This window comes from Pseudomonas sp. MM213, from assembly GCF_020423045.1.
Classification (GTDB): Bacteria; Pseudomonadota; Gammaproteobacteria; order Pseudomonadales; family Pseudomonadaceae; genus Aquipseudomonas; species Aquipseudomonas migulae.
In genome coordinates this window covers 2,123,924-2,180,895 of the sequence record NZ_CP081943.1, presented here as the reverse complement: position 1 = coordinate 2,180,895, position 56,972 = coordinate 2,123,924, and the positions used below count along the sequence as shown (strand labels likewise).

Genomic DNA, 56,972 nt, shown 5'->3' with positions numbered 1-56,972 from the left:
GATGAGGACTAATTGTCGATTTATTGACGCCATTCTGCCTTGATTTTTATTTTAATTTATTGTTGTGACAGACCATTGACGTGCTGGCTATGTGCTTATAGGCTCCAATCAGCTGGGTAACGAATCCTTCATTCGATATCAGGAAAACCCTGTGTGCAGGGAGGCGGGCTTCAATGCGTTCATCACTGGTTCTCAAATCCGTTTTGTTCTGCGTGCTCTTTAATGGTGCGGCCATTGCCACCGCACAAACGGCCAATTTGACCCGTGAAATTAACCGCATGGGCGATGCTTGCCAAGCGTATGGTCCAAAAGCGGGCATGACCGCCGCCGAGCAGGGTGGTGCCCCTTCAACCGTTGCAAACGGTCCTGGTGCGGCAGCTTCGGCCAGCGATACCAGCTTCGCTGATACAGCAAAAAATCAACTCAACAGCCTTATAGAATCCGCCACCAAGGTGGGCGCTACCGTCAATAGTTCTTCCTGTGACGGATTAATGGCGCAACTTGCCGTTGACAAGTTAACGGCAGATTCAGGTACGCAAAGTAAAGTTTTGAGTGGCGGGGATGATGCCCTCAGCAATCAATCGAATGCAGTTCCGTTAGCTGCTGCCGCCTGGTTGTTTTCATCCGCGTTATTCGGTTTTGTCATGGTCGCCAACCGGCGGAAGGTGTAGCTAGCTTTTTGTTTTTGCTGGCGATTGTGTGGCGTATTGACACTAGTGATTGATATCAATTTGATCTGCTAGTGGGTTTGGCGATGTATTAGCTGAATGACGGGCTCTATTAAACAGAGTGCTATTAATTTGGCAGGCAGACATCGAGGTCGATATGTTTAACGACAACTTATTGTTAAATAAAAAACTTCCTTCGCCAGCTGTTTCCCGGCAGGCAATAGAGGCGTCAGGCCGACGAAAACCGCACGGCGTTGAGCGCAAAAAACAGCCCCTTGATCGTTTCCTTGACCTAAAAATGAGCAAGAGTGATTTACCCCGGTTTTTATGCAAGACTCTTGGCAAGGCTACTTAGGCGGAGGGATCCCGATGTCGCGTTTCTGGTTACCTGTGGTCTGCGCGCTGGCAGTTATGCCCAGCATTTCCAATGCCGTCGCAAACGATGCTGCATACCGGTTGAGTCCGGGTGACAAGCTCGCCGTTTCCGTTTGGGGCGAAGACAAGCTCAAGCAGGACGTGATCGTTCTTCCCAACGGAAGCATTACCTTCCCGCTGGCAGGGCAAGTCGATGTGGCGGGTCTCGATACCACCGCAGTCGAAGAGAAAATTGCTGCCAAGCTTGTAAAGTACATACCCGATCCGCAGGTGAGCGTTGTCGTCACCAGCACGGATGGCAATCTCGTGTACGTGCAGGGCAAAGTGTTGAAGCCAGGCAGTGTCCATTTATCAGGTCAAACGTCAGTGCTGCAGGTGTTGAGCGTGGCGGGCGGGCTCGACAAGTTTGCCGACAAGGATGAAATCAAGGTCGTGCGACTCACCGGGTCCAAGCAACAGATCCTGCCAGTCAATTACAGCGATCTGATGTCCGGGCGTGACATGTCCACCAATATTCTCCTCCAGGCCGGCGATACGTTGGTCGTGCCTTAGACTTGCGCGATGCATTAAGGATTAACTTGCTTGCTCTTCGAACTACCGGGGTTGCCACTGCAACCCTGATCCTGTCGTGTTCCGGTGTGGCCCATGCGGCGACCTGGCAATCATCAATCGCGGTGCCTTCGACTGTCGAGTACGACAGCAATCCACTGTTGCTCACGAGTGGCGAGCAGGGTGTGACCCGCACCATCATCGCTCCCGAGTACGGCCTTGTCGGTACTTCCGGTCGGGATGAGTTTCAATTCGGTCTCGGTGTATACGTCGTGCGTTCTTCCGATACCGACATCGTGACGGACCGTGAAGACCCCCGATTGAAACTGGGGTGGCAGCGGGAAACCGAAACGGGCGGTTTTGGGCTCAAGGCCAGGTATGAAGAGAGTTCAACGCTCTCTACTGCCGTTCAGGAAACCGGCGTGGTAGCAGCCGACGGCACGCAAAAGCTGTATACCTTGGGCGGCAACTGGCATACGGCTCTCAGCGAGCGAAGTACCTTGCTCAACGAGACTGACTACACTCATGTCACTTACGACATTCCGACCCTGATCAACTACGACGAACTGGCCACCAGCTTTACGTGGAGCTACGCGTGGAGCGAGCAGACCGAGGTGTTCACCCGTTTGGGCGTCAGGCGCTATGAGCCTGAGAAGGGCTCTGCAGTGGCGTCCTCCTCAAACAGCTATACACCCACGGTCGGCGTGAACTTCCAGCTCTCCGAGCAGTTCAAGGGTACGGTGTACGCGGGCGTCAATCAGGTTTCCGGTTCGGGTGACGGCCCCAAGGGGCAGGGCGGATTGACCTTGCAATACACCGGCGAGCGGTTTGATGCAATCGTCGACGCCGGTCGCAGTACGGTCGCCAGCGGTGACGGCGGGTTCGTCGAGGCGGATAACCTGAAGGGAACATTCAGTTACGCCATCGATGAGATCCGACGCACCGGTTTTGATGCCTCCTGGCAGGACACTAAAGGCCAGACGCCAAACACTTTGCTTAATTACAGTGCCTGGATCAGTCAAGAACTCTCGCCTTTTTGGATTGCGCGCCTATCCTTCACGTACAAGGAGCGTCAGCAGGACGGCTTGCCGGATGCCAGCGCAAATATTGTCGGGATGACACTGATTTACAGTTACCCCGGTCTCTGAAATTCAGTTGTGTGAGAAATATGGCCTCTGAATACGAAATGTCGGTCAACGACTACATCGCCATCGTCAAACACCACGCCGTGCTGTTGATCGTGAGTTGCGCAGCCATACTTGGCGTGAGCATCGCGGTCGCGATGTCGCTGCCGCCCACGTTCGAGTCCTCTGGCACGATCCTGATCGAGTCGCAGCAGATCTCGCCTGAACTGGTCGCGACAAACAACGGCACCTTTGCCGATGAGCGCATCGAGGTCATTCGCCAGCGTGTGATGACCCGGGAGAATCTTTTAGCGATCATCGACAAATACAACTTGTTCTCTTCTCAAGGCCGGCAGTTGAGCGTTTCCGAGAAAATCGATGAAATGCGCAATACGATCGGGGTCACCCTGGTCAGCGCCGCGGTCAAGGGTCGCGGGGAAGTGACGATTGCGTTTCGTCTTTCCTTTGAGCACCGCCAACCAGAGATTGCCAACAAAGTGGCCAATGAACTGGTAACGCTGTTCCTGAATGAAAACATCCGGCAGCGCACCGAGCGCGCCAATGAAAACACAGAGTTCGCAAAGCAGGAGGCGGACAAGCTCGAGGTTGCCCTGAATGCCCAGGACAGTCGCGTGGCGAAATACAAGGAGGAGCACAGCAAATCGCTGCCCGAGAATCGGGAATTGCTCACGAACATGTTGACCCGCGCCGAAAACGACCTCAAGGAAGTCGATCGTGACTACAAGGCTGCCCGTGAGGATTTGCGCTTCAATGAGTTGGAGCTTGTCGCCGCCAATGCCGGCGTAGCGACCAAGCCTGGCGTGGCGGGTGCAGCCGCTGACAAACCGCAGGATCTGGGCAGCCTCAAGGCGGAATACGTCCGTTTGCTGACGCTGTATACCGAAGCCCACCCCGATGTGCGTGCCGTGAAACGCAAGATTGCGGCACTTGAGGCGAACAAGTCGGTGGCGGGGAGTTCGGTAGTGTCCGTCAGTATGGATGTAGCGAAGGCTCAGGCGCGGATCGCGGCCACCGACGCACGTATCAGGTCGCTGGCCGATCAGAAGCAGCAGACGCAGCAGAAAATAGCCGAATACGAAGCGCAGATTATTGAAATGCCACAAGTCGAGCGCGGCCTGATCACGCTGATGCGTGACCATGACAACGCGAAAAAGAAATACGAGGAAATGCGCGCCAAGGAGATGAATGCGAGAATTTCCGAAAGCCTGGAACAGGAAAACAAAGCCGAGCGTTTTGTTCTCCTGGAGTCGCCGCTGATGCCTGAAAAACCGGTACGGCCGAACCGCAAGAAAGTGGTTGCCATGGGCTTCGTGCTTGCCCCTGTGGGCGCTGGCGCATTGGTGATGCTCCTGGAAATGCTGACTCAGCGTGTGCGCGGAGCTGAAGCCCTGGGTAGCGTGTTGGGGCGGCGTGTACTGGTTGCCATTCCCTACATTCACACCAAGGCGGAGCTGGCGAATCGCAAGAGGTGGCGAACGCGCTTGATCATCTGTGGGATAGTGGCATTCGTGATCTTTCTGGTGCTCGTGCACTTCCTCTACATGCCACTGGATCTTTTGATTTTTAAAGCTTTGGGCCGGTTTGCATAAGGAATACAGCCATGGAATTTAACAAGACCGATACCGAAGATGATGAAAAACAGTCGTCCTCGGCTCTCGTGGCCACGCCAAAAGCCATGACCGCAACCGGGCACTCTGCAGGTCTGAATGCGCTCAGTTATGTGCAAACCAAAGTTGTGCCTTTGCGCCCGGATCATCTCGAGCGTAACCGCATTGTGGCGTACAACAAGAACTCGAACATGGGCGGGGCGTTCGATCTGCTACGCACGCAAGTTCTGAAAATCATGGAAGAAAACGGCTGGCGTACGCTTGCCATCACCTCGCCGACGCCGGAGGCAGGCAAGACGGTCCTGGCGATCAACCTGGCAATGAGCATCGCCCATCACACCACCAAGACTGCATTGCTGGTGGATTTTGACCTGCGCCGTCCGACAGTGGGTGCCTGCCTGGGTCTGCCGATGGATAAATCGCTCAATGAGTACCTGGCCGACGAAGCGGAACTGCAAGAGGTTCTGGTCAACCCGACCTTGCCGCGTTTTGTCGTCCTGCCGACCCGTAAGCCGATTCCTCTCTCCACCGAGGTGTTGTCATCGCCCGCAGTGACCCATTTGATCAGTGATCTGCGTGAACGCTACAACTCGCGTATCGTGATTTTCGACTTGCCGCCAATCCTCAGCTCGGACGATGTCATTACCGTCCTGCCGAAATTCGACTGCGTCCTGCTCGTGGTCGCCAACGGCATGAACAGCAAGAAAGAGATCGAGGAAAGCCTGCATCACCTGGGCTCAGCCAATCTGATTGGTACGGTGCTGAACAAAGCCGAGCCGCAAAACCGCTCTTACTACTAGCGCGTCACCCTTCGGCGCGCGGCGCGTTATGCGCCAGCGCCGACTGTCAGTGCCAAGGGTGCTTCTGCTCCCACTTCCAGGCGTGCGTCACGATCTCTTCAAGCGAGGCAAATTGAGTTTGCCAGCCCAGTATTGCGTTGGCCTTTCGAGGGTCGGCCACCAGCCGTGGCGGGTCGCCGGCACGGCGGGGCGCGTCACTGACGCAGAAGTCCTGGCCGGTGACGCGACGCACAGTGTCTATCACTTCCTGTACTGAAAACCCTTGGCCGTTACCGAGGTTGAACGCCGTGCTTGCGCCACCGGCCAGCAGATAATCCACGGCGAGTGCGTGAGCGGCAACGAGATCGACCACGTGGACGTAGTCGCGAATACAGGTGCCGTCCGGCGTGTCGTAATCCCGACCAAACACGGTGATGGATTCGCGTCGGCCCGAGGCCGCTTGCAGGATCAGTGGCAGCAGGTGGGTTTCCGGTTCATGGCGTTCACCCAGCTGTCCTTCAGGGTCGGCGCCGGCGGCATTGAAGTAGCGCAGGCACACCGATTTAAGACCGTAGGCGCGGTCGAAGTCTTCCAGTATCTGCTCCACCATCCACTTGCTGCGGCCATAAGGGTTGATGGCGGCCTTGGGATGTTCTTCGTCGATGGGCACGTATACCGGGTCACCATAGACGGCGGCGGTCGAGGAAAAAACCAAGTGTTTGACCTTCGCGCGCACCATGGCTTGTAGCAGCGTCAGCGTAGCGGCGAGGTTGTTCCGGTAATACTTGGCTGGCTCGGTGACGGATTCGCCGACCTGGATAAATGAAGCGAAGTGGAACACCGCATCAAAATGTTCAGCAGCAAAAACATCGTCCAGGGCTTGCGTGTCGGCGATGTCCAGTTCGACCAGCTTTCCGCCCGGCAAGGCGCTGCGGTAGCCGGTGGAAAAATTGTCTGCCACCACCAGCTCGTGACCCGCACGCAGCAATTGTTTCACCATGTGCGAGCCGATGTAGCCTGCGCCGCCAATCACCAAAAACTTCATCCTGACCTCCTGGAAACTGTTCCTGTGCAAGCGGATTGCAGCGTCAGCGAGTGGCGTTTTTTCTCAAAAACAACCAATTGGACGCCTGCAGGTCGTCGAACTTGATCGTATAGCGTCCATCCACATAGGTTGCGGGCAGTTTCTTCATTTGTGCGAGCGTGCCGTTAGTAAAGAGCGTCAGGCCAGGCGGTGCCTGGAGGCTCAGCGTGCCCTCCAGAGGCTCCACATAAAATGGTGTTTTGTCGTCTTCCTTGGGGATGGCGCGGGTGCCCAATGAAATCAGCAAATCCTTCGATTGTGCGACGGGTGCGTTGTCCAGGCTCTGCACCACCACACTGGCATTCGCCGTTTTCACTTGCACCTTGATGTTCCCGAGGCTGATCGATTCGCCGCCGATCCAGCCGGTGACAGCCTGGGTACGTGGCGTATCGATGGTGTAGATGCCTTGTTTCCAGTTGCGCTTGAGCTCGCCCGTATCCGTCGTGGACTCGCTGGCATTGGCGTCCAGCAACGACTGGTCAGGGTCATGAAACACCTTGGCAGTGCTCGGGATAATGCCCGGCTGCAACCAGGCCAGTTCCGGCGTTTGTGGCATGGCGATTTGCAGCTTGCCTATCTCCATCGCCGTGCGCAGCAGTGCAGAATTGGCCGGCGACACGGGTTTGTTGAACAGGGTGTCGGGCGTCGGTGCGAAGACGTACGTCGTGTTGGCTTCGCTGACGTCACCGCGACGATAGAGCAAGGCGGCGGCGGGCAGGGTGGCCAGCATGGCGGGGTCGTTGTAGGCGTGCCAGTTATCGGCCGTTACCCAGTCGCCGTCGAATGATTGCTGGCTGTAGGCATATTGCATCAGCGCGTCCCAGCCTTGGTGGCTGGCGGTGCCGGCGACATAGAGTGGCAACGAGTGGCGGTCGGGTGTCGGGAATGGTTCGTTGTTCCACTCGGTGACGGTCAGGGGTTTGCCTGTCACCTGGCCGGCGGCGATCCAGTCGATGATGCCGTCGGAGGTGAGCGGGTTTTTCTCCAGCTGGCCCGCGCCGCCGTAGCTGTGAACGTCGATGACATCACCGCTGGTCAAGGCCGGCAATGAGCTCAGGCCGTCACCTCCCCAACTGCTGGTGGTGGCAATGGGCACCTTCACGCCGAGGTCGCGCAGATGCTGAATCATCTCTACGTTGAAACGCTGTTCCAGATCGTTAAGGAACAGTTTGGAGGGGCCATGCTCCCACGAACGCCAGGTCAGTCCTTGCGATAGATTGTGCTGGCTGGCAAAGACATCGGCCTGGTTTTTGTAGAGCTTCCAGTGCTTGGGAACTCCCTTGTCTCGCAACAGGGCATTGCCGAAGTGTTGAGTGACGTCGTTTTCGTTGGTGATCAGGACGGCGGCGATTGCCGGCTCGTCTTTGTAGGCGAGGCCGGTAAAGGGATTTACATGGGTCATGTAGGCTTCGGTGAAGCGTTTCATGGCCTGCTGAATGGTGATGTTTACATACGCGTAACCCTTGAGGCTGGCGTTGTTCTGCTCATTTTTTGGCAGCTCATCGAAGGCAAAAATGTTGTCCTTCGGCATAAGGGCTCGCTCGACGTGCATGTCGAGCCAGACATAAATACCTTCGTCTTTCAGGCACTTGATCCACCAGTCGATTTTTTTCAGCGACTGCGCGCTGAGTTGCTGAGTGTCATGCGTGAGGTCGCGCTCGCCAAAAATGTTCGGGCTGACCCAGGGTGAGTCATGGTGGTGCAGTCGCACGAGGTTGAAACCGAGTGCCGACAGGCGTTTGGCTTGCTGCTTGATTGCATCGTCGGACGTTTGGAACAGCGCGTAGGACGTGATGTTGGTGCCCCAGAAACGCGCCGGGGTGTTGTCGGCGAACATCAGCTGCTCGCCGGACGCTTTGACGAAACCGCGCTTGCCCGCAGGTTTTTCGTCAGCATTGAGAAACGACAGATCGACCGGTGAGGTTTTTATGTCGATGTTGTCGTTCGGCCAACGTGTCGGGTCCGTCAGGCCAAAGCGCTCGGTCAGGGTCGGGCCGAGTGTCACATCACCCGAGACGCTCAGGGTGGCTTTGATGTTTTGCTGGCCGGGCCTGATCGTGCTTTTGTAGAAAAAAGCGCGCACCTCGGATCGGTCGCCGGGTTCAAAATAGACACTCGCCAATGCCGGCTCAAAACGCATCTCGATGCGTCGTCCTTGTGCGTTTCCCCAGGCCCAACCGCTGTTGTCGGGGAGCAGCACCGGTTCGCCCATCTCTTCAGCGAACAGTGCCGGGTCAAACTTGAAGACGATGCCTCCGCCCATTACACCCGACTTCGTGCTGTGCGCATCGAGGGCAAAGTTCCAGGTCAGCTTTTGCTCGCCGTCCTTTTGAATCTGCGCCGTCAAGTCGAAGTCCAGGTCTTTGTTCTGGCCTTCCAGGGAGTAACTGTGGGGGGCGTTTGCCTTGAACCGGGACGCAAAATACAACCACTCCCAGTTGCTTCCCCAGAAGGTGAATGTCGATGCCAAGACGGGGCTGCCACCGCGTGTCAGCATCGGCAGGCCGCTGCGCTCATCCACGCTCGCAACCCAGTCCGACGCCCAGCTCCTGAACGGCCAGATGGCAACGCACAGGAGCGCGATGAGCAGCAGAGGTGTGCGGCGAAACAAGCTGGGCATTGGCATTACCGAAGTTGAGGATGGGCACTTACAGCGGTTGCAGGTGAGGTTTGCCTGAGCTTGCGAACCATCTGGACATAGGCAACGCCCAGCCCGGCCACCGACCAATACACCACGGGGATTACCGTGATGCTGCTGACGGTAACGATGGTCACCAATATGCCCGCCAGGGTCGCGAAGAGTGCACGCCCCAGTCGGCGCGTCTCATCGTCCTTGTCGGAGAAAGAACGCATTGCCTTGCGCAGACCGAAGAGCACCGTGGCGAAAAAAGCCACGAACAGTGTCAGCCCGATCAACCCGACCTGCAGCGCCACGTTGATGTAGGTGTTCACGATATCGATGATGCCCTGGCCCTGAATCATGGACTGCATTTCCGGCGTGTTGCGGAAGTCGAAAGCGCCGAACAAGGGGTTGCGCTGGATCACGATCATTGCGTTATCGATCAAGCGTTGCCGGTACGTGATGTTCTCTACTTCGATCGTGCCTAAGAACGGTAGCAGGTCCAGCACTTTTTGCCCGCCAGGCACGACCGCCAGCAAGGACAGGGCGAGCACGCCGACCAACGCCAGCAGAATCAGGCGTTTGAAAGCGCTGCGGCCGGTGGCGATGAAGGTTGCGATCATGACGGCGGCCCCGATCCACGGGCCGCGCGACAGCGGTGCAAACAACCCGCCGGCCAGCAGCAGTGCGCCGAGGCGGCGCTGGAACTTGCTGCGCACGTTTTCCTGCAGATACATATAAAAGCCGATGGCTGTGCTGATCACGAAGCCCAGCGCAATCGCCTGGCCGGTCGTGGCGCTGGCGCGCAATGAACCGCCACGGTTCAGGTATCCGGACATTTCCCATTGCATGCCCAAGGCATCGATCAACGCGCTGTACAGCAGCCAGCTGCGGGCAAATTCGAATAGGCCAATAATCGACAACACCATGGAGGCGAGGACAAAGGCCAACAGTGCGTCCTTGAAGTCGCTGAGGTTTTTCAGTGCCCGGCTGGCCACGTAGTACGGCAGAAAAACTTCGATGAACATGTAGAGCACTTGGCGCAAGGTGTCGGTGGGCGTGGTTTCGCGCAGCAACAGCAGGCTCGCCAGCAGGATGTTGGCGGCCAACAGTTTGTCAGGCCAGGTCCGCCCGAATGCCAGCGTGTCTGCACGCTGGCGCAGCACAAAAAACGCCGGCAGCAAAACGCACAAGGACAGCAGGCGAATATGGTTGAGATCGAAAAAGTAGTTGATCACGCCCAAGCCTGGAATCTGCGCCGAGGCCGGCGGGACCAGAAACAGCAGAAAGAAGAACAGCGCGATGGGGTTGCGCTCGCGTTTTCCCGCGACGGTCATGATGACGGCGGCAACGGCTGCATACACCCAGAAGCTGTGCGAGACGAAGACCAGGAGCGTCAACACGAACCACAGATTGCGGCGACGCGTGAAGTCGCTGTAGGGGATAAGGTCCGCTGCAGCCCGGCGTGAAAGGGTAAAAACGATGCCGGCCAGAACCAGAATGACGGTTAACGCGCGTAAGTGCTCAGGCATGAGTTTTTAAACTTATTGAGTGGTGAGCGAAGCATAGTGGATTGCCTGATTGCGGCTATAGTAACGTTCGTGCCACAGAGTCCGGGATTGATGTTATGCCTTCAGTTGATATATCGCCATCGTTGAGCCTGCGCAAGCGAGCGATATTCGCCGGAGCATGGAATCTCGGAGCACTTGTCACCTCTCAAGCCGTGCGCCTGGGCGGCAACCTGATCATGGCTCGCCTGCTGATGCCGGAGATGTTCGGCATCATGATTATCGCTACCACCGTTTCGGTCGTTATCCATTTGCTTTCCGATGTGGGCTTGCGCCAGAACATCATCCAGAGCCCGCGTGGTGACGATCCGGTATTTCTCAATACCGTCTGGACCGTGCAGATCGTGCGCGGTTTTATCCTTTTTGCCTCGACGCTTCTGATTGCAGGCCTGGCCTGGTTTGCGCAGGTCATCAATCTGTGGTCGCCTGGATCCACCTATGCCGCACCGGAGTTGCCGCTGGTGTTGGCCATTACTGGCTTGTCCGCGCTCATCTATGGTTTTCAGTCGACAAAGGTCGACGTGGCCGTTCGTGCATTCCAGCAAAAGAAAGTCGTGCTCGCCGAGTTTGCGTCCCAGATTTCCGGCCTGCTGGTGATGCTGGTTATTGGCTACTTCACCCGGTCTATCTGGTCGCTGGTGGGGGCGGGTCTGGTTTCCGCCCTGGTCAGTCTGCTTCTGGGGCATTTCTGGTTCAAGGGCCCGCATAACCATCTGCAGTGGGATCGCAGTGCGCTCCAGGAGCTGGTCGTCTTCGGGCGCTGGATATTGTTGTCGTCGGCAGTGGGCGTATTGGCCATGAATGGCGATCGCATCTGGTTCGGCGGCAGCATGTCGGCCGCCGAACTGGGTGTTTATTCCATTGCCGTGCTGATTCTGGGGGCTATTACTCTCGGCGCGCAGAGGCTGGTTGGCGCCGTGGCGTTGCCAGCTTTCAGCGAGGCGGCAAGAAGCAATGACACCGTACGGCTGCGCGCTTTGTATGACCGCTTCAGACTGATTATCGACATCGCCTTGCTGTTTATTTGCGGGCTGTTGTGGGTCATCAGCCCTCTCATCATTCACTGGTTATATGATGAGCGTTATGCCGAGGCCGGCAACATGATGGCCGTGCTCTCACTGTCTTTCTTCATCTTGCGCTATGGCGTGGCGCATCAAGCCTGGCTTGCCTTGGGGCTCACGAAGTACCAGGCCATGGATAACATTATTCGCGCCATCTCGTTATGGGTGTTACTGCCGCTGCTGCTGGCCGTTGGCGGCGTGAAATATGCAATTTGGGGTGTCGCGCTGCATACGTTTCCTACACTTGTGCTAATTGTTTATGTGAACCGTCGTGTGGGGCTGTTCAATCTCAAACGAGAGCTGGCTGTACTGCCAATGGTGCTGGTAGGCGTCGGGTTTGGGGAGTTAGTGTTGGGCCTTGCCAATTGGCTTTGACTTGATTCAAGTCTTTTGCAGTCTTCAATTTCAATGTCGGGGAGCTTGAAGCATGAGTGAACTTGATTTGAATATCTCCGCGATGGGGCGCAGAGAACTCCTCCAGGCGTTCGCTCTATTAAGTCTGGGGGGGATGACATTTGGACTGCCCTCGCTCCTTGCTTCGCCTTCTTCTGAAAAAAGCGGGTTTGTCGTCGTCAACGGCTGGGTGTTGCCGGCCCAGTATTTTCGGCAAACGCGAACATGATCAAAGATTACCAATCGCAGAAAGAACTCCGCGATCATTATGACTTCTGCATCATCGGGGCCGGGCCGGCGGGCATCACGCTGGCGTTGCGCCTGGCCGGGAATGGTCGGCACGTGTTGCTGATCGAGGGCGGGGGGCACGAGTATTCGCAGCCCTCGCAAACCCTTTATGACTGCCCCTCGACAGGCCTGGATGTCTACGCACATGAAACACGCCTGCGCTTTCTCGGCGGCACGTCCAACCACTGGGCGGGGCGTTGCCGTCCCTTCGAGAAGTCAGACTTCGAAATGGCTCCTCCGGTCAAACTGCCCGGCTGGCCCATCGCGTTTTCCGAGATCGAGCGTTATCTGCCAGCGGCCATGGCTATTGTGGATCTTCCGACGGATTCCGGATTCAAGGCCATTAATGCGTCCATGGATGGCAACGACTTTGACGCGGATCGTTTCCTGCTGAGCCCGCCGACACGATTTGCACAAAAATACGCCAAGGAACTTCAAGAGACCGAGGGGCTTGATGTCTTCATCAATTGCAACTGTGTCGATCTTGAGTTCGATGCCAGGACCGGCCGCATAGCCACCATCGTTGTGTCCGATTACGAGAAGCACCGGGAGCGAGTGAAGGCAAAGCAATTCATTCTGGCGACGGGCGCCATCGAGAATGCCCGGCAGCTGATGAACAGCGAGTCCCTGGCATCCGCCGGCATTGTCAGCAAGGACGGTTTCGTCGGCAGATGTTTCATGGAACACCTGAACCTCGAGCTGGGCACCTTCATTCTGGGGGAGGGGCAGAGTACCGAGCCTCGGCAGTATTTCACCACCGATGCGTTTGTCGCGCACTTTCAGTCAGGTAAAGGGAACGTTTCTGCTGCGTTGCTGGCGGAGGTCAAAGCCTATGGGCGAACAGCGGCCATCAAGGGTTTTCTGGAGACCCTCGTCTGCGACGTCGGAATGGGGCACAAGATCGATTTCATTACGAATTTCAATTGCCCTGGCGACGGGGTGATTACCACCCTCATCGAACAATTTCCCAACCTTAACAGCCGCGTCAATTTGCTCGAGGCGCGAGATGTCTTGGGGATGCGCAAGGTCAACATCAACTGGGAGCTGGTCCTCGAAGACAGGCATACCATCAAATCGATAGGGCTGGAGGTGGCGAAGTGTTTTGCCGAAACGGGGTTGGGCTTCGTCAAGCTGCATGAGTACGTGTATGACGTCTCTGTGCCACTGAAAGTGACGCCCCATGCTCATCATATGGGGACTACACGGATGGCCTCGGCGCCTGAGTCCGGTGTGGTCGACGAGAACTGCAAAGTGTTCGGCACCGAGAATCTTTACGTGGCGGGCAGCAGTGTCTTTCCTACAGCCGGTGCGAGCAATCCGACCATGCCGCTTTTACAGCTTACCCTGAGGCTGGCAGATCATCTCAATCATCAAGAGGGCCCGGCGGGCAGATATTCCTGATACTACAATCAAAAAAACCGGGGTGTACCTGGCTCTGGCACGGATGAACATCGCAGGATTTGTGAGGCTGACAGGATGATAGGGCTGGCAAGACGTGCTGTAAGTTATTACGTCAACAAAACGGGGCGGGGACGCTGGCTCTTTAAACGGTTTTGTAATCCTGACGGGTTCGAGTGGGCTCGATATCTGGCGCGCTGGGGATCGCTGCATTCCATCGGCAGCAATGTGTGGATCAATGTCGGGTGCAATATCGCTGACCCTTCGCTGGTGCGCCTCGGCAACAACATCGCTTTAGCGGATTGCACGCTGTTCTGCCACGATGGAGCCGTTTTCTTCTCCACTATCTACAACGTAAAACTCGATTCTGTCGGACCTGTCGACATCCGTGACAACTGCTTTGTCGGGCATGCTGCGATCATCATGCCGTGCGTGACCGTAGGTCCGGGTTCAATTGTCGCCGCAGGTGCTGTTGTCAGGAAAGATGTTCCGCCTGGTGTCGTTGTCGCGGGCAATCCAGCGAGGGTCATTTGTACCGTTGACGAGCTGATGAAAAAATTCGAGACGCGCTGCAACGACTATCCGTGGATGGACCTGATCAGAGAACGCAACGGTGCCTATGATCCAGGCGTGGAGCCGGCGCTGACGGCCATGCGAGTGCAGTACTTTTTTGGCGAGTCACCCAAATGATCAATACGCCCCTTGATGTGCTGGTCGTCAACTACAACACAGCGAAGCTGTTGCAGCCGATGTTTGATGCATTGCGCCAGTCAAACAGTGCGGATCTGACGCGCTACTTGATGGTGGACAATGCCTCTGCCGACAATTCGCTGGAGTGTCTGGCCTCCATTTGCCCGGAGGCGTTGCTGCTGGCCAATGACAAAAATGTGGGCTTTGGCCGTGCCAACAATCAGTTGGTTGAACACTTGCAAGGCAAGTACGCGTTACTCCTCAATACCGACGCTTTTGTTGCCGCCGACACCCTGAACAAAACCCTCGAATACATGGAGGCTCATCCTGATTGCGGCGTGCTTGGCGTTCGGCTGGTCGGACGCGAAGGCGACTTGCAACCCTCCTGCCGCTATTTCCCCACACCGTTGAATGTCTTCCTTTCCCGTGCAGGGCTTGAGCGCTTTTTCCCGGTGGTGAAGCGGGTCGACGACATGGAATGGGATCACGACTCGGTCCGTGAATGCGACTGGGTGCCCGGCTGCTATTACCTGATTCGCCGGGAAGTCATCGACCAGGTGGGCCTGTTCGACCCGCGCTACTTCCTTTACTACGAGGAAGTTGACCACTGCAAACGCGTCAAACAGGCCGGTTGGAAGGTGGTTTTTTACCCGCATACCACGGTGGTGCATATCGGTGGTGAAAGCGCCAAAACAGTGGTTGAACTCAACGCGGTCAGTCGGCAAATACCCAGGATGCAAATCGAAAGCGAGCTGTTGTACTTCCGCAAGCACCACGGCCTGCTGGGGTTGGGCTGGCATATGTTCCTGGTTTGCCTGGGGGATCTGATTCTGGCGCTCAAGGCGCTGCTCAAAGGTCGTGGCCGAGCCGCCATCGCGGCGTGCTGGCAGCATACGCGTGCCACTTGGGCGCTGCTGCGTGAAACCCGACTCGCTACCCAACCCACACGGTAGGTCAATCAATGTTCGAGAATATAAGGGCGGACTTGCGTGCCTATGGTGGTGATTGGGGCGCTCAGGGATTCTGGGTCATGCTGGTTTATCGCTTTGGGCGCTGGCGCTACGGTGTGCGCCCGGCACTGCTGCGTAAACTGCTCTCCTTTATCTATAAAGTGCTCTTCAAACTGGTGCAGATCATGACGGGCATCGAGTTGCCCTGTGAAGTCGTGGTCGGGCGCAACTTCGTCATCGATCATTTCGGCGGCATTGTGATCAGTGGCTATGCGCAGTTTGGCGATGATTGCCGGATCCGCAATGGCGTCGTCGTAGGCCTGAAGAATGTGAACGAGCCGATTGCCCCGGTGATTGGCAATAATGTGGATATCGGCACCGGGGCCAAGGTATTGGGCAATATCCGCATTGGTAACAATGTCGTGATCGGCGCCAACGCCGTGGTACTGACCGACGTACCCGACGACTCGGTGGCCGTGGGTGTGCCCGCGACCATCAAGAAAAGGAAGTCAGTAGAAACAGAGGAATACTCATGAGTTATCCGAAGGCCTGTTTCGATGGCGGCGCTGAGTGAGCGTCATGACTACCGGCATGGGTGTCGTTGTGATCGGTCGTAATGAAGGACTGCGGTTGCAGCGTTGCCTGGCGTCGCTGGTTGATGCCGTGCAGCAGGTCGTTTATGTCGACTCCGGCTCAACCGATGGTTCGGTGCCAATGGCGCAGGCGCTTGGTGTCGAGGTGGTCGAGCTGGATATGAGCATCCCCTTTACCGCTGCACGCGCGCGCAATGAAGGGTTTGCCTGCGTGCAACGCGTGTTGCCTTCGCTACGTCATGTGCAGTTCGTCGATGGTGATTGCGAGGTCGTCGGCGGCTGGCTGCCAAAGGCGCAAGCCTTTCTGGATGCGCATCCTGAGGTGGCGGTGGTATGTGGGCGACGCCGTGAACGCTTTCCTCAGCATTCGATTTACAACCTGTTGTGCGATCTCGAATGGGACACGCCGATAGGCGAGGCCAAGGCCTGCGGGGGCGATGCGTTGATGCGGGCTGACGCCTTCGCCGATGTGTCGGGGTTTCGCCCGGATCTGATTGCCGGGGAAGAGCCCGAGTTGTGTGTGCGGCTGCGTGCCAAGGGCTGGAAAGTCTGGCGGCTGCCTGAGGAAATGACCCTGCACGATGCGACCATGACCCGGTTCGGCCAATGGTGGAAGCGAACCCTGCGCGGCGGCTACGCTTTTGCCGAAGGTGCTTATTTGCATGGGGCGGCCCCCGAGCAGCATTGGCTGCGTGAGTCACGCCGCGCGTGGTTCTGGGGCCTGGGCATTCCGCTGGCAACTGTTCTCGCCAGCCTGGTGTTGGGAGGGGCTGGCCTGCTGTTGCTGCTGGTTTACCCATTGCAGGTCGTGCGCCTGGCCCGTCGGGGTTCGGGATCCGCGCGGGAAAACTGGTTGCAGGCATTCTTTCTGGTGCTGGGAAAATTTCCCGAGATGCTGGGGCAATTGAAGTTTCTTTTGAACAGGTTCGGCGCTCGCAAGTCCGCGTTGATCGAATACAAGTGAGACTTAAATGAATAACTGGCAACTGCTGAAAAACGCGTTTTCTTTGCATGCTGGTTATTCATTGAGATCCGTGAAAAACAAGCTCGAATTAATGATTTTAGTGGCAAAGAACTGGGCTGACCTCAAGCTGTTCACCGGGCGTATGTCGAACGCTTTGGGCAGTGCCGGTTTTGCGAAGTTGGGCGGGGATTGTGTGGGGGTTGTTCATTGGCCCTACATCAGCAAAAGCTGGAACCCTCAGGACCGACTGAGTGTGTTGGCCTCGCACTATGAAGTGGTGACGAAAAGCTGCCCGCAGCTATTGCTGTTTGGTCGAAGTGAAAGTCTGGTGTTGAGTGACTTGTCGGCCTTCGCTGCCGATTGTTCCCTGGTGCTGGATCGACCCATTTGGTTTATGCGCGAAGGCGAGCTGGTGTTGAACCTGTTTCAGGGTGATTTACGCATTGCATCGATTGCGTTCACCTTGTGTTGCACCGAGGGTGAGCTGTGTATTTTCATCGGTGCCGTGCAAGGGATTCACAAAGGGGTAGAGAGCGAACGCTCCCTGGACATTTACCGGGAGCTGACAAAAAGTTTCGAAGGTCTTCGGCCACGAAGCTTTCTGATTGAAGTCATCAAATACATCGCGGCCCGGATTGGCGTTGAAAGGATCTACGCAGTAAGCGACGGGTTCCGTCATCACCGGCACGCCTATTTTGGTGCTGAAAAAACCCAGGACCTGGCGGCCAATTACGATGTGATCTGGCTGGAACATGGCGCGACGCCGTCAGCGCGGGAAGACTTCTTTGAAATCCCCATGGCCCCGTCGAGCAAACCGCTTGAGAGTATCGCTTCGAAAAAACGCGCCATGTACCGCAGGCGTTATGAGTTGCTGGAGGACACGTTCAAAAAGATAGACGGCGTGTTGATTGGCAGTTATAGCCACCCGCGTGGGGCTGATTGAGGTTCCAGGCCACTGAACTACCGTGGGATGCCCCGCTGTAATCATTCACCGCAACGACAGCCAAGCTTGGTGCTTATGCGTATCGCTTACTTCATCAATCAATACCCCAAAGTCAGCCATAGCTTCATTCGTCGGGAGATTCTGGCATTGGAGCGTCAGGGCTTTGAAGTGCAGCGCATTGCCCTGCGCGGCTGGGATGCGCAGTTGGTGGATGCCGAGGACGTGTCCGAACAAGCCCAGACCCACTATGTGTTGCAGGGCGGAGTCAAAGCGCTGGCAGGGCCGGTGCTGCAAGTGCTGCGCGCTCAGCCTCGACGCTTTTTTTCGACGCTGTGGCTGGCGTTGCGCATGGGCCTGCGTGCCGATCGGCCGTGGCCGTACCATGTGATCTATTTGTTCGAGGCGTGCCGGTTGTTGTCCTGGTTGCAAGCGTTCGGCGCCAGGCATGTGCATGCGCATTTCGGCACCAATTCAACCGAGGTGGTGATGTTGGCCCGTGCGCTCGGCGGGCCTGCGTACAGCTTTACCGTGCACGGCCCGGAAGAGTTCGACAAACCACAATTTATCCATCTGGGCGAGAAAGTCCGGCGCGCGGCGTTTGTCGCAGCGATCAGTTCCTATGGGCGCAGCCAGTTGTTTCGCTGGGTGGAGCATGCGCATTGGGAAAAGGTCAAGGTGGTTCACTGCGGCCTGGAGCGGGCGTTTCATGAGGTGCCGGCTGTCGCTGTGCCGCCTGTGCCGCGGTTGGTGTGCGTGGGGCGCTTGTGCGAGCAGAAGGGGCAACTGTTGTTGCTTGAGGCAGCGCGAAAACTGGCGGCGCAAGGCGTGGTGTTCGAGATCGTACTGGCCGGCGACGGGGAAATGCGTGCAGAGATCGAAACCCTGATTGCGCGGCACGGCTTGCAGGCGCAGGTGCGCATTACCGGCTGGATCAGCAGCGATCAGGTGCGGGCGCAAATCCTGGCGGCGCGGGCGCTGGTGTTGCCGAGCTTCGGCGAGGGCTTGCCGGTGGTCATCATGGAAGCCATGGCCTTGCGCCGGCCTGTGCTGACGACCTACGTGGCGGGCATTCCCGAACTGGTGCGTCAGGGTGAGAACGGCTGGTTGTTTCCCGCGGGCGCCGTGGATGAGTTGGCGGTGGCGCTGGCCGACTGCCTCGCGCAACCTGTCGAGGTGTTGCAGCGGATGGGCGATGCCGCGTATCAGCGGGTGCTGGAGCGGCACGATATCGATACCGAAGCAGCCAAGCTGGCTGAATTGTTCAAGGCGCACGCATGATCACGTTACTGGGTTGGCTGTTCAGTGCACTGCTGATACTCATCGTCCTGCCGGTGTGGGTGTTGTTCGTGCAGGTGCTGCTGGCCAGCCTGCCGGTGCGATCGCTTGCACCGGCGCAAGGATCGCGACCGAGGGTGGCGGTGCTGGTGCCGGCTCACAACGAGTCCTCGCTGATCGTCGCGACGTTGAACAGCATTCTGCCGCAACTGCTGGCGGGCGATCGCCTGGTGGTTGTCGCGGACAACTGTACTGACGACACGGCCGCGCTGGCCCGCGCCGCGGGTGCCGAGGTGGTGGAGCGCAGCAATGCTCAGCAGCGAGGCAAGGGGTATGCACTGGACTTCGGGGTGCGTTACCTGGCCAGCGATGCACCGGACGTGATGATCGTTGTCGATGCCGATTCGCGGGTGGGTGAAGGCTCGATTGAGCGTTTGGCACTGTGCTGCATCGACTCCGGGCGTCCAGCACAGGCCCTGTACTTGATGCATGCGCCTGCAGGCTCCGGGTTGAAAGTGCAAATTGCCGAATTCGCCTGGTGCGTGAAGAATCAGGTGCGAGCGCAGGGGTGGGCCCGACTGGGGTTGCCTTGTTCGTTGATGGGCTCGGGAATGGCGTTCGTCTGGCGGGATCTGGCGTTGATCGAATTAGCCAGTGGCCACATCGTCGAAGATTTGAAGATGGGCCTGGATTTCTGCCGAAGCGGCAAACCGCCCCTGTTTTGTCCCGATGCGTTGGTCAGCAGTGATTTTCCGCGCAGCGACGAAGGCCTGAGCATCCAGCGTACACGCTGGGAGCATGGTCATCTCGGGGTCATCCTCAGTGATGCGCCAAGGTTGCTGTTAGAGGCTATCCGCACAGGCAACTTGAACCTTCTGGCAATGACCGCGGATTTACTGGTCCCGCCGCTGGCCTTGCTGACGTTGCTGCTGGTGGTTGCGTTCAGCCTCTCATGGCTGGTGGTGTTGCTCGGCGGTGCGTTGGCGCCAGCCTTGATCGCGTCTTTCGGGCTCGCACTGTTGGGCGTGACTGTCTTGCTGGCATGGAGTCGGTTCGGTCGCGGGATCATCGCGTTTTCGGCCTTGTTGTATGCGCCGTTCTACGCGTTGAAGAAAATCCCGCTGTACATTGGTTTTGTGCTCAAGCGCCAGGTCGACTGGGTGCGTTCGAAGCGAGATGACACCTGATGAGCCCCTTATCCTGGCAGCACAACTGGCAAACCATCCTGCGCAAACTCAGGGTGGTTCGCGATGCTGGCGACGAACAACAATTGATTGATGCATTGTCCCGGTCCGAGGGGACGACAGTGCTTGGATTCGTCAATGCCCATGCCATGAACCTGGTGACGGCCAACCCCGCTTATTACGACGCGCTGTCGGCGGCCGACGTGTTGTTACGGGATGGCTCCGGCATGGCCATCCTGTATCGCCGACTCGGTCTCGAACCGGGGCTGAATATGAACGGCACCGATTTCATCCCCAAATTACTGGCCGCCTACAAGGGCCGACGCGTGGCGTTCTGGGGAACTGAAGAGACCTTCCTTGCCAACGCGGTGCGGCATTGCGAAGCGGTGTTTGCGGTCAATGTCGTCTCTGCTCACCATGGTTTTGCAGGGGGGGATGATTACGTCAACCTTGCCCGTCAGTCACTGCCGGAACTGGTGGTGCTGGGGATGGGCATGCCCAAGCAGGAAGTCGTTGCCGCGAGACTGGCCGCCAGTGGCGTGCCATGCCTCGTGGTATGCGGTGGGGCGATCCTGGATTTTCTCGGCGGCAAGGTGACGCGAGCTCCGCAATGGGTGCGTCGCCTCGGTTGTGAGTGGGTGTTCCGGCTGCTCAGTGAGCCAAAGCGATTATTCACTCGCTATATCGTGGGTAACCCCAAGTTTTTGTTACGCACACTCATCTGTCGAAGTTCCTGACGTAACAGGAATTTGACGTCAGTTTTAATATTCGGGCTGCCTGAAAAGCACGTCTGAAATATCTTGCAAAACTCTGCGCCAGCATCTTTACTCACCCTTGTATTACCGACTCGGTGGATGAGTTGGAGCGTTTTTTTGTTAAGGTTGGAGACGAATAAATGACGTCAGAAAATCTTGATTACAGAGAGTGAATGGCGAGTTTCTCGCAAGAAAGACAGCTGGACGTACATTCAAAAAACAGCGCACATCATATGGGTAGTTATGGTTTGCCGCATATTTTGAAAAGCGTGGTGAGCTATCGACTCTCATTTCGAGTGTTTGATCTATTGGTTTGAAAACTCAAATGAACGCTTCTTGATGTGTGCTAATAAGCAAATGAACGCATATATATCAAAACAGATACACAAGTTAATGTCGCCTTCCATGCGATTTGAGCTAAGAAAAGCGCTCGCCTGGTTACGTGATATAGCCGCGCGCGCCTGTGTTTGGCGCTGGGAAATCGCCAGGTTCAAACTGCGGGAAGACAGCCGCTACGACATTCTTTACGTGGGCAGAAAATCCCAGCGGGAATTTGTGAAGGTGCTCCTGGGGGCTGAGCCTCAGGGGGTTGATAACCTGTCGAAATCAGACCGCACGGTCGTTGTCAGTGACATGCCGAGCTGGGGTGCATTGTATGTGCCGCAATACCTGAGTGCTGTCGTGCCACTGCGCAGATCCATTGATGAGATTACGGCGCGATACAACACCGAGTTACGGCGCAATCTACGCAAGAACCGGTTGCGCTACGGTATGAAGCAAGCATTGAACGATGATGAGATTGAAACGGCGGATAGGGAAATGCTTCAACCCTATGCCAGGGCCCGTCATGGCGCAGCCGCCTCGCAAATTGCATCACATGAAGTTCAGCGGGTGGCTAAAAGAGCCGGGCGCCTCGATCTGGTGGTGTTGGAAGACCAGGTTGTTGCCTGCCATCTGGGGTGCGTCGTCACTCGCGCGGGCAAGCGCTATTGGAGCACCGTGCGTTTTGGCTACCCTGACGAAGTGTTTTCAGATGCCAGGAAATTACGTGAAGTCAATTCCATCACCACGTTCATGGCGCTCGAGTGGGCAATAGAAAACGGATTTGATTACTACGATATCGGGACGTGTCTGGCACGTCCGGACGACGGGCTTCTTGAGTGGAAAAGAAGGCGCGGCGGTGATGTCGATACGCTGGGAAACCATGGCTACGTGTTTGTTCGGCTGCCCAGGACCGGCGCTGCGCAGTTTCTGTGGGAGACGCCGCTTTTTGCTGTTGAAGGCAAACATCTGACACTTCATCTTGGAATACCCGACGGGCCAAGTGATGAAGAAGTTGCAAATCGATATCGTGAAATGGGCTTTGGAGGACTATTCAAACTGTATCTCCATTGTTCCAGGGAACCGGGCGCCGCGCTGCTCGATAACTTGCGTAGTCGCTATGCTCATTTGAAGTCGCCGCCCATTCTGCAAACTGTTCTCTGCACTTGAGATATTGAAAAGTAGTTGGCTGTAAATACTGCGCAATCATATTGCGCCGGGGGTGTCTATGTCGGAATTCAGCGCGTTGGCAAGTAGCGGCCCGGCGAAGTGGAGCCTGGCGGCTTATAAACACCTCTTTAAAACACGCCTTGCCCGGAAACCAGCATTAGCGCTGCAAAGTATGGCAGTGAAAACCTTGGATATTGCGCCGGGTGAAGTCGCGTTTGCTCAACCCGCCTTCTTTCTTCCCAATCAACTTGAGCGTGTGACGGGATGGGAAGAGCAACTTTTTTATCCCCATGAACATCCCCGTCGCACAATGGAAGGCATCGGTCGTGTTGAACATGGACCGACCCGGGGTTATTTGCTCAAAGATGTCTGGATGATCGATGGCGCGCTCTACAAGGGAAACGCCAAATCCTGGTTGACGCCGGGCGTTGGCCGGCTGCCGGGGGTTCGCGTCGAAAACGAAATCGAGCGCGGCGCGTTGTATTGCACGGCGGGGGGCAACAAGTGGTTTGGCAGTTGGCTGACGGACGATTGCCTGACCTATTCACTGGCCTGCAACGAAGGCGTTCCAGTGACCACGGCTCCCTCCGCCAACATTGTTTCCACCACCAGGAACGGCATCCTTCACACCCCCGGTTATGAGGACTGGCTTGGCATGAAGCCGGTTCGTTTACGTAATGCGTTTTTTCGTGAACTCGTGATCTTTGACGACATAAGCCAAAATCGCCACAAGCATCTGCGCTTCCGTGCAATGGGCGAAAAGTTGCTGTCCCACGTCAACACGAGCGCTCATCCAGGCGTGTTTATCCTGAGAGGTGGTCGCGGCGATTTACGCTTGTTGCGTAACGAAATGGAGTTGGCTGAGCGTTTGCGTGATCGTCGAGGTTTTCGCATTCTCGACCCGGCGCTGTGCGATGTTGCGACCATTGTCGCGACCTGTGCCGGTGCAAGGACCGTGATAGGGGTCGAGGGCAGTCAATTGATCCATGGGGTTAATGTATTGCCGCCGGGTGGGGCGCTGCTGGTGTTGCAACCTCCTGAGCGTTTCATCTGCTATTTCAAGTACCTGACCGATCGTGACCATCAACACTTTGGTTTTGTCGTCGGTACTCCCGCGGGCAATGGTTTTACTATCGACCCCGATGAGGTCGAGCGCACGCTGGACCTGTTTCCGTCATCGTGCTGCTCCTACAGTTTCACCACGGATTAATAGGCCTGTTTGCCGGAGAAGGCCGATACCGTTCGTAAAAGAATGATGAAGTCGAGCCAGAGCGACCAGTTGTTGATGTACTCGATGTCTGAGTCAACCCGGCGAATCATTTGTTCTACATCTTTCGTTTCACCACGAAGACCCCGCACCTGCGCCAGCCCGGTGATACCCGGTTTAATGTTATGTCGCGCAAAGTAGCCCGAGACATCGGGTGAGTACTGCACGTCGTGTTGAATCGCGTGCGGGCGAGGCCCCACCAGCGACATTTCGCCCATCAACACGTTGAACAATTGCGGCAGCTCATCGAGGCTGGTTTTGCGAATAAAGGCGCCCACCCTGGTCACGCGTGGATCATTCTTTTGTGCCTGCTTGACGGTGCCGTCCGACGGCTGATGGACCACCATGCTTCTGAACTTCCAGATACTGAAAACTTCGCCGCTCCACCCCATGCGTTGCTGACGAAAGAACACGGGACCGGGGCTATCGATCTTGATCGCAAGGGCAACTAACGCCAGCACTGGCGCCGCAAAAAGCAGGATCAGAAAAGCGCCGACCTTGTCTTCGAGATTCTTCAGAAACAGTCGCATCCCCATCAGCGGAGTTTCGGACAAGGTCAGCACGGGAATGCCGGCAATCTCGCGAACACTGTGGTTGATCAACTTCAAGGCGAAAATGTCAGGCACCCAGTTAACCCTGACGTGTTTGTCGAACAGGCTTAAATAAACCTTCTGAATAACTTCGGAACCACCCACTGGGGTCACAAAATAGACGGTACGAATGGCGTGTTTGACAACCAACTCATCAAGATCAGAGATATTGCCCAGTATCGACAGGCGTGGTGCGCCTTCCACGCCTTCCTTTGCCCAGTCATCGTCCGCGCCAATCAACACACAGCCAACGATGCGTTCACCGAGCCAGGGGTTGTTACTGATTTTCTTGTGGAGGTAGCTCGCCAGCTCGCCCGAGCCAATGATCAGCGAGTTTTCCAGTTGCGTCGGGTGGGCCAGGAATTTCTTCTGCATTTCCCGTGAGGCGAGGTGCAAAAACAACTGGGCGAAATAGCCAAGAACAAATAACTCCCCAACCAATAGCCGCGAATACCGTTCGCTGGTTTTGGTCAGGAAAGCCATGGCAACGAGAAAACCAAAGGTCGCGGTCCATGCCTTCAGAAGCTTGAAGGCTTTGACAGTGAACCCGACATTGCTGCGGTAAATGGCATAGTGGTCGTACACGACGGCCAGCGCGCCAAGCAGCAGCAAGAGCATGATGACGTAGTCTTGCGAGATGAAGCCGATGTGATAATTGATCAAGAACCACGCAACACCGGTTACCGCAACGCAATCGAGACCGGCCTGAACAACGATACTGGTACTGCTTCTTCGCTGGAGAACGGAACGGGTACTGTTAGGCTCAAATATCATCTTTAGACCTCATTTGCTTTCCCTTGCGCTCGGTAATGACGAGATTCAGGTCAACACAGCCCTCATTTGAGAGCCTCAGCGTCACCGACAAGCTGCTCATACTTGTGACAGGTTTGCACCCTCAAATGCGTAAATCCGGTGAGACGAAGACAGGTGCTGTCACTTTAGCACCACTGTGCACACATTCATTCTATAGCTACGGATTCAGACAACATCCATAAATAAAAATGCACTCGGATACAAGGTGCCGGGCAAACCACGGAGAGACGCCTGCACGGCGTTTGCCGCAAGGTCGTCTTGTTATCGCAGAGGAGAGTTGGCGTAGCGGAAGGGCGGGGGAACTGGCCCCCGTTTTTGCAATGACGGCTTTGGTTCAAGCCGTTGTCAGTTGTTCATCCCGTCTTCAATTGCGATGCCTTGCGCACGCATTTGCTGGATCAGGCCGGCGCGGGTGCCGGGGAGGTTGAGCATGGTTTCTGCGCGCAGTGCCGCCACTTCGTCGGCGCTGTAAGGCTGATAGTCGGCCGGCGTGCTTTTGCCCGCCATCCCGTCGGCACGGATCAACCAGTTGAGCAGGTCGGCCAGTTGCGCGTTGTCCAGCGCGGACTGCGACATGCCCGGTACGCGCACGAGAAACTCGCGGCCGCCCGGCACTTTCAGAAAGTTGCCGACAAACCCCGCCATCCGGGGCGTGTCATTCGCGGCAGAACCCATGCCATTGCCCAGGTGGCAACCGGCGCATTGCAGTTGGTAGTTCACGCCAACGCTGTAACCGGCCTGGGCAATCGGTTTTTGCAGGGCTTCATTGCCCGGCGCATGCTGTTGCGCCGGGTCCGGGATGGCCCTGGCATGAACGAGCGGGGCGGTCATGGCGCAGACAAGACCGAGGATGAGCAACCTACCCATAAGCAGCACCTCCACCTGTGCAGGAGAAAAACGGACCTGTAGGAGCCAGCTTGCTGGCGATAGCGTTTTCAGAGACGCCATCGCCGGCAAGCCGGCTCCTACAAATAGCCAACCGCAATCAAGCGTTAAACCGCGACGCCACGAATGATCGAAACGGTGCAGTGGTAGATGTGCGATTTGGCGGCCAGGCACCAGTTCACATCGTTGTTGTTGAACGGGCGATAGGCCGGTTCTTCACTGTCGTTACGGGTGCAGGCGCACTGCGCACAGCTCTGCTTACCGCAGCAGTCGTTGTACGAAATGATGTAATCCTTGCCGTCGGCCGGGTTGCGGCAGGTGCCGATCCAGGTCACTTGCGACACTTCCGTGCCCGGCGGACAGGACGTCACCGATCCTCCGCAGCAGCTGCACAAAAAGCCATCGATGGAGCAGTAGCGCCAGTAGTCGCAGGTGTTCGGATCACCCGGGTCACCGGCTTTCGGGTTCTCGGCGGCCAGGGCTTTGCTGGTGCGATCCAGCGGCAACAGCAGCGGCAACGCGGCGCCGGCAACCATCAGAGAACCCATGCGCGACAGCAGTTTGCGTCGTGAGGTTGTGTCGGCAACACGACGAGTCGAACGCTCAAACAACAGATCCAGCAGTTTCATGAAAGTCTCCTGCCTTATCAGTGGCTATGGCCGTGGCTGTGGTCGTGTGCATGCGGCTGGCTGTTGAGGTATTCCTGCAGCGTCGCGCTTTTCAGGTGCTCGACTTCGAACAGGCTGTCCAGGTGCTCGCGGGAATTGACCAGGCCTTTGGCGCGCAGGGTGCCGCTCTTGTCGATCAGCGCAGCGTACGGCAGCTTGCCGATCTGGTAGGTCATGCCCACTTCAGGCCCGACCACATAAGTGGCGTCTTCCAGTTTGTGTTCGGTGATCAGCTTTTGCTGGGCGTCCATGTCGCCGTCGCTGATGAACACCACGTCGAGGCGATCGGCCTGTTCCTTGGCGATGGATTTGATCGCCGGCAGCAGCGACTTGCAGATCGGGCAGGTTGGCGAAAGGAAGAACAGCAGTTGCGATTTCTCGCCGGCATAGCCGAAGTTGACCGGGCGCCCTTTGCGGTCGGAAGCGGTGACCTGTGGCGCGGCTTCATTGACCGCCACGCCCTTGTCCATCATCAATGCACCGGCCGGGGCCAGACGGCCGTGCAGCACACCAATCTGCCGGACCAGGCCCATGACGACAAACGCCACGGCCACCAGCAGTACCCAGAGCAGAACGTTGGAAACGATTAAGCCTTCCATTGATCACCTACCAATCAGTTTGAGCAGAAGAGGGGAGTTCGCCAGCAAGCCATCGGCTGCGGCGTAAATCAGCAGCGCGACGGCGCTGGCGGCGACAGTCACGAAGCCGTCGAAAAAACCCAGGTCACGAACCACCGGCGAGACGCTGGCCAGCAACGCCAGCGCCACCAGCGCGCTGTTGCGCAGCAGCAGAACCGGGCGCAGCGGTTGGGCCTGGTCCGGGCCGGCACAGCCGCAGTCGATATCGCGACGGCCGCGCCACAGGTTGATGCCAATGGCCGCGGCGTACAGCGCGATCAGGCTGGCGGCGCCCAACGCTGCCCAGGCACGGCTGACCGGTACCAGCAGCGCAAAGGCGATGGCCAGTTCAACCAGCGGAATGACGCGTGCGACGGGGCGTACGGCCACGTCGGGCAGCAATTGGTAGTCCGCCAGTTGCCGGGCAAAACGTGCCGGTGCGCGCACCTTGTGGGTCGCGGCACTGGCCAGCAACACCGCGATGGCGAGGGCGCTGGCAATGATGAAGATCGGATCTAAGTGCATGGCCGAACCTCGGTTAGTAGCTCATGACCTGAGTCGCGGTTTTCGCGACCTTTGCCATGCTGCCGGTGAGCGTGTTGGTCTTCAGGTCGAAGATCTGCAAACCGCCTGCAACGTCGGCGCCCAGCAGCAGCGGCTTGTCGTCGCCGGTCGCCTGCATGCTCCACACCGGAACCGGTGCCTCCAGCGTGGCGACCTTCTTGTGGGTTTTCAGATCAAACGCCCAGATCAGCGGGCTTGGGTCTTCCCACTTCATCGGTTCGTGCGCGTCGTGCATCAGCACGTACAAGCGGTTCAGCTTCGGCGCGACAGCCATCAGCTGCCAGCCGCCCGGTGCCCAGCCGGCCTTCTTTTCCTCGTCGCTGGTCAGCGACCAGGACGGCAGGATTTTCGGTGCGTCGGCCGAGAAATCCACTGGGCGCACGGTGCCCGTGGTGGTGGTGAAGTAATAGGTGTCGCCGACGTTCACCGCGCGTTCCACCAGTTTTTCCGCGTTCGGGTCAAAGAACGGCGTGCGGCTGCGTGCGGTTTCCTGGCCCTGATCGTTCAGCGTGATCACTTGCAAACTGCCGTCGCCGCACAGCGAGGCGAAGCGGCGATTGCCGATCGGGTAGTTGAGCACGCAACCGGGAATCGCCAGTTCGGCGGTGACGGCTTTGGCCTGGGTGTCGACCACGGTCACCGAGGTCGACGGGGTGAAGTTGTAGACGTAGACGAAGCGGTCATCACCGCTGGTCTTCAAACCGTAGCGTTGGGTCAGCGACTCGGCGCGCTTGTTCGGAATCAGCACTTCCCAGGCCGGCGACAGGGTCGAGCTGTCCCACGCGGTCAGCACGTCGGTGCGGGTGCCACGGGTGCCGCGCGAATACCAGATGTCGGCGCTGTAGAGGGTTTTCTGATCGTGGCTGAGCGTCGAGGGCGCAGCAAAACCAGTCGGCACCATGCCGAGCACGCGCTTTTTATCGGGGTCGACCACGGTGACACGGCCCGCCACGAAACTTTCGAATTCGACGTCGACGATAAAGGCCCGATGAACTTCCGGCGGAAATGCCAGAACAGTCTGGCCGATCGTGTCAGCGGGCAGATCCGCGCTGGCATTGTTCAAACCCAGTACCAGCAGGCTGAGACTCAGCGCTGACTGTACGGTGATCCTGGTGGCTCGCATTAGGGGAACTCCCTGAATTATTGTTCGTGCAAATCGCAAGTGCATTGGCAGATTTTTGCAGTTCGATTCTGCCTCGCTGGCAGAAGGGGGAATTGCTGTGGCTGCCAAGCGTTTGTGTGTCTGTGCCAGTCTCGAAAAACCGGCTGCACACACTGCAATTGCAAGCCAAAACCACTGACCTGTAGGAGCCAGGCTTGCCGGCGAAGGCGTCCTTGAGTACGCCTTCGCCGGCAAGCCTGGCTCCTACAGGTCAGTGGTTTGATTCAGGTTCTTCGGTGGTTTCAGGCGGGAGTTGCGAGGGGAAGGGTGAAGGTGAAAACAGCACCGCAGGGCTCAAGGTTTTGCGCCCAGATATCGCCGCGATGGCGGCCGATGATGTTTTTGCACAGCGCCAGGCCAATGCCGTTGCCGCTGACCTTGGAGGAGAAGAAACCGTCGAACAGCTTCTCTTGCGCCTCGGCCTGAATGCCGCGACCGCAGTCTTCGATGCGCACCAACGCCACGTCGTTTTCGCGGCTGGCGTGAATGCGCAGCACCCGTCGTTCAACAGGCAGATCGCTCATTTCTTCAATCGCATTGAACGCCAGATTAAGAATGACCTGACCGATCAGCACCTTCTCGCAGCTCACCCAAAGCGGCGCGGGACTGGCGACAATCTCGACGCGAACCAGGCTCGGATCGGCGCGCAGGCTGATGAAATAGCGGGTTTCGCGCAGCAGTTCGTTGAGGTCGATCAGCTCTTCGGCCTGCTCCAGTTTGACCACGTAATCGCGCACGCTTTTGATGATCAGCGACGCATGTTCGATTTGCCGCACGGCGTTTTGCAAACCCCAGGCGACGCCCTGGTCCGTAGTGGACTCCTTGCCCAGGCGAATCACCGCGCCTTCGATGAAGTTGCGGGTGGCGGCCAGCGGTTGGCTTAGCTCATGAGCAATGGCCACGGCCATTTCACCCATGGCGTTGTAGCGCGCCAGGTATTCGAGTTTCTGCTCGCTGACCCGCCGAGCTTCTTCGGCGCGCACTTGTTCGGTGACGTCGCGAAACAGCAGCAGGTGGCCGACCAGGTCATCTTCGATCTCGATAAAACGACACGTCGCCTCATGCCAGCGCCATTCACCGTCGCGGCGTTGCAGGTGGTAGTGCACGCGGAACGGCGCATGTTCCGGGGTCTCGCTGGCCAGCTGTTGCAGCAGCCGGCGGCGCGAATCGTCGTCGCACCATGACAGGAAGTTTTCGCCGATCAGCGTGTGTTCTTCGCTGTTGAGCAGGTGCGCGCCGGAGTCACTGATGAAGCGGATATCACCTTCAGGGCCGAGCACCGCGACACCTTCGGCGAGGTCCTGCATGAATGCCTTGAGCCGGCTTTCGAAACGCTTGAGGTCGCGCTTGACCTTGTCCTCCCTGGAGATGTCGCGGAACTGCACCATCAGCACATCGCGACCGTCCAGATGCACCAGCGTCGCGACCGCCTCGGAGAGGATTTCCACGCCTTGCTTGGAGCGATAACACCACTCGATGGCGCGCTGGCCCGTGCGCGCTGCGCCTTCCAGCCAGCGCAGGCCGACCGAGCGCCGGTACTTGGGCGCGTCGCGGGTCATGTCCGGGGCTTTCAGCGGCGTCAGTTCTTCGAGGGTAAAACCCAGCGCGTCGAGGGCGGCGGTGTTGGCCCAGAGGATCTCCTTGCTCTGCGCATCGTGAAGAATGATGCACAGCGGCATGGCTTCGATGAGGGTGAAAAAGTCGTGCGGTTTTGGCAGGTACATCGCGCAGTCCTGAGGAACCGGTGAAGGGAAAGTATGGCTTTTTATACCCGCTTGCGCGTGGGGATGCGCTCAGAGGTAACCGGGGGCGGGCTAGGGGATTCCTTTAGTGAAGAGGCTGCACGCACCAATAGTGGTGACCCGACGCGATTTTTACACTGGACCTCAATGCAAGGGCAGCCACGCATCTTCTCTGTAGGAGCGAGGCTTGCCCGCGAAGAACGATAACGCGGTCTGCCATTGAAACCGCGGTGCCTCGTTCGCGGGCAAGCCTCGCTCCTACAGGGATCGGTGTTGTCCAGCCTCGGCCCACTAACAATAAGTAAAACGGAGAGAAGCCCATGCTGCGTTCAGCTGTCGCGGAGAAAGACCCTCTGCCAGGCGTCGACGGCAACACCGTCCACCGCCAGGCCTTTGAGCAGGTGCTGGCGGAAGTGCGCCAGCGTCGCGATGAATTCGACGCCGGTTCCCACGTGCCACGGGACATGATCGAGCGCTTCAAGCACGTGGGCATCTACCGCGCCGCCACGCCGAAATGCTTCGGCGGTGACGCCCTGGCGCCGGCGCTGTTCCTGCAAATGATCGAGCGTATTTCCGAAGCCGATGGCTCTGCGGGCTGGGTCGCCAGTTTCGGCAGCGCCGGCGTCTACCTCGCCGCATTGCCGCCGGAAACCCTCGCCGAAATCTACACCCAAAGCCCGGATCTGGTGTTCGCCGGTGGCCTGTTCCCGCTGCAACCGGCTGAAGCTGTCGAGGGCGGCTGGCAGGTCAACGGCACCTGGAAATTCGCCAGCGGCTGCAAGGGCGCCGACTTGCTCGGCGTGGGGATTGGCGCGGCGGGTGGCAAGCCGCGCACTGCGGTGTTCCGTGCGGACCAGGTCGAGATCATCGAAAACTGGGACGTGGTCGGGCTCAAAGGCACCGGCAGTCACGACCTGCGCGTCAGCGACAAACGCGTCGACGAACGCTGGACCTTCATCCGTGGCGGTGCCGCGACCATCGACGAGCCGCTGTTCCGCTACCCGTCGATTGCCTACGCCGCGCAAGTGCTGGCCGTGGTCAACCTTGGCCTGGCCCGCGCCGCCCTCGACGAAGTCAGTCGCATGGCCGCCGGCAGCGGCATCACCGGCGCACCGAAAATGGCCGACCGCGCCTACGTGCGCATCGAGATCGCCAAGGCCGAAGCCCGACTGGCCGCCGCCCGTGGCTTCTTCTACAACGCCACCGAGCAAGTGTGGAATTCGATCCTCGCGGGCAACCCGGTCACCGCCGAGCAAACCAGCCTGTTGCGCTTGTCCGCGATTCACGTGTCCCAGGCGGGCGCCGCCGTGGTGCAGAGCGCGTACAGCCTCGCCGGCACCACCGCGATTTACCTGCGCCATCCGCTGCAGCGCTACCTGCGCGATTCGATGGTGGTCACCCAGCACGCGTTCCTCAGCGAAGGCCTGTACGACGGCGCCGGCTCGGTGTTCCTCGGCGTGCCGCCGTTCCCTGGCTACATCTGAACCCTCTCTTCAAGGATCAAATTTCATGTCCCAGACCACCCAAGAACCGCTGCGCGTCGTCTTCTGCATCGGCATCACCCAGAACTTTTTCGACCTGCCCACCGGCGAAGGCCTGAGCGTCTGGAAAGGCTTCAGCCAGATGATGGGCTCGCTCGGCGCCATGCCCGGCATCACCGTGCTCGGCGCGATGGACGATGACCGGCTGATGGTCGGCCCTTCCACCACCTCGCCGTGGACCGTCTACATCATGGCCGACGTCGACTGCCACCAATCGGTGATCGATGCCTGCAACCTGTTCCGCACCACGCCGGTAAACGAGTACAGCCTGTGGCGTTACGCCAAGGTCGAAGCGCGCATCGGTCGTCCACTGACCATCCCCGATGCCGCCAGGGTGTAAGCCATGAACGAGGCCTTGTTGCAGCGTCTGGCGACGCTCGAAGGGGAGAGCCAGGTGCGCCGCTTGATGGCGCGCTACATGGACCTGTGCGACGTGCCGAGGGCGATCACCCACGTCAGCGAGCTGGCGCAATTGTTCTGCATCGACGCCGTGTGGGAAGGCGTCGGCAGCGTCACCGCACAGACCTTCGGTCAGCACTGCGGGCGTGAGGCGATTGCGGCGTTTGTCGGCGGTTACTTGCCGCCCTCGGAGCACTTTCACCTGAACCTGCATTACCTCACCAGCGAGTCGATCCTGGTCGACGGCAGCAGCGCGCAGGGGCAGTGGATCATGCAGCAGGTGTCCACCTACGCCGATGGGCGCAGCGAGTTGTTCGGCACGCGCTTGAACATCGATTTTCGTTGTGTCGAGGGTGTCTGGCTGATCGCGCATTTCCGCACGCAACGCTTGTTCAATTCGGACCTCTTCACCTCGGAGTCGGGCGCATGAGCACGTTTATCAGCGAATTTTTACTCGGTGGCGACGGCAAGCGGGTCGCGATCAAGGACTCGATCGACATCGCCGGCCATCCGACCCGCTCGGGCAGTCGTGCGTTTGCCGAGGCTGAACCGGCGCTGCGCAACGCCGACGTGGTGGACGCGATCCTCGACGCAGGCTGGCAAATCGTTGGCAAAACCAATATGCACGAGTTGGCGTTTGGCGTGACCGGGATCAACGACTGGACCGGCACGCCGATCAACCCGCAAGCACCGGACCGCGTGCCGGGCGGCTCTTCCAGCGGTTCGGCCGCAGCGGTCGCCGCCGGTCTGGCGGACATCGCCATTGGCACTGACACCGGCGGTTCGGTTCGTGTACCGGCGGCGTGCTGCGGCATTGCCGGGTTGAAACCGACTTATGGGCGAGTCAGTCGGGTCGGTGCGCATCCAGCGGCGTCCAGCCTCGATTGTGTCGGGCCGTTTGCCGCCGACATGGCGGATCTGATCGCGGCGATGCAAGTGATTTGCCCAGGCTTCCAGGTGCAGGGTTTGCCCTCTGGCAACGCGTCGGTGGGTTTTCTTGAAGTCCACTGCGAACCGCATCTGCAAGCATGCCTCGGCGCCGCCGCCGACCGCGCAGGCTGGCGTCGTAGTCAGCTGCACCTGAGCGATTTCGAAGCCGCGTTCGCCGCCGGCCTCACCGTGATCAATTTCGAAAACTGGGCCGCGTTCGGCCACCTCACGGGTAAAGGCCTGATTGGCGCGGATGTCGAGCAACGCCTGCTCGCCGCCAGCCGCACCAGCGCCGCTGACCTGGCGCAAGCGGAGAAAGTCCGCGCGCGTTTCAGCCAGCAAGTGGACGCCGCGCTGGAAGAATTTGCGGTGCTGCTGTTGCCGACAATGCCCAGCCTGCCGCCGACGCTGATCGAAGCCCGCAGCGCCAGCAAAGCGGTGGCCGGCATGACCCCGTTGGTGCGGCCGTTCAACCTCAGCGGCCATCCGGCGCTGACGGTGCCGGTGGAACTGGAGGGCAGCGGATTGAAAGTCGGCCTGCAGATTGTCGGTCGTAAAGGTCAGGACGAGCTGGTCTGCGCCTTCGGTGCGCAGTTGCAACAGAGCATGGCCGGCGAACGGTCGACCCCTAACAAGAAATCATAAAAAGCCATGAGGAGAACCGCATGAGCACTCATGAATACCGGCTGATCGCATCATCGAAAAGCCCGGACGAACTGGTCAGCCACGACCGCGTCGACGTCTCGCTGTACAACGACCCGGCGCTGTTCGAAGCCGAGCTGGAAAAGATTTTCTACCGCACCTGGGTGTGGGTTGCCCACGAAAGCGAAGTGCGCAACAGCGGCGATTTCAAGACCGCGACCATCGGCCGTCGCCCGGTGATTGTGGTGCGCGACAAGAAGGGCAACATCAACGTCCTGGAAAACCGCTGCCGGCACCGTGGCGCCACGGTGTGTGAAAAACACAAAGGCAACGCCACCGGTTTCACTTGCCCGTATCACAGCTGGTCGTACGGTCTGGACGGCAAGCTCCGTGCGCTGCCGTACCCGGACGGCTACGAAGGCATTCTGGAAAAGTCCGAATTGCCGCTGACCAGCCTGCGCGTGGAAAGCTACGCCGGCATGGTGTTCGCCAGCTACAACGACGAGATCGAACCGCTGGAAGATTTCCTCGGCGGCGCCAAACACTGGATGGACCTGTTCATGAAGCAGGGCGCCGGTTTCCCGATCAAGACCCAGGGCGAACACAAGTTCAGCTTCAAGGGCAACTGGAAGATCCAGCTGGAAAACACCACCGACGGTTATCACTTCCCGATCGTGCACAAGTCGTTCATGTCGTCGGTGGATGAAGAAACCTCGGAAATGCTCTCGTTCATGACCGACGAACAAGCGGTCACCCATTCGTTGGGCAACGGCCACAGCGTGATGGTGATGGTGCCGGAACACGTCGATCTGGATCACGACGACGGCACCGAACAGTTGCAGGAGCGCTTCGCTCACGTCACTGAAGAACTGTCGAAAACCATGGAGCCTGCGCAAGTCCGTCGCATCGTGCGCTCGCTGCACGGCGCCGGTTTCAACCTGAACCTGTTCCCCAACGTCGCGATGTCGATGTCGTTCTTCCGCGTGCTGCGTCCGGTGTCGGTCACCGAAACCGAGATCCGCCACGTTGCCCTCGGTATGGACGGCGGACCGGAAATCGCCAACCGCGAACGCATGCGCATCCACGAACACTTCCAGGGCCCGTTCGGTTTCGGCAGCCCGGACGATGCCGAGGCCTGGGACCGTGTGCAGCGCGGCTCGTACGCCGGCGTCGACGCGCCGATCCTGGTCAACCGTGGCCTCAATCGCGAAATCACTGCCGAGAACGGCGACAAAGTCAGCCACGCCACCGACGAAGGCGGCATGCGCGGTGCCTACGACATGTGGAAAAGGATGATGAGCCAATGAGCAATCACGACACCCTGAACGGTTTTTCCGGCCCGTTGGCCCAGGCCATCGAATTCATCTGGCGCGAAGCCGAATTGCTCGACCACAAGAATTACGCCGAATGGGCGACCTTGTGGAGCGACAGCGGCAAGTACATCGTGCCGATCGATCCGGACACCGAGGACTTCGAAGCCAACCTCAACTACGCCTACGACGATGCGCGCATGCGTGACTTGCGCATCGAACGCCTGACCGCCGGCTACTCGCCATCGGCGGTGGACGCGGCAAAAACCATCCGTACGATTTCGCGTTTCCGTCTGGTGGAAGCCGCCGGCGACATCCTCGAAGTCAATTCGGCGCAGTTGCTGTACGCCTATAAGCGCGGCGTGCACACGCCGTTCGTGGCCGACCTGAACCACCGCATCCGTTTCACCGATGGCGTGCCGACCCTGGAGCGCAAAGTGGTGCGGCTGATCAACTCCACCGACAGCCTGAGCGCGCTCGGCTTCCTTCTGTGAGGGCAACATCATGAGTCGAGTAGCCCTTGTAACAGGTGCCTCGCGCGGACTGGGCGAGTGCATCGCCCGCCGTCTGCACGGGGCGGGTTATCGTGTCGCCCTGGCGGACGTGCGTCTCGAGGGCGTGCGGCGATTGGCTGCCGAGCTGGATGCCAGCGGTGCCAGTGCTGTCGCCATTGAGTTGGATGTGCGCAGCAAGGCCGACTTCCAGCATGCCCGCGACGTGCTGGTCGAGCATTGGGGCGGCTGCGACATCCTGGTGAACAACGCCGGCGTGTCGAAAGTCGCCGCGTTGATGGACATCACCCCGGAGGAGTTCGACGAGTCGATGGCGATCAACCTGCGCGGCACTTTTGTCGCGTGCCAGGTGTTCGGCGCGCACTTTGCCGAGCGTGGTTTTGGCCGCATCGTCAACATCGCCTCGCTCGCCGGGCAGAACGGCGGCACCGCCACCGGCGCGCATTACGCGGCAGCCAAGGGCGGCGTGGCGACGCTGACCAAAGTCTTCGCCCGTGAACTGGCCCCGCAAGGCGTGACGGTCAACAGCATTTCGCCGGGGCCGCTGGACTTGCCGGTGGTGCGCGAAACCGTGGCCCCGGAGCGACTGGAACAGATCCTGAAAATGATCCCGGCCGGCACCCTCGGCGACCCCGGCTACATCGCCGACAGCGTGTTGCTGCTGATCGCTAACCACGCCGCCTCCGTAACCGGCGCGTGCTGGGACATCAACGGCGGTCTGTTCATGCGCTAAGCGCATTCGCGGCCAAACACACAACCCTTGTAGGAGCCGGCTTGCTGGCGATGGCGTCCTCACCGGCGATGCAAGTCTCAAGGCCGCCATCGCCAGCAAGCCGGCTCCTACAAGGTGTTTTACACCAGGCAAACACAGGTACCCGCAGGTGCCGTAAAAACAAAATCAACCGTATTTCAGGTGATGCAATGATGAAGGTGAAGATCGAAAGGATCGTCGACGAAGCGCTGGATATCCGTTCCTTTCGCCTCGTGCGCAGTGACGGCCAGCCGCTCGACGCCTATGAACCGGGTGCCCACGTCGACCTGACCGGGCCGACCGGGGTGACCCGTCAATATTCGCTGTGCAGCCCGCCCCAGGACCGCCGCGCGTATCTGGTAGCGGTAAAAAAAGAAGCGCAGTCCCGTGGCGGTTCAGCGGCGCTGCACGAGGTGGAAGAGGGCGTGGAGCTGGAAATGGGTGCGCCGCGCAACCTGTTCCGCCTCGACCCGACGGCCACCGAGCATGTGCTGTGCGCGGCCGGTATCGGCGTCACGCCGCTGCTGAGCATGGCTTATCGGTTGAGCGAAAACGGCCAACCGTGGCGCCTGCATTATTTCGCTCGTTCGCCGCAATACGCAGCGTTCGCCGAGCTGTTGGCGAGCACGTTCGCCGGGCATGTGCAGTTCCACTACGGCATCGAGCCGGGTGACATGGATGCCACGTTGAGTGAGTGCCTGAACCACGCGGGCAGTACCGCACACGTGTACACCTGCGGCCCGGCGCCTTTCATGAACAAAGTGGTGGAAGTGGCGGCGCGCAGCCGTTGCGACGATGCGATCCACCTTGAGCATTTCCAGGCCGATCCCGCAGCGAATGCCGGTCCGAGTGGCGGTTTTGAAGTGGAGCTGGCCAGTTCCGGCGTGGTGCTTCAGGTGCCGGCCAACGCGAGTCTGGTCGATGTGTTGCAGGCCCACGGTTGTGACATCGACACCGAATGCCGCGAAGGCATCTGCGGCACCTGCATCGTCGAGGTGCTGGACGGTGTGCCGGAGCACCGCGACAACTGTTTGTCGAACAAGGAAAAGGCGTCCAACAAACAGATTTGCGCCTGCGTTTCCCGCGCCGTTTCCGCCCGTCTGGTATTGGACATCTAACGCAAGGGAAGGCTGGCAAGCCAGCGCCGGAGCCTGTTGAATAGGGCCCGACGGCCGTCGAAGGAGGAGACAGCCAAGGTCAGTAACATTTGCCGAACCGCTCGACGAAGCGGTCGAAAAATAACAATAAAATGCGTGAGGCTTTGCAGTGATGATGACTTCTTTGGCGGTTCGCAATGAGGCGTTCGAAAGCTGGCTGAGCCAGGTCAACCAGGCCTGCGGGCGTTTCGATGCCCGGGCCCTGGATACGGATTTCTACGGTGAGCTGGCGGAATATCGCAGCGGCGCGATCAACCTCAGTGTCGTCGACATGGCGCACGTGCACCTGTATCGCACCAGCAAGGACGTCAGTGTCAGCAGCGACGGCCACTATTACGCGGTGTTCCAGATGCGTGGCAGTTCCCGGCTGGAGCAGGGCGACAACCGCGCTCAACTGGGCACGGGCGACATCGCCCTGATCGACGCCTGCCGCCCGAGTGACATGACCTACAACGAGGATTCCCGACAGTTGTCGCTGATCCTGCCGCGTCAGGTGGTCGAGCGTGGTTCGCATTTCAATGCGGTCAACTGCGCCACACGAATCGCGGCCAGTACACCTCTGGCGGCGATGGCCAACCGCTTGGTGCTGGATACCCGGCAGCAGGAAGGCCTGGACATGCAGGAAAGCGAAGCGGTACTGGATGCGTTGGTCAGCCTGTTGTTGCCCGGGATCAGTGCCCGCGACAGCGGCGCGGATGCCCACGAGCGGCAGTTTCGCAAGATCATCGCCTACATCGACGAACACATCAGCGCCGAAGACCTGTGCCCCGAGCTGATTGCCCGTGAGGTAGGGATTTCGGTGCGCGGGTTGTACCGGATGTTCTCCAAGCGCGGCCTGGTGGTGGCGCAATACATCAAGCACCGACGCCTGGATTTCTGCGCGGAAAACCTGCGCCGCTCACCTGACGAGCAGAAGCTCTCGGCGCTGTGTTACGCCTGGGGCTTTTCCGATTCCAGCTACTTCTCCTCAGCGTTCAAATCCCGCTTCGGCGTATCGCCGGGCGCTTATCGCAAGCGCTACAGCCACAATTGACCTCTCCTGCAGGAGCCGGCTTGCCGGCGATGGCGGGGCATCAGACGCCATCAATGTTGAATGTGCCGGCCCCATCGCCAGCAAGCCGGCTCCTACAGTAGATCATCGCCGTGCACATACCTTGAGTTCGCTGCGGATCCCTGTAGGAGCCGGCTTGCTGGCGATGGCGGAGTATCAGGCACCATTGATGTTGAATGTGCCGGCGATGGCGGTCTCATGACCGCCGCAGGTCCCTCAATGCCGAGACGGCTCATCCACCGGCAAATGCAGCACTTCGCGCACCAGCATGGCAATGCTGGTCACGCCCATCTTTTCCTTGATCTTGGTCCGGTGCACATCAACGGTTTTCACGCTGATGTTCAGCTCCCGGGCGATGACCTTGCTGGCCTTGCCATCGATCACCAGCATCAACACCTCCCGTTCACGGCTGGTCAGCAGGGCGAGTTTGCCTTGCAGGTGCTGGCGTTGCTGCTGATCGGCCTGGGCATGCACGGCGGTCTTCAGCGCCGCTTGTATGCGGTCGATCATCTGCTGCGGGTTATAGGGTTTCTCGACGAAATCCAGTGCGCCGTTCTTCATCGCGGTCACCGACATCGGAATGTCGCCATGGGCGGACACGAAGATCGTCGGCAGGGTGCTGCCACGCTGGTTGAGGATTTCCTGCAGCTGAAAGCCGCTGGTTTCCGGCATGCGCACGTCCAGCACCAGGCACGCCGGTTGCTTGGGGTCGTACTGGCTCAGGAACTCTTCAGCGCCGGCAAAGCATTGCGCCTGGACGCTGACCGACTCCAGCAACCAGGCCAGCGAGGTGCGCAGGTCTTTGTCATCATCAACGATATAAACAATCGGTTTGCGGGTTTCCATCAGGGGTTGCCACGAGATTTTCTAATTATTGTTTTCGCACGCGTGCACGCTGCGGCGGACGTCGACACCTATGTTGGCGCCTTTTAGCAGAATACCCACTGCGACGGGCCCTGACGATAAAGAAACCACCTAGTCGACTAGCGGAAAGCCTACCTCGGCATGGGGATCGTCAGAATGGCTGCGCGCCACGCCGGGCTTTAGTCTTGTTCCATCACCCACGGGCCGCGAACGCGCGGTCCTCCTGAAGGAAGGGGCACCGACATGGCCAACCTGAGCCAGCAGCAAATCGACTTTCGCAACGCCATGGCGCAACTGCCGGCGGCGGTGAACATCATCACCACCAACGGCCCCGGCGGACGCTGCGGCATCACCGCCAGCGCCGTGTGCTCGGTGACGGATTCGCCACCGACCGTGCTGGTGTGCGTCAACCGCAACAGCGCCACCCACGATGTGTTCCGCACCAACGGCCGGCTGTGCGTCAACGTGCTGTGCGGCGAACAGGAAGAACTGGCCCGACACTTCGCCGGCATGACCCAGGTGCCGATGGCCGAGCGGTTTGCCTGGGACTTGTGGGACGGCGGCGACACGGGCGTGCCGGTGCTGCGTGATGCACTGGTGCAGCTGGAAGGACGGATCAGCGAGTGCAAGGAGGTCGGATCGCATTCGGTGATGTTTGTGGAATTGTCGAAGGTGGGCGTGCGTGGGGAGGGCGATAGCCTGGTGTATTTCAACCGGTTGTTTCACCGGATTGAGCATGCCGTGGCGGCTTGCTGAGACCGCGTTATCGTTCATCGCGAGCAAGCTTGCTCCTACAGGTCTGTGTCGTTCACAAATGGTGTGATCACTTCAACCTTGTAGGAGCAAGCTTGCTCGCGATAGCAGTAGATCAGGCACCGCTGCCTTCAGATGCGAAAACTCCCGACCAACTGATTCAGCCGCCCAGCCTCGCGCTCCAGCTCGGTACATGCCTGCAACGTCGATTGCAGGTTCTCCACTCCTTGCTGGTTCAGCGTGTTGATCTCGGTGATGTCCACGTTCAACGCCTCGACCACCGAGGTTTGCTCTTCAGTGGCTGCGGCCACCGATTGGTTGACGTTGTCGATCTCGCCAATGCGTTGCGTCACGCTGCCCAGCCGCGTGCCTGCGAGGTTGGCGATGCTGACGCTTTCCTCGCTGTGCTGCTGGCTCTCGGTCATGGTTGTCACCGACTCACGCGCGCCGACTTGCAGTGCTTCAATCATCTGCTGAATCTCTGCCGCTGAGGTCTGTGTGCGTCCGGCCAGGCTGCGCACTTCGTCGGCGACCACGGCAAAGCCGCGGCCCGCTTCACCCGCCCGTGCCGCTTCGATGGCGGCGTTGAGGGCGAGGAGGTTGGTCTGTTGGGAGATGCCTTTGATCACTTCGAGGATTTGCCCGATGTTCACGGTTTTGCTGTTCAGCGCTTCGATGTTGACGCACGACGCACTGATTTTGCCGGACAGTTCGTTCATCACCGCAATCGTGCGCTCGACCACCTGACGCCCGTCTTCGGCCTGTTGGCGCGCGGCGGAGGCTTGCTGCGAGGCATCGGAAGCGTTGTTCGCAATTTCCTGGGCGGCGGCGCCCAGTTCGTTGATCGCGGCGGCGACGCTGTTGGTGCGGGTCGATTGTTCATCGAAATTGCTCAGCGATGCGTTGGACGCCAGCAGCACACGCTTGGCGCCTTCGTTGACGCCGAGCGCCGCCGAAGACACCTCGCGAATGGAATGGTGGATACGTTCGACAAAGCGGTTGAACGCCGTCGCCAGTTGGCCGATTTCATCCCTTGATTGCACGGCCAGGCGCCGGGTCAGATCACCTTCGCCCAGGGAAATATCTTCCATGACCCGCGTCAGCAGTTGCAGCGGCCGGGTGATGCGATACGCCGCGTACCAGATCAACACCAGGCCGAGCAGCGCCGAGCCGCCGCCCAGCAACAGCTCAAGCGCGGTGCTCCGCACGGCTTGTGCATCGAGTTCCTGTTGCAGCGTGGTGACCGGGGCGAGCAGCACGTTCTGCGGCACGCCGACCAGCACACCCCACGGCGCCGCACCGGCAATCGGTGCCAGCGGCTCAAGCACTTTGATCTGCTGTTGATCGACGAACACTTTCGGCTGGCCCTGACGCAAGGTGTCCATCACCTCGGCATTGTCCAGCGGTTGCCCGAGGCGACTGACGTCCTGGCTGTTGGCGGAAATCACCCCGCGCGGGCTGACGATGCTGATCTGCCCGTTGCCGTCGAACAGTTGGAGCGCGCTGGCTTCGCTGTTCTGTTGCAGGGCGGCGAGGTTGATGTCGAGACCGACCACGGCGATGACCTTGTCATGGTCCAGCAGCGGGAACGCGATGCTGGTCACCAGTTTGCGGCTGCCGGAGGCCTCATCAAAATACGGCTCCAGCACGCAGGCTTTGCGGGTGTCGCGGGCACAGGTGTAGAAGGCGTTGTAGGGCGCGCCGCTGGGGCCGGGCGAGGTGTTGGCGAGCAGCGCTTCGTCGCCGATCACCGCTTGCAGTTCGCCGGGTTTGCTTTGCACCCAATACAGCGAAAAGCGCCCGGTTTCGTTGCTGCCCATGGTCGCCTGATCGACGAAACCGGCGTCGGCGCCGTCCAGGGCATCGGGTTCGAAAATGACATAAAGCCCGAGCAGGTCGGGCTTGTCGATCAGGGCCTGGTGCAGCTGGGTGCTCAGCTCCTGGCGCAGTTGTGGACGGGTAAGGTTGCCCTGATGTTGCAACTGCCTCAGGTAGAGCAGATAGCGCGACAACCCTTGGCCATATTCGTGCGTCTGCATGAAGGTGCGTTGCACCTGCATCGCTTGCACTTTGCCCAGCGCCTGCATGTGTTCCTTGGCGGCGTTGGCGAGCATTTCGCTGCTGGCCTCGGCCACTTGCTGGCTGCTCCGATGGGTTTGATACAGCGACAAACCCATCAGCAAACCCACCACCAACAGCAGGCAGAGGCCGGCGAGCAGGGCGATTTTGCTCTGAATCGTCAGGAATTTTTTGTGCATTGGAAACTCCGTTTCCGTTGAAGGGCAATGCCGCGCAATTTTGTTGGAACCCGCGAAGCCCCGTGGGAGCGAGCCTGCTCGCGATGGCGGAGTGTCAGTCGACATTTGTGTTGCCTGATACACCGCCATCGCCGGCAAGCCGGTCTCACTCCCACAGGGGTTCGCCCGCTACCACAGGAATTGCGTCGGACAAAACTTAGAACGTGGTGGCGAAAATCACCTGGCTGTAGAGGTTCTTGTCGTTGCTGCCCAGCTGCGTGCCACCCTCGTCGGCGCTCTTGTCCGGCTGATAGAGGCCGATCAGCGGCATCACCGTCAGGTGCTCGTTGACGTGCCATTCGGCATACAGATCGACTTCGTGGCCATCGCTATTGCCGAGGTTGCGGTCGATGGTGTCGAAGTTGAAATACATCGCACCGACCGTCAGGTTCTCCAGCGGCGAGACGGTGAACTTGACTTGCTGGATACGCGAGTTGGTGTTGAACGGGCCGGCGTAGTTACCGGCGACCTCACCCTGGAACCAGGTGCCGAAGCCACGGCTGAATCCATAGAACAGCGTGTCATAACCTTCCGAGAAACGGCTGTAGCGGTAGCTGGCATTTGGCGTCCAGGCCACGTCGGCGAAGGTCCAGCCGGCTTCCAGGTACCAGGCGTCTTCGGTGCTGGTGTGGGGTTTGTCCTGCTTGGCGTATTCGCCGGAGAGGAACAGGTTTTGCACCCCGGCATTGCCGGCTGCGCGCAGGCTGTAGGTTTTCATGCCGTCGCGTTCAAGCTGCATCGGTGAGGCGAATTCTTCGTCGACATCGGTGGTGTCGATGTAGGTCAAGCCGACCGTGCCTGCTTCGGCGACATGCTCAAGCGTGCCGACGTACATTTCGGTTTTCGCTTGTGCGCGGTTATCGGATTTCAACCACATCAGGTCGCCACGCCAGCCTTCCTTGCCTCCCAGGCGCAGCACGGCAGTCTCGTCGAAGGCTTTGCGCGCCGCCAGCCAGTACGCGCCTCCGCGGTTGAACTCACCGTCGGCCAGACCTTTGCCCAGGTTGAGCGCGTCGCCATTAATCAGGAAACCATCACCGACCACGATGTTCTGACGACCGAAGGACAGGTCGACGCCGTCCTCGCCGAGCACGTCGAACAGCTTGCCCGAACGCCAGCCGAGGTAGGCGTCTTCGAATTTGGTGGTGCGTTCCGAACCGTCGCTGAAGCCTGCGGCATCGCCGTCGCCCCAGGTGCCGGAGCTGAGCAGGTTCGCCGCGCCGTACGCGGTGCCGACACCGGCCAGGCCCTTGTCGAAGCTCAGGCCATATTTGATGTAGCCCTCGCGCCACGACGAAGAACCCGGGTCGAGGCGACCGGACAGCGCGTAGTTTTCCTGGCTGTGGAAGATGCCGAAGACCGCTTCCAGCGTGGCGTTCAGGTGACTGTCGTCATCGGCGTAGAGTTCGTACGCGCCGGCTTGGCCGGCGCTGATCATCAGGGCAAGTGTAGAGAGACGCAGCAAGGGGGACTTGAGCATGTGTGGCATCCGTTCTTGTTCTTGAGCGCAGGTTTGCGGTCTTTTTCGATACTAAGGCGCGGAACTTTTCCGGCCTTTTGTGTGGTTGCCAAAGAGTTGGCTGTGCTTGCCAAAATGCCCGGTTTGGCAGCCTCGCCAATACGACTGGCACGCAGGGCAAAACCTGCGCATCACTGACCATCGACAATCCCTCTCAACCCTGTCGATGCACCGCTGCGTCGGCGCTCCCGTGTTGCCGCTCAATGGATGAGCGCGGATTTTCAAGGTCGTTTTCCTATGTACACCTCGCTGCGATTGCCCCTCATCGGTCTGCTCTCACTCACCCTCGCGCACACCGCGTTGGCCGCTGACTGCGCGCCCGACCAGGGGCATGGCGCCCAGGTCTTCGCCAATGAATGCGCGGTCTGCCATTCGGTGACGAAGGGCATGACGGGAATGATGGGGCCGAACCTGGCGGGTGTGGTCGGGCGCAAATCCGGCTCGCAGGAAGGCTTCAACTATTCCCAGGCCATGCGCAGCAAAGACATCAACTGGCAGGCCGAGAACATCGCGCAACTCATCACCCAACCCCAGGCCTTCGTGCCGGGGACCTACATGCCCTACATGGGCCTGGCTTCGGCCGACGATCGCCAGGCGGTCGTGTGTTTCCTCAAAGAACAACAGTAATCAGCCCGTTATCCGGCTGAACAACACGTCTGAACCAAAGGTGATTTATGAGCAACGTTGAAATCCTGCCGCAGGTTGCTGCATTCCTTGACCGCCGCCACGGCTGCTTTATCGATGGCCAATGGGTGTTCGCCGAAGGGCCGCGCATTGCCGTGGTCAACCCGGCCACCGGCAAAACCCTGTGCGAAACCCTCGACGCACCGCTGGAGGTGGTCGAACAGGCGGTGCAGTCGTCGCATAAAGCCTTCAAGTCCGGCGTATGGTCGGGCCTGCGCCCGGCGGACCGCGAACGCATCCTGCTGAACTTCACTGCGCTGGTAGAAGCGCATGCCGAAGAGCTGGCGCAGCTGGAAACCCTGAGTCAGGGCAAGTCGATCAACATGGCGCGCGCACTGGACCTGAACGCCACCGTGGAGTTCATGCGCTACATGTCCGGCTGGGCGACCAAGATCGAAGGGCAGACCTTTGACGTGTCGATTCCGCTGCCGCCGGGGGCGAAATTCACCGCGTTCACCAAGCGTGAACCGGTGGGCGTGGTGGTCGGGATCGTGCCGTGGAACTTCCCGCTGCTGATCGCGGCGTGGAAGCTGATGCCGGCGCTGGCCACCGGTTGCACGGTGATCATCAAACCGGCGATGGAAACGCCGCTGACCGCCATGCGCCTGGCTGAACTGGCGCTGGAAGCGGGGATTCCGGCAGGCGTGTTCAACGTCGTCACCGGTGGCGGCGCCAATGTCGGCGGTGTGTTGACGGCGCATCCACTGGTGAGCAAAGTGTCCTTCACCGGTTCCACGGCGGTGGGCAAAAGCGTCGGCGTGGCGTGCATGGAAAACATGACGCGGTTCTCGCTGGAGCTGGGTGGCAAAAACCCGATGATCGTGTTGGCCGATGCCGACATCGAAAAAGCCGTGCAGGGCGCAATCCTCGGCGGTCTGCTGAACAACGGCCAGGTGTGTGCGGCAGCTTCGCGCTTCTACGTGCATCGCTCGATCCACGATCAATTCGTTGAAGCACTCGCCGCCGCCGTATCGGCGATGCCTATCGGCGCAGGCATGAACGGCGAAGCGGCGATCAACCCGCTGGTCTCGCGCAAGCAGCAGCAAAGCGTGCTCAAGCACATCGAGCTGGCGCGTCGCGAAGGCGCACGAGTAGTGTCCGGGGGCGAGCTGGTGGAAGGCGAGGGCTTCTATGTGCAGCCGACCATTCTGGCCGACATCGATCACAGCATGGCGGTGGCCCGCGAAGAGGTGTTCGGCCCGGTACTGGGGGTGATGCCGTTTGACGATGAAGACGCCGTGATCGCCCTGGCCAACGACAACCGCTACGGCCTGGCCGCGAGCCTGTGGACCAATGACCTCGGCAAAGCGATGAACCTGGTGCCGCGCATCGAGGCCGGCACCGTGTGGGTCAACGCCCACGTGCTGCTCGACCCGGCCATGCCGTTTGGTGGCGTCAAGCAGTCCGGCATGGGCCGCGAGTTCGGTCGTGCGGTGATCGAGGCCTACACCGAGCTGAAATCAGTGTGCATCGCCCACTGATTCACACCGTGGGTGCCGGCTTCGCCAGCTCGATACCGGCGTCACTCAGGCGCTTGAGGATTTCAAACAGCAGGTCGCTCTTGGTCACGCCGACGATTCTCGGGCTGCCGACATAGCCAGTGACCGTCAGCGTGATGCCCTCGGGGGTCAGTTTGCTGAAGCGCACCATCGGCGCCGGTTTGTCGAGAATGGTCTCGTGCTCGCGGTAGGTGTTGTAGAGCAGGTCTTTCACCTGTTCGGGGTCGATGTCCAGGGGGAAGGTCAGTTCGAGTGACGCCACCCCTTGGGCGCTGCCGCCCAGGGTTACGTTGCGCAGGTTTTGCGAGATCAGCTGCGAATTGGGCACGATGACAATCGAGCGGTCACTGAGCTGGATTTCGGTGGCCCGCACGTTGATCCGGCGGATGTCGCCCTCGACCCCGCTGATGCTGATCAGGTCGCCGACTTTCACCGGGCGCTCGGTCAGCAGGATCAGGCCTGAGACGAAATTCTTGACGATCTCCTGCAAGCCAAAACCAATCCCCACCGACAATGCGCTGACGATCCAGGCCAGGTTCGTCCATTGCACGCCCAACGATGACAGCGTCAGCAGAATGACCAACGCATAGCCGATGTTGGCAAACAGCGTGGTCAGCGAAGCGCGCATGCCAGGGTCCATCTCGGTTTTCGGCAGGAGCTCCTTGTCCAGCCAGCGGCCCAGCGTGCGAATCAGGTAGATGCCGATCAGCAAGGCCAGTGCGGCATTGAGCAAGTGCCCGGGGATGATGTTCAGTTTGCGCAGCCCGGCGCCGCCGAGAATGGAAAAGACGTTGGTGAGCAGTTGCCCGAGCGTCGTGCCGACCCCGCCGACGAACAGAGTGACCAGCGCCAGCAGCAAGAGTCCGGCCCGCCCGACCCCTGAAAGAACGATCGAGATCTGCTCCAGGCGCCGGTCTTCAATGCCGAGCAACTGCTTGAGCGCCTTGCCGCTGGGGCTTTTGATTGAAAAAAGTATTCGCAGGCATCTTTGAAGCACTGCATCAGCAAATAGAAACCGGAGAGGATGAGAAAGCCCCAGACCAGTTCATAGGTGACGAACCTGGCCAGGGACACGTAACCGGTCAGGAGGGATACCAGGCAGATCACCATCGCAAGACTGGCGAGGGTGTAAAGCACGCCCGCGAACGTCCTGCCGGCTTCATAGGCTTCGCCAGACGCCACGACGGCTCTGCGGACTTTGCCGGTGCGCCACAATAAATCCACCAGAACGCACGTGACAACCAGTGCGACGACCCCTCGACCGGCGATTACGATGCCGCTGCTCATGCCGGTTGCGTTGGTAATCTGGATCATTGTCACCAGAACCAGCAGCACGCCCGCCAGAACCCGCGGATAAGGCTTGAGTGACAGCGCCACCTGATCGGCAAGCGCCGGCAGCCGCCACGACGGGTGTTTCGTGGACAACAGGGCGCGGCTCAACGCGGTGATCAGCACGCAGGTGTAGGCGACTTTTTCGAATTCCTGGGAAAACGTCGACAGTGTCGGCGTCAGCGGAGCCTGGCGTGTGAAGACATAAAACAGCAGTTGCAGGGACAGGCCGACCGTCAGCACCGTGGCCAATACGGAAGCCAGCGCCAGGGAACTGCGGCGCAGGCGTCCTTCTGGCATCCGGTGAATGCAAAGCCACGTCAGCCCTCGTTCCGCGAGACGGCGGCCCAGCGTCCAGATAAGCAGGGCCAGCAGCAACAGTACGCTGGTGTAGAGGCGTTGGCCCGGTTGCCAGGCCAGTTTGACGACCTCACTTGCCTGACCGAGGAACGATGCGAAGCGCTGTCGATCATCCATCGAAGGGCTCAGGATCGGTGACCAGAACTCGGGGTTCAGGACGCTTCGGGTGCTCAGGGTCAGTTCGCTTTCCAGCATGTTGCGACGGATGCCGGCAATCTGGGTGATGAGGTCGGTGGCGCTCGTTTTCAGGGTGGCCAGGGTTTTCAGGGTGGCGTCGATTTTGTTTTTTTGCTCGGTGAGCGCGACCCTTTGCGCGGTGATATCGGGCTGCTCGGCCGCGGCGTCATCGCGCGGGACAGGCCCCAGCACACCCAATTGCGCGCGCAGTTGAGTCTGCAGGGGAAGCAGCGAGGTCGAGAGGCGATCGACATCCAGCATGAACATCTGGACCAGGTCCTGCGGGGCCTCCAGCTGGCTGTAGTTATCAACCAGCGAGATCTGTTGTTTGAGGGCGTCCAGCCGAAGTTGCAACGCCTGGAGGTCGCTTGGGGAAACGCTGGGGGGCGCGGCAACCGCCCTGGGCATTGAAATGTCCGCAGGGTCTGCCGCCAACAGCATTCCGGGGCCTGCCCCGAAAAGCGTGAAAGCGACGAAAATCATGGCTTTCAGTGCATGACGCATAGGAGTGCCTGACTCTGTTGTTAGTCATTCAGCCTATGAGGTTAGGTCATCAGTCAAACCTTCGAGCAATAGTTTGTTCGGCTGCCCCCGTTGAACGGGGGCAGGGTGGACGTATCAGACGCGTTCGAACAGCACGGCGATGCCCTGGCCGCCGCCGATGCACATGGTCGCCAGTGCATAACGACCCTGGACGCGGTGCAGTTCGTGAATGGCCTTGGTCGCGATGATCGCGCCGGTGGCGCCCACTGGATGGCCCAGTGAGATGCCCGAACCGTTAGGGTTGACCTTCTCCGGGTCGAAGCCCAGTTCCTGCGCCACGGCACAGGCTTGCGCGGCGAAGGCCTCGTTCGACTCGATGACATCCAGGTCGGCGACGGTCAGGCCGGCACGCTTGAGCACCAGACGAGTGGCGGGAATCGGGCCGAGCCCCATCAGTTCCGGCTCGACACCGGCGTGGGCATAGCCGACCAGCCGGGCCATTGGTTTGAGGCCTTGGGCGCGCACCATCTCACCGGTGGCCATGATCAGCGCACCGGCGCCGTCATTCAGGCCCGAGGCGTTGCCGGCGGTGACGCTGCCGTCTTTTTTGAAGGCCGGTTTCATCTTGGCCAGTTGCTCGGCATTGACCTCGGCACGCACGTGTTCGTCGGTCGCAAAGGTCACGGTGCCTTTGCGCGATGCCACTTCGATTGGCACGATCTGACTGTTGAAGCGGCCTTCGGCGATTGCCCGCGCGGCGCGCTGCTGGCTGAGCATGGCCAGTTCATCCTGGGCCTGACGCGTGATGCCGTAGCGCTCGGCGATGTTTTCCGCGGTGATGCCCATGTGGAAACCGGCAAACGGGTCTTGCAGCACGCCGAGCATGTAGTCGATGGCCTGCATGTCGCCCATGCGTGCGCCCCAGCGCGCTTGCGGCAACAGATACGCGCCACGGCTCATGGATTCGACGCCACCGGCCAGCGCCGCGCCCGCATCACCGAGCATCAGGCTTTGCGCGGCGCTGACGATTGCCTGCAAACCGGAACCGCAGAGGCGGTTGACGTTGAAGGCGGGTGTCTCTTTCGGCAGGCCGGCATTCATCGCCACCGCCCGGGAGATGTAGGCGTCGCGGGCTTCGGTCGGGATCACATGGCCCATCACCGCATGGCCGATGTGCTCAGGTGCCAGCCCCGAGCGCTCGATGGCGGCGCGGCAGACGTCGGTGGCCAGTTGAATCGGTGGCACATCCTTGAGCGAGCCGCCGAAGCTGCCGATGGCGGAACGGACGGCGCTGATAACGAAAATGTCGGATGGGTTCATGTGGGTTTCCCTGGTTCGGTCTTGTGCGCGTTTGGCGCTTTTATTCGGGGCAGAGTCTAGGGGCGGTGGTTTGGTTGGGATAGGTCGAAAGTGCTCAAGGGGGGTGGTGTTTTTTGCCATTTGCGGTGGGTGGGGGTATATCCGTTTCTGCGGTAACGGCGGCTATTGGTTTCGCCCTTACGGCGAGTCACTTTGGAAAAGCCTGTACGGACCGGACACATGGTGGACACATGTGCGGGGACATGGTTGACACATTATGACCCATAGTCAGGTTTGCTCACGTCGAACGTTCTTAGGAAGTGATGGCAGAAGTAGACGTCAAAGAGTCCATTTCTTTCAGGGTTGGGCCGTATTGCGATGTGCTGCCCAACCAAGCCCTTGGCGATGCTGAAATAGCGTTTCTGAAAGCGAAATCGGCTGTGATAAACCTTGGCCAACACATCGTCCGGCCCGTATTCAAACTCCGATAGTTGCTGCGGATAAGCCCAGGGGCTAGAGCGATACCGGTCCATCGGCACTTGATAGTTCAACGCTTGATGAGGCCGTTGCAGGTTATAAACCTCCCGCCATCGATCAAACGCGGATTGAGCCTCCTTGACCGTGGAAAATTGACGCCCCTCAAGCACTTCGGCTTTGAGTGAACGGTGGAAGCGCTCGATCTTCCCATTGGTTTGGGGATGGTAAGGGCGGCTGAAGCTGATCCGGATTCCTAAACGAATCAGCCAGATACTCAGCTCTGTGATTTCACCTGGGTTGCGCGGTGAGCCCCATGGCGGGCCGTTATCAACATTGATGCGTGCTGGTAATCCGAAGCGCTGGAATACCTCAATCATCTTTTCCTTCACCGTGGCTCCGCGCTCGTTATCGCAGGCCTGAATAGCCAAATTGAATCGTGAGTGGTCGTCCAACAAAGTCAGGGGGTGGCATCGGCCTTCTTGCGTTGAGAAGTGCCCCTTGAAATCCATCTGCCACAGATCGTTAGGCGCATCGTGTTCAAATCTCAGCTTGGCCTCTTGCTCATTCTGAGCAGGCTGAATCAGCCCGTGCCTGCGCAGGACATTGGTGACGGTGCTGGGAGCGATCTGCTTTTTCAAGATGATGCTGATTGTGCGTCCGCCCCATGCGGGATGTTCTTGCCTGAGGGCTAAGACTTCGGCCTCCAAAGCAGCAGGGGTCAGCTTGGGGCTGGTTGCAGGTCTGCGGGACTTCTCTTGCAGTCCCGACTGACCGTGTGTCTCGTAGCGGTTGAGCCACTTGTAGGCCGTTTGCGGACTGATGCCGAACCGTCGACACAGTTCTCGTTTATTGCTGCCGGGTTGCCGTGCTAAGGCAACAAACTCTTCTTTCAGGCTCATGGTATCTCTCGTGTCCCAGGGCATGATGGATTCCCGGCGAAGTTGGCTCGCCGAAAAGTGTCCACCATGTCCCCGCACACCCGTCAACCATGTGTCCGGTCCGTACAAAAAGCCCCAAAGTAACCAAAGGGCTCTTGCCCCTTTCGTTCGGTGCCTCGCCTAGGCTCGGCATGCCCTCGCTCCGGTCCTGCTCCGTGGGCCCGCCGCGATCGGCCATCCCTGGCCGTGCGCGGCTAACCCGGCATCCATGCCGGGTTGCCCACTGCGCAGAACCTGCGCTCGGCCTCTCGAGGGGGCGACTACCGCCACAGCCGCCGAGGCGGCCTGAAAGCCGACCTGGCTCTTTGGTGCACGCGTTCCCTCATTCCGGATATCTACACCAATCCCCTGTAGGAGCCGGCTTGCTGGCGATGGCGTCCGTCCAGCCAATACAAACGTCGACTGACCCACCGCCATCGTCGGAACGCCGCCCGCAGCAAGCCGGCTCCTACACGGTGATTGGGTTCGCACGATTCAAAATTGTAGGAGCCAGCTTGCTGGCGATGGACGTCAACGATAACGCGGGCTGTCTGAATGAACGCGTTGCCCGGTCGTTTTTCGCGGGCAAGCCTCGCTCCTACAGGGAATCGCGTTTGCTTTTGCTTCTCACCACTCATCAGGCCGAGCGTTAGCTCGCCTTCAGCTTTTGATCTGAGCGCCCCCTCGAGAGGCCGAGTGGAGGTTCTGCGCAGTGGGCAACCCGGCATGGATGCCGGGTTAGCCGCCCCCGGCCATGGATGGCCGATGGCGGCGGGCCCACGGAGCAGGACCGGAGCGAGGGCATGCCGAGCCTAGGCGAGGCACCGAACGAAAGGGGCAAGAGCCCTTTGGTTACTTTGGGGCTTTTCCAAAGTGACTCGCCGTAAGGGCGAAACCAATAGCCGGCGTTACCGCAGAAAACGGATATTCACACCAACCGCGACAACACCAAACCTCACTCACCCACCCGCCGCCCCGGAAAAAACAACTCAAAACACGTCACCCCCTCACTGCTGCTGACACTGTAAGCCCCGTTATGCAACTGCATGATCGTCGCCACGATCGACAGCCCCAAGCCATTGGAATGAGCCGAACGCTCGCGGGATTCGTCAACCCGGTAAAAGCGCTCGAACAGCCGGGGCAGGTGCTCGGCAGGGATGGTCTGGCCATGATTACGCACGATCACCCGGATCCCCTCAGCCGAAGGTATGGCGCGAATGACCAGCTCAGAATGCGCCGCGCCATATTTGATGGCATTGGCGCACAGGTTGGCCAACGCACGGCGCAGCAGCATCGGCTCAGCCCAGATCACGCCGCTGCCCTGGGCATCGATGCTGATCCCGACATCCGCCGCCAGCCCTTCAAAATAGTCGGCCATACGTTCCATTTCGTCAGCGGCATCCAGCTCCTGGCGTTGGCTCAGGGCACTGGCCGGGTCGGTACGCGCCAGAAACAGCATGTTGTCGAGCATCCGCGCCAGACGCTCAAGCTCTTCGACGTTGGAGGCGAGCAGTTGCTGATAGGCCTCGACGCTGCGGTTCTGCTGCAACGCTACCTGGGTTTCGCCGAGCAGGTTGTTGATCGGCGTGCGCAATTCATGGGCCATGTCGGTCGAGACCTGACCCAGTTGCACGAAGCCCTTGCCCAAGCGGTCGAGCATTGCATTGAGCGCGTCGATCATCGGCAGCAACTCCCGTGGCGCGCCCTGGCCATCGAGGCGCTCGGTGAGGTTGCCGACGCCGATGCCGTGGGCATGCCGGGCCAGGCGTCGCACGGGCAGCAAGCCGCGATGCACCAGCAGATAGCCGGACAGCGCCAGCAGAATCGCCGCCACGCTGGCGAAGAGGTACACGTTGAGGCGGTAGCGGGCGAGCACGGCGCTGCGCTCGGTCATCAGGCGTCCGGTGACCACCTGCAAGCTGCCCATATCGTCGGATTCGATGGTCGCCGCGACGGCCGCGAAAGGGACGCCGTCCACGCCGGGATAATGCTGCACATCGGCCAGGCTCAACGGATGGTCCATCGACACCGGTGCCAGCGATGGCAAGGCGAGGTTGCCGGGATTGACCACCAGCAGCGGTTTTTGTCCGGCGGCGCCAATGGTCAGCAGGGCTTCGCGATTGCCCAGCATGTTCTGGAACAGCGCCGGTTTGGTCTTGATCAGCTCCAGCGTATTGCTGTCGTTGAGGAAGGTGCGCAGTTGATCGATGCGGTTCACCAGGGCCGCGTCGTCGCGGCGGATCAGCTCGCGCTCCAGGTCGCGGTACAGCGCCACGCCCAACAGGGTCAGCGAGACAAACGCGAGCAGGGCAAACACCAGCGCCAGGCGCAGTGTCAGGGAATGGCGAAGGCGACTCATGCCTGGGTGTCGAAGCGGTAGCCGATACCGCGCACGCTGTGGATCAGCTTGAGCTGGAACGGGTCATCGATTTTCAGGCGCAAGCGACGCACGGCGACGTCGACGACGTTGGTGTCACTGTCGAAATTCATGTCCCAGACCCGTGACGCGATCATCGAGCGCGACAAGACCTGGCCTTGATGCGTGGCAAACAAATGCAGCAGGGCGAATTCCTTGTTGGTCAGGGTGATCTTCACGCCAGCGCGGGTGATGCGGCGCTTGAGCACGTCGATCTGCAGATCGTCCACCTGCAGCTGTTCTTCTTCGCGGGTAGGACCACGGCGGGTCAGGGTGCGCAGGCGCGCCACCAGTTCGGCGAAGGAAAAAGGCTTGATCAGGTAATCGTCGGCGCCCAGTTCCAGACCCTTGATGCGGTCGGCGATGTCATCCCGCGCGGTGAGAAACAACACCGGTGTGTCGGCTTCCTTGCGCAAGCGGCGCAGAACCTCCCAGCCATCCATTTTCGGCATCATCACGTCCAGAACAATGACATCGAAATCGTGCTCCAGAGCCAGGTGCAGGCCATCGACGCCGTCCCGTGCCAGGCTGACGGAGTAACCGAGTTCCTGCAGGCCGTTGAGCAGGTAATTGCCTGCCTTGGGTTCGTCTTCGACTACCAGGATATTCATGGGGTTTGTGCCTCAGCCAATTGGCGCCAGTGTAGCCGGATCAATGATCGTTGGTGCAGCCCGTACCGTTGACCTGGTAATCGAGGACGTGCTCGCGACCCTGGTGGTCGAGGTAGTCGAGTCGCGCCGGGATCACGCCGCATTGCTGCGAGATGTCGGTACTGGCGAGGACTTTGGCGACGTCCATGTGCACGAAGAAACCGGTCTTGTCGTGGATCACCGGCGCAGTGGTCTGCGTATCGGCAAACGCCGAGCCGGTGGCGAGGAGGGCGGCGAAACCGAGGATTAACATTTTCATGAGGTGTCTCTCTATTCAGGTTGGCTGCCGGGAATGGCCTGACAGTGAGTTCAGGTTAACCAGGCGATCCGGACAGCCGACCAACAGTTCAATGACAAAGTTGTAATGAAACCGGGCCTGGCGTTATGGCTGGCGGCCGGAGGCTTCGAGGATCAGGTCGGCGATTTCTTTGGAATGGGAAACCAGCGACAAATGGCTCGACGGCAGCTCGATGGTGGTCGCGCCCATGCGTTTGGCGAGGAAGCGTTCGAGGTCCGGGTTGATGGTCTGGTCGAGGCTGGAGACCGCGTACCACGACGGTTTGCTGTGCCAGGCGGCTGCGGTGGTGCGATCAGTGAACAGGGTTTTGGCAATCGGTTGCTGCACGGCGAACAGTTGCATCGCCTTGTCGTGGGGCACGTCGCTGGCGAAATATTTGAGGAAGGCATCCTGTTTCAGGCTGACGAAACCGTCGTGTTCTTCGGTGCCGGCACGCACGGGCATGGTCGGGTATTTGGCTGACAGGGCGACGAAATCTTCCCCGGCGTCCGGGGCGCGGGCCGCGACGTAGACCAGCGAGCTGACCTTTGGATTGACCCCGGCTTCACTGACCACGGTGCCGGCGTAGGAGTGGCCGACCAACACCGTCGGGCCGTCCTGTTGGTTGAGTACACGCTGGGTGGCGGCGACGTCATCGGCGACCGAGGTCAACGGGTTTTGAACGGCGGTGACGTGCAATCCGGCGGCCTGCAACCGCGAAATCACGTCCGCCCAACTTGAGCCATCAGCCCAGGAGCCGTGTACCAGCACGACGTTGTCGGCCTTGACCGGCGCGATGTCGCCGGCCATGGCGGAGCCGGTGCCGAGCATCAGCAGGCTGGCGGCGATCAGGCAGAGTTTGTTCAATGGTTTCATGGTATCGACCCTTGTCATCATCAGTGGGAGGCGTCACCCGGTGTGGGTGACTGACGACGCCACTTTAGGAAGCGAGGGTGCTGGCTACGCTGACAACTCGATGACAAGTTTGTAATGCACGGCCATTGGGTTTTGCGGTGATCTTGCGACCGCCATCGCCGGCAAGGATTCGGTACAAACGCCGCGAACCTGTAGGAGCCGGCTTGCTGGCGATGGGGCCGGTGGGAGCACCTAACGCTGAAGGTCTTGCCTTTCGGCCTGCTGCGCAAACCATTGCAGAACCATCGCGCAAGCCGGATGAGCAACGGCTGAAGGTTGCAGATTCAACGCGTAAATACCGCGTGTTGCCAACGGCCGGCCAAACGGGATAACCAGCACCCCCCGTTCTATCGACTCTCCTGCCAGCGTCATATCCGTCATCGCCACACCCAATCCTCTCGCCGCCGCGTCCAGCGCCAGTTCATCGAGGTTGAAGGGGATGTGCCGGTAATCATCCAGCGATTTACCGCCATTGGCCGACAACCACTGAGCCCAATCATTGCGGTCCGCCGAGCGATGCAACAGCGGGAAACTCACCAGATCTTCCACCGCTGCCAGTGGTCGCGTCGAGGTGCCCAGTCCGGGCGCGCACACCGGCACCAACGCTTCCTTGAACAGGGTCAGGCTATCCGGGTCAGCGGACGGCTCGGGCAGATAGAGAATGTACGCATCACTGTCGATGGCCGGCTCCACCACTTCTGTCGCCACGGTCTCGATCGACAGCGAAACCTGCGGATGACTTCGATAAAACTCGCTCAACTTCGGCAGCAACCAACGAACCGCCAGCGACACATGCATGCGGATGCGGAAGGGCCGTTCCTGTGGCGAGAGGCGGTCCTCCAGGGTTTTCAGTTGCGCCAGGATATTTCGTGCGGTGCCCAACACCTGTTCGCCTTCCGGCGTCAGTCGCACATGGCGGCTGTTCCGCGCAAACATCGGCACGCCGAAGTGGCTTTCCAATAGCTGAATCTTTCGGCTCACCGCACTTTGGGTCAGGCACAGCCTGGCGGCCGCTTGGGTGAAGCTGCCCGAGTCGGAGACTTCCACCAGCGCCTGCAAGGCCTGGAGCGAAGGA

General features: G+C 59.4%; 50 protein-coding genes and 3 pseudogenes (1 of these 53 cut by a window edge). 31 read left to right on the top strand and 22 right to left on the bottom strand.

Annotation, left to right across the window (positions count from 1 at the left end; genetic code table 11):
* The first annotated feature begins 173 nt into the window (after positions 1-173).
* The 6 genes from K5R88_RS09855 to K5R88_RS09830 all read left to right on the top strand — a co-directional run bounded on the left by K5R88_RS09855 (position 174) and on the right by K5R88_RS09830 (position 5,144).
* Positions 174-671, top strand: a complete 498-nt coding sequence (locus tag K5R88_RS09855) for a hypothetical protein (RefSeq protein ID WP_192229035.1) — start codon at positions 174-176, stop codon at positions 669-671.
* 154 nt (positions 672-825) lie between these two features.
* Positions 826-1,023: a hypothetical protein gene (locus K5R88_RS09850; RefSeq protein WP_223451987.1), complete on the top strand. Its 198-nt coding sequence runs from the start codon at positions 826-828 to the stop codon at positions 1,021-1,023.
* A gap of 14 nt (positions 1,024-1,037) precedes the next feature.
* The gene (locus K5R88_RS09845; RefSeq protein ID WP_226299883.1) at positions 1,038-1,595 is read left to right on the top strand and encodes a polysaccharide biosynthesis/export family protein; all 558 of its coding nucleotides are present in this window, start codon (positions 1,038-1,040) and stop codon (positions 1,593-1,595) included.
* Positions 1,596-1,621: 26 nt separating this feature from the next.
* Complete coding sequence (locus K5R88_RS09840; protein WP_226300257.1) at positions 1,622-2,740, top strand: hypothetical protein; 1,119 nt, start codon at positions 1,622-1,624, stop codon at positions 2,738-2,740.
* 20 nt (positions 2,741-2,760) lie between these two features.
* Positions 2,761-4,326, top strand: coding sequence for a GumC family protein (locus tag K5R88_RS09835; RefSeq protein WP_226299882.1), 1,566 nt, complete (start codon positions 2,761-2,763; stop codon positions 4,324-4,326).
* 86 nt (positions 4,327-4,412) lie between these two features.
* Positions 4,413-5,144 carry a CpsD/CapB family tyrosine-protein kinase gene (locus tag K5R88_RS09830; protein ID WP_223437084.1) on the top strand — a complete coding sequence of 244 codons (732 nt, stop codon included), beginning with the start codon at positions 4,413-4,415 and terminating at the stop codon, positions 5,142-5,144.
* Between the two features lie 46 nt (positions 5,145-5,190).
* Here the strand turns inward: K5R88_RS09830 and galE are convergent, their stop codons facing one another.
* The 3 genes from galE to K5R88_RS09815 are packed head-to-tail and all read right to left on the bottom strand — an operon-like array spanning position 5,191 to position 10,359.
* On the bottom strand, positions 5,191-6,168 hold the full coding sequence (gene galE / locus K5R88_RS09825; protein WP_226299881.1) for a UDP-glucose 4-epimerase GalE: 978 nt from the start codon (positions 6,166-6,168) through the stop codon (positions 5,191-5,193).
* 43 nt (positions 6,169-6,211) lie between these two features.
* Positions 6,212-8,827 (bottom strand): cellulase family glycosylhydrolase, encoded by a 2,616-nt coding sequence (locus K5R88_RS09820; RefSeq protein ID WP_226299880.1) that lies wholly within the window; start codon positions 8,825-8,827, stop codon positions 6,212-6,214.
* Positions 8,828-8,832: 5 nt separating this feature from the next.
* Positions 8,833-10,359, bottom strand: a complete 1,527-nt coding sequence (locus tag K5R88_RS09815; RefSeq protein ID WP_008041071.1) for an O-antigen ligase family protein — start codon at positions 10,357-10,359, stop codon at positions 8,833-8,835.
* Between the two features lie 95 nt (positions 10,360-10,454).
* Between K5R88_RS09815 and K5R88_RS09810 the strand changes: the two genes are divergently transcribed.
* The 13 genes from K5R88_RS09810 (at position 10,455) to K5R88_RS09750 (ending at position 23,590) form a co-directional block, all read left to right on the top strand.
* Positions 10,455-11,831 carry an oligosaccharide flippase family protein gene (locus tag K5R88_RS09810; protein ID WP_226299879.1) on the top strand — a complete coding sequence of 459 codons (1,377 nt, stop codon included), beginning with the start codon at positions 10,455-10,457 and terminating at the stop codon, positions 11,829-11,831.
* A 52-nt stretch (positions 11,832-11,883) separates the two neighbouring features.
* Positions 11,884-12,078 carry a hypothetical protein gene (locus K5R88_RS09805; protein ID WP_008041073.1) on the top strand — a complete coding sequence of 65 codons (195 nt, stop codon included), beginning with the start codon at positions 11,884-11,886 and terminating at the stop codon, positions 12,076-12,078.
* Positions 12,075-13,538, top strand: a complete 1,464-nt coding sequence (locus K5R88_RS09800; RefSeq protein WP_226299878.1) for a GMC oxidoreductase — start codon at positions 12,075-12,077, stop codon at positions 13,536-13,538. The genes K5R88_RS09805 and K5R88_RS09800 overlap by 4 nt, the downstream gene beginning before the upstream one ends.
* A 75-nt stretch (positions 13,539-13,613) precedes the next feature.
* Positions 13,614-14,225: an acyltransferase gene (locus tag K5R88_RS09795; protein ID WP_226299877.1), complete on the top strand. Its 612-nt coding sequence runs from the start codon at positions 13,614-13,616 to the stop codon at positions 14,223-14,225.
* On the top strand, positions 14,222-15,178 hold the full coding sequence (locus K5R88_RS09790; RefSeq protein ID WP_008041076.1) for a glycosyltransferase family 2 protein: 957 nt from the start codon (positions 14,222-14,224) through the stop codon (positions 15,176-15,178). Before K5R88_RS09795 ends, K5R88_RS09790 begins: the two co-directional genes overlap by 4 nt.
* 8 nt (positions 15,179-15,186) lie before the next feature.
* Positions 15,187-15,711 carry a serine O-acetyltransferase gene (locus tag K5R88_RS09785; protein WP_008033928.1) on the top strand — a complete coding sequence of 175 codons (525 nt, stop codon included), beginning with the start codon at positions 15,187-15,189 and terminating at the stop codon, positions 15,709-15,711.
* A gap of 43 nt (positions 15,712-15,754) precedes the next feature.
* Entirely contained in the window at positions 15,755-16,732 is a 978-nt protein-coding gene (locus K5R88_RS09780; protein ID WP_226300256.1) for a glycosyltransferase family 2 protein, read from the top strand.
* 7 nt (positions 16,733-16,739) lie between these two features.
* Complete coding sequence (locus K5R88_RS09775) at positions 16,740-17,675, top strand: DUF535 family protein (protein WP_226299876.1); 936 nt, start codon at positions 16,740-16,742, stop codon at positions 17,673-17,675.
* A gap of 75 nt (positions 17,676-17,750) precedes the next feature.
* On the top strand, positions 17,751-18,953 hold the full coding sequence (locus K5R88_RS09770) for a glycosyltransferase family 4 protein (RefSeq protein ID WP_226299875.1): 1,203 nt from the start codon (positions 17,751-17,753) through the stop codon (positions 18,951-18,953).
* Complete coding sequence (locus K5R88_RS09765) at positions 18,950-20,137, top strand: glycosyltransferase family 2 protein (RefSeq protein WP_226299874.1); 1,188 nt, start codon at positions 18,950-18,952, stop codon at positions 20,135-20,137. The genes K5R88_RS09770 and K5R88_RS09765 overlap by 4 nt, the downstream gene beginning before the upstream one ends.
* Entirely contained in the window at positions 20,137-20,871 is a 735-nt protein-coding gene (locus K5R88_RS09760; protein WP_226299873.1) for a WecB/TagA/CpsF family glycosyltransferase, read from the top strand. The genes K5R88_RS09765 and K5R88_RS09760 overlap by 1 nt, the downstream gene beginning before the upstream one ends.
* A gap of 375 nt (positions 20,872-21,246) precedes the next feature.
* Positions 21,247-22,380: a hypothetical protein gene (locus K5R88_RS09755; protein WP_226300255.1), complete on the top strand. Its 1,134-nt coding sequence runs from the start codon at positions 21,247-21,249 to the stop codon at positions 22,378-22,380.
* Between the two features lie 58 nt (positions 22,381-22,438).
* Positions 22,439-23,590, top strand: a complete 1,152-nt coding sequence (locus K5R88_RS09750) for a glycosyltransferase 61 family protein (RefSeq protein ID WP_226299872.1) — start codon at positions 22,439-22,441, stop codon at positions 23,588-23,590.
* On the opposite strand, the gene K5R88_RS09745 is transcribed toward K5R88_RS09750, so the two are convergent.
* The 7 genes from K5R88_RS09745 to K5R88_RS09715 form a co-directional block, all read right to left on the bottom strand.
* The gene (locus K5R88_RS09745) at positions 23,587-25,011 is read right to left on the bottom strand and encodes an undecaprenyl-phosphate glucose phosphotransferase (RefSeq protein WP_008041091.1); all 1,425 of its coding nucleotides are present in this window, start codon (positions 25,009-25,011) and stop codon (positions 23,587-23,589) included. The genes K5R88_RS09750 and K5R88_RS09745 overlap by 4 nt on opposite strands.
* A gap of 384 nt (positions 25,012-25,395) precedes the next feature.
* On the bottom strand, positions 25,396-25,917 hold the full coding sequence (locus K5R88_RS09740; protein ID WP_226299871.1) for a cytochrome C: 522 nt from the start codon (positions 25,915-25,917) through the stop codon (positions 25,396-25,398).
* Between the two features lie 125 nt (positions 25,918-26,042).
* Positions 26,043-26,564, bottom strand: a complete 522-nt coding sequence (locus tag K5R88_RS09735; protein ID WP_226299870.1) for a methylamine dehydrogenase light chain — start codon at positions 26,562-26,564, stop codon at positions 26,043-26,045.
* A 17-nt stretch (positions 26,565-26,581) separates the two neighbouring features.
* Positions 26,582-27,202, bottom strand: coding sequence for a methylamine dehydrogenase accessory protein MauD (gene mauD, locus K5R88_RS09730; protein WP_226299869.1), 621 nt, complete (start codon positions 27,200-27,202; stop codon positions 26,582-26,584).
* A 3-nt stretch (positions 27,203-27,205) separates the two neighbouring features.
* Positions 27,206-27,745: a MauE/DoxX family redox-associated membrane protein gene (locus tag K5R88_RS09725; protein ID WP_226299868.1), complete on the bottom strand. Its 540-nt coding sequence runs from the start codon at positions 27,743-27,745 to the stop codon at positions 27,206-27,208.
* A 13-nt stretch (positions 27,746-27,758) separates the two neighbouring features.
* Positions 27,759-28,907, bottom strand: a complete 1,149-nt coding sequence (locus K5R88_RS09720) for an amine dehydrogenase large subunit (protein ID WP_207285941.1) — start codon at positions 28,905-28,907, stop codon at positions 27,759-27,761.
* Between the two features lie 281 nt (positions 28,908-29,188).
* Positions 29,189-30,670 carry a sensor histidine kinase gene (locus tag K5R88_RS09715; RefSeq protein ID WP_226299867.1) on the bottom strand — a complete coding sequence of 494 codons (1,482 nt, stop codon included), beginning with the start codon at positions 30,668-30,670 and terminating at the stop codon, positions 29,189-29,191.
* A 338-nt stretch (positions 30,671-31,008) separates the two neighbouring features.
* Here K5R88_RS09715 and K5R88_RS09710 point away from each other — a divergent pair, with 338 nt between their 5' ends.
* The 9 genes from K5R88_RS09710 to feaR all read left to right on the top strand — a co-directional run bounded on the left by K5R88_RS09710 (position 31,009) and on the right by feaR (position 38,963).
* Positions 31,009-32,172, top strand: a complete 1,164-nt coding sequence (locus K5R88_RS09710; RefSeq protein ID WP_226299866.1) for an acyl-CoA dehydrogenase family protein — start codon at positions 31,009-31,011, stop codon at positions 32,170-32,172.
* 25 nt (positions 32,173-32,197) lie between these two features.
* A complete protein-coding gene (locus K5R88_RS09705) occupies positions 32,198-32,569 on the top strand; it encodes a hypothetical protein (RefSeq protein ID WP_008033901.1) in 372 nt (123 codons plus the stop codon).
* A 3-nt stretch (positions 32,570-32,572) separates the two neighbouring features.
* A complete protein-coding gene (locus K5R88_RS09700) occupies positions 32,573-33,058 on the top strand; it encodes a nuclear transport factor 2 family protein (RefSeq protein ID WP_207285944.1) in 486 nt (161 codons plus the stop codon).
* Positions 33,055-34,203, top strand: a complete 1,149-nt coding sequence (locus K5R88_RS09695; RefSeq protein ID WP_226299865.1) for an amidase — start codon at positions 33,055-33,057, stop codon at positions 34,201-34,203. The genes K5R88_RS09700 and K5R88_RS09695 overlap by 4 nt, the downstream gene beginning before the upstream one ends.
* A 20-nt stretch (positions 34,204-34,223) precedes the next feature.
* Positions 34,224-35,507, top strand: coding sequence for an aromatic ring-hydroxylating oxygenase subunit alpha (locus K5R88_RS09690; protein ID WP_207285946.1), 1,284 nt, complete (start codon positions 34,224-34,226; stop codon positions 35,505-35,507).
* Positions 35,504-36,004: an aromatic-ring-hydroxylating dioxygenase subunit beta gene (locus tag K5R88_RS09685; protein ID WP_226299864.1), complete on the top strand. Its 501-nt coding sequence runs from the start codon at positions 35,504-35,506 to the stop codon at positions 36,002-36,004. Before K5R88_RS09690 ends, K5R88_RS09685 begins: the two co-directional genes overlap by 4 nt.
* Before the next feature lie 10 nt (positions 36,005-36,014).
* Complete coding sequence (locus K5R88_RS09680) at positions 36,015-36,755, top strand: SDR family NAD(P)-dependent oxidoreductase (protein WP_226299863.1); 741 nt, start codon at positions 36,015-36,017, stop codon at positions 36,753-36,755.
* 188 nt (positions 36,756-36,943) lie between these two features.
* Positions 36,944-37,891 (top strand): PDR/VanB family oxidoreductase, encoded by a 948-nt coding sequence (locus tag K5R88_RS09675; protein ID WP_226299862.1) that lies wholly within the window; start codon positions 36,944-36,946, stop codon positions 37,889-37,891.
* Between the two features lie 151 nt (positions 37,892-38,042).
* Entirely contained in the window at positions 38,043-38,963 is a 921-nt protein-coding gene (gene feaR, locus K5R88_RS09670) for a transcriptional regulator FeaR (protein ID WP_226299861.1), read from the top strand.
* Between the two features lie 234 nt (positions 38,964-39,197).
* Here feaR and K5R88_RS09665 read toward each other — a convergent pair whose 3' ends face one another.
* Positions 39,198-39,827: a response regulator transcription factor gene (locus tag K5R88_RS09665; RefSeq protein WP_008033885.1), complete on the bottom strand. Its 630-nt coding sequence runs from the start codon at positions 39,825-39,827 to the stop codon at positions 39,198-39,200.
* A 261-nt stretch (positions 39,828-40,088) separates the two neighbouring features.
* On the opposite strand from K5R88_RS09665, the gene hpaC reads away from it, so the two are divergent.
* Entirely contained in the window at positions 40,089-40,601 is a 513-nt protein-coding gene (gene hpaC, locus K5R88_RS09660) for a 4-hydroxyphenylacetate 3-monooxygenase, reductase component (RefSeq protein WP_008033884.1), read from the top strand.
* A 128-nt stretch (positions 40,602-40,729) separates the two neighbouring features.
* Here hpaC and K5R88_RS30900 read toward each other — a convergent pair.
* The 3 genes and pseudogenes from K5R88_RS30900 to K5R88_RS09650 all read right to left on the bottom strand — a co-directional run.
* Positions 40,730-41,326: pseudogene (locus K5R88_RS30900) on the bottom strand (methyl-accepting chemotaxis protein); the annotation flags it as partial.
* Between the two features lie 309 nt (positions 41,327-41,635).
* Positions 41,636-42,637: pseudogene (locus K5R88_RS30895) on the bottom strand (PDC sensor domain-containing protein); the annotation flags it as partial.
* Positions 42,638-43,052: 415 nt separating this feature from the next.
* Positions 43,053-44,375, bottom strand: a complete 1,323-nt coding sequence (locus K5R88_RS09650; protein ID WP_226299859.1) for an alginate export family protein — start codon at positions 44,373-44,375, stop codon at positions 43,053-43,055.
* Positions 44,376-44,651: 276 nt separating this feature from the next.
* Between K5R88_RS09650 and K5R88_RS09645 the strand changes: the two genes are divergently transcribed.
* Positions 44,652-45,041 (top strand): c-type cytochrome, encoded by a 390-nt coding sequence (locus K5R88_RS09645; RefSeq protein WP_226299858.1) that lies wholly within the window; start codon positions 44,652-44,654, stop codon positions 45,039-45,041.
* Between the two features lie 47 nt (positions 45,042-45,088).
* Positions 45,089-46,579, top strand: coding sequence for an aldehyde dehydrogenase family protein (locus tag K5R88_RS09640; RefSeq protein WP_223452713.1), 1,491 nt, complete (start codon positions 45,089-45,091; stop codon positions 46,577-46,579).
* Position 46,580: 1 nt separating this feature from the next.
* On the opposite strand, the pseudogene K5R88_RS09635 reads toward K5R88_RS09640, so the two are convergent.
* From K5R88_RS09635 to K5R88_RS09600, 8 genes and pseudogenes are all read right to left on the bottom strand, one after another.
* A pseudogene (locus K5R88_RS09635) lies at positions 46,581-48,967 on the bottom strand (DUF3772 domain-containing protein).
* Positions 48,968-49,081: 114 nt separating this feature from the next.
* Positions 49,082-50,266 carry an acetyl-CoA C-acyltransferase family protein gene (locus K5R88_RS09630; protein WP_008033866.1) on the bottom strand — a complete coding sequence of 395 codons (1,185 nt, stop codon included), beginning with the start codon at positions 50,264-50,266 and terminating at the stop codon, positions 49,082-49,084.
* A gap of 254 nt (positions 50,267-50,520) precedes the next feature.
* Complete coding sequence (locus K5R88_RS09625) at positions 50,521-51,645, bottom strand: IS481 family transposase (RefSeq protein ID WP_226299186.1); 1,125 nt, start codon at positions 51,643-51,645, stop codon at positions 50,521-50,523.
* Between the two features lie 949 nt (positions 51,646-52,594).
* Positions 52,595-53,998, bottom strand: a complete 1,404-nt coding sequence (locus K5R88_RS09620; RefSeq protein ID WP_226299857.1) for a heavy metal sensor histidine kinase — start codon at positions 53,996-53,998, stop codon at positions 52,595-52,597.
* Positions 53,995-54,666: a heavy metal response regulator transcription factor gene (locus tag K5R88_RS09615; RefSeq protein ID WP_226299856.1), complete on the bottom strand. Its 672-nt coding sequence runs from the start codon at positions 54,664-54,666 to the stop codon at positions 53,995-53,997. The genes K5R88_RS09620 and K5R88_RS09615 overlap by 4 nt, the downstream gene beginning before the upstream one ends.
* Before the next feature lie 40 nt (positions 54,667-54,706).
* Positions 54,707-54,964 carry a DUF2790 domain-containing protein gene (locus tag K5R88_RS09610; RefSeq protein ID WP_008032450.1) on the bottom strand — a complete coding sequence of 86 codons (258 nt, stop codon included), beginning with the start codon at positions 54,962-54,964 and terminating at the stop codon, positions 54,707-54,709.
* 123 nt (positions 54,965-55,087) lie between these two features.
* Positions 55,088-55,858, bottom strand: coding sequence for an alpha/beta hydrolase (locus tag K5R88_RS09605; protein WP_008043703.1), 771 nt, complete (start codon positions 55,856-55,858; stop codon positions 55,088-55,090).
* 231 nt (positions 55,859-56,089) lie between these two features.
* Positions 56,090-56,972, bottom strand: partial view of a LysR family transcriptional regulator gene (locus tag K5R88_RS09600; protein WP_226299855.1) — the 3' portion only. Its footprint extends 20 nt past the window's final position; the window shows 883 of its 903 coding nt (coding positions 21-903); its start codon lies off the right edge, out of view; the stop codon is at positions 56,090-56,092.

Excerpts from the sequence above, each read along its gene's own strand:
- K5R88_RS09855 (WP_192229035.1), top strand. The coding sequence starts at position 174 with ATGCGTTCATCACTGGTTCTCAAATCCGTTTTGTTCTGCGTGCTCTTT.
- K5R88_RS09850 (WP_223451987.1), top strand. The coding sequence starts at position 826 with ATGTTTAACGACAACTTATTGTTAAATAAAAAACTTCCTTCGCCAGCT.
- K5R88_RS09845 (WP_226299883.1), top strand. The coding sequence starts at position 1,038 with ATGTCGCGTTTCTGGTTACCTGTGGTCTGCGCGCTGGCAGTTATGCCC.
- K5R88_RS09835 (WP_226299882.1), top strand. The coding sequence starts at position 2,761 with ATGGCCTCTGAATACGAAATGTCGGTCAACGACTACATCGCCATCGTC.
- K5R88_RS09830 (WP_223437084.1), top strand. The coding sequence starts at position 4,413 with ATGACCGCAACCGGGCACTCTGCAGGTCTGAATGCGCTCAGTTATGTG.
- galE (WP_226299881.1), bottom strand. The coding sequence starts at position 6,168 with ATGAAGTTTTTGGTGATTGGCGGCGCAGGCTACATCGGCTCGCACATG.
- K5R88_RS09820 (WP_226299880.1), bottom strand. The coding sequence starts at position 8,827 with ATGCCCAGCTTGTTTCGCCGCACACCTCTGCTGCTCATCGCGCTCCTG.
- K5R88_RS09815 (WP_008041071.1), bottom strand. The coding sequence starts at position 10,359 with ATGCCTGAGCACTTACGCGCGTTAACCGTCATTCTGGTTCTGGCCGGC.
- K5R88_RS09810 (WP_226299879.1), top strand. The coding sequence starts at position 10,455 with ATGCCTTCAGTTGATATATCGCCATCGTTGAGCCTGCGCAAGCGAGCG.
- K5R88_RS09805 (WP_008041073.1), top strand. The coding sequence starts at position 11,884 with ATGAGTGAACTTGATTTGAATATCTCCGCGATGGGGCGCAGAGAACTC.
- K5R88_RS09800 (WP_226299878.1), top strand. The coding sequence starts at position 12,075 with ATGATCAAAGATTACCAATCGCAGAAAGAACTCCGCGATCATTATGAC.
- K5R88_RS09795 (WP_226299877.1), top strand. The coding sequence starts at position 13,614 with ATGATAGGGCTGGCAAGACGTGCTGTAAGTTATTACGTCAACAAAACG.
- K5R88_RS09790 (WP_008041076.1), top strand. The coding sequence starts at position 14,222 with ATGATCAATACGCCCCTTGATGTGCTGGTCGTCAACTACAACACAGCG.
- K5R88_RS09785 (WP_008033928.1), top strand. The coding sequence starts at position 15,187 with ATGTTCGAGAATATAAGGGCGGACTTGCGTGCCTATGGTGGTGATTGG.
- K5R88_RS09780 (WP_226300256.1), top strand. The coding sequence starts at position 15,755 with ATGACTACCGGCATGGGTGTCGTTGTGATCGGTCGTAATGAAGGACTG.
- K5R88_RS09775 (WP_226299876.1), top strand. The coding sequence starts at position 16,740 with ATGAATAACTGGCAACTGCTGAAAAACGCGTTTTCTTTGCATGCTGGT.
- K5R88_RS09770 (WP_226299875.1), top strand. The coding sequence starts at position 17,751 with ATGCGTATCGCTTACTTCATCAATCAATACCCCAAAGTCAGCCATAGC.
- K5R88_RS09765 (WP_226299874.1), top strand. The coding sequence starts at position 18,950 with ATGATCACGTTACTGGGTTGGCTGTTCAGTGCACTGCTGATACTCATC.
- K5R88_RS09760 (WP_226299873.1), top strand. The coding sequence starts at position 20,137 with ATGAGCCCCTTATCCTGGCAGCACAACTGGCAAACCATCCTGCGCAAA.
- K5R88_RS09755 (WP_226300255.1), top strand. The coding sequence starts at position 21,247 with ATGAACGCATATATATCAAAACAGATACACAAGTTAATGTCGCCTTCC.
- K5R88_RS09750 (WP_226299872.1), top strand. The coding sequence starts at position 22,439 with ATGTCGGAATTCAGCGCGTTGGCAAGTAGCGGCCCGGCGAAGTGGAGC.
- K5R88_RS09745 (WP_008041091.1), bottom strand. The coding sequence starts at position 25,011 with ATGATATTTGAGCCTAACAGTACCCGTTCCGTTCTCCAGCGAAGAAGC.
- K5R88_RS09740 (WP_226299871.1), bottom strand. The coding sequence starts at position 25,917 with ATGGGTAGGTTGCTCATCCTCGGTCTTGTCTGCGCCATGACCGCCCCG.
- K5R88_RS09735 (WP_226299870.1), bottom strand. The coding sequence starts at position 26,564 with ATGAAACTGCTGGATCTGTTGTTTGAGCGTTCGACTCGTCGTGTTGCC.
- mauD (WP_226299869.1), bottom strand. The coding sequence starts at position 27,202 with ATGGAAGGCTTAATCGTTTCCAACGTTCTGCTCTGGGTACTGCTGGTG.
- K5R88_RS09725 (WP_226299868.1), bottom strand. The coding sequence starts at position 27,745 with ATGCACTTAGATCCGATCTTCATCATTGCCAGCGCCCTCGCCATCGCG.
- K5R88_RS09720 (WP_207285941.1), bottom strand. The coding sequence starts at position 28,907 with ATGCGAGCCACCAGGATCACCGTACAGTCAGCGCTGAGTCTCAGCCTG.
- K5R88_RS09715 (WP_226299867.1), bottom strand. The coding sequence starts at position 30,670 with ATGTACCTGCCAAAACCGCACGACTTTTTCACCCTCATCGAAGCCATG.
- K5R88_RS09710 (WP_226299866.1), top strand. The coding sequence starts at position 31,009 with ATGCTGCGTTCAGCTGTCGCGGAGAAAGACCCTCTGCCAGGCGTCGAC.
- K5R88_RS09705 (WP_008033901.1), top strand. The coding sequence starts at position 32,198 with ATGTCCCAGACCACCCAAGAACCGCTGCGCGTCGTCTTCTGCATCGGC.
- K5R88_RS09700 (WP_207285944.1), top strand. The coding sequence starts at position 32,573 with ATGAACGAGGCCTTGTTGCAGCGTCTGGCGACGCTCGAAGGGGAGAGC.
- K5R88_RS09695 (WP_226299865.1), top strand. The coding sequence starts at position 33,055 with ATGAGCACGTTTATCAGCGAATTTTTACTCGGTGGCGACGGCAAGCGG.
- K5R88_RS09690 (WP_207285946.1), top strand. The coding sequence starts at position 34,224 with ATGAGCACTCATGAATACCGGCTGATCGCATCATCGAAAAGCCCGGAC.
- K5R88_RS09685 (WP_226299864.1), top strand. The coding sequence starts at position 35,504 with ATGAGCAATCACGACACCCTGAACGGTTTTTCCGGCCCGTTGGCCCAG.
- K5R88_RS09680 (WP_226299863.1), top strand. The coding sequence starts at position 36,015 with ATGAGTCGAGTAGCCCTTGTAACAGGTGCCTCGCGCGGACTGGGCGAG.
- K5R88_RS09675 (WP_226299862.1), top strand. The coding sequence starts at position 36,944 with ATGATGAAGGTGAAGATCGAAAGGATCGTCGACGAAGCGCTGGATATC.
- feaR (WP_226299861.1), top strand. The coding sequence starts at position 38,043 with ATGATGACTTCTTTGGCGGTTCGCAATGAGGCGTTCGAAAGCTGGCTG.
- K5R88_RS09665 (WP_008033885.1), bottom strand. The coding sequence starts at position 39,827 with ATGGAAACCCGCAAACCGATTGTTTATATCGTTGATGATGACAAAGAC.
- hpaC (WP_008033884.1), top strand. The coding sequence starts at position 40,089 with ATGGCCAACCTGAGCCAGCAGCAAATCGACTTTCGCAACGCCATGGCG.
- K5R88_RS09650 (WP_226299859.1), bottom strand. The coding sequence starts at position 44,375 with ATGCTCAAGTCCCCCTTGCTGCGTCTCTCTACACTTGCCCTGATGATC.
- K5R88_RS09645 (WP_226299858.1), top strand. The coding sequence starts at position 44,652 with ATGTACACCTCGCTGCGATTGCCCCTCATCGGTCTGCTCTCACTCACC.
- K5R88_RS09640 (WP_223452713.1), top strand. The coding sequence starts at position 45,089 with ATGAGCAACGTTGAAATCCTGCCGCAGGTTGCTGCATTCCTTGACCGC.
- K5R88_RS09630 (WP_008033866.1), bottom strand. The coding sequence starts at position 50,266 with ATGAACCCATCCGACATTTTCGTTATCAGCGCCGTCCGTTCCGCCATC.
- K5R88_RS09625 (WP_226299186.1), bottom strand. The coding sequence starts at position 51,645 with ATGCCCTGGGACACGAGAGATACCATGAGCCTGAAAGAAGAGTTTGTT.
- K5R88_RS09620 (WP_226299857.1), bottom strand. The coding sequence starts at position 53,998 with ATGAGTCGCCTTCGCCATTCCCTGACACTGCGCCTGGCGCTGGTGTTT.
- K5R88_RS09615 (WP_226299856.1), bottom strand. The coding sequence starts at position 54,666 with ATGAATATCCTGGTAGTCGAAGACGAACCCAAGGCAGGCAATTACCTG.
- K5R88_RS09610 (WP_008032450.1), bottom strand. The coding sequence starts at position 54,964 with ATGAAAATGTTAATCCTCGGTTTCGCCGCCCTCCTCGCCACCGGCTCG.
- K5R88_RS09605 (WP_008043703.1), bottom strand. The coding sequence starts at position 55,858 with ATGAAACCATTGAACAAACTCTGCCTGATCGCCGCCAGCCTGCTGATG.